Source organism: Ancylobacter crimeensis (assembly GCF_023016805.1).
GTDB classification, from domain to species: Bacteria; Pseudomonadota; Alphaproteobacteria; order Rhizobiales; family Xanthobacteraceae; genus Ancylobacter; species Ancylobacter crimeensis.
In genome coordinates, this window is record NZ_JALKCH010000011.1 from 1 (window position 1) to 57,671 (window position 57,671).

44 protein-coding genes and 1 tRNA gene (1 of these 45 running past the window's edge) are annotated in these 57,671 nt (G+C 67.5%); 24 read left to right on the plus strand and 21 right to left on the minus strand.

Annotated features, from left to right (window positions below):
• Nucleotides 1–115 precede the first annotated feature (115 nt).
• The 6 genes from MWN34_RS15835 to MWN34_RS15860 all read right to left on the minus strand — a co-directional run bounded on the left by MWN34_RS15835 (nucleotide 116) and on the right by MWN34_RS15860 (nucleotide 6,308).
• Nucleotides 116–409: an aa3-type cytochrome c oxidase subunit IV gene (locus MWN34_RS15835; protein ID WP_247030287.1), complete on the minus strand. Its 294-nt coding sequence runs from the start codon at nucleotides 407–409 to the stop codon at nucleotides 116–118.
• Between the two features lie 81 nt (nucleotides 410–490).
• The gene (locus tag MWN34_RS15840) at nucleotides 491–1,909 is read right to left on the minus strand and encodes an ABC1 kinase family protein (protein WP_247030288.1); all 1,419 of its coding nucleotides are present in this window, start codon (nucleotides 1,907–1,909) and stop codon (nucleotides 491–493) included.
• Nucleotides 1,910–1,981: 72 nt separating this feature from the next.
• The gene (locus MWN34_RS15845) at nucleotides 1,982–2,479 is read right to left on the minus strand and encodes a DUF6790 family protein (protein ID WP_247030289.1); all 498 of its coding nucleotides are present in this window, start codon (nucleotides 2,477–2,479) and stop codon (nucleotides 1,982–1,984) included.
• A 109-nt stretch (nucleotides 2,480–2,588) separates the two neighbouring features.
• Complete coding sequence (locus tag MWN34_RS15850) at nucleotides 2,589–3,539, minus strand: heme-dependent oxidative N-demethylase family protein (RefSeq protein ID WP_247030290.1); 951 nt, start codon at nucleotides 3,537–3,539, stop codon at nucleotides 2,589–2,591.
• A gap of 152 nt (nucleotides 3,540–3,691) precedes the next feature.
• Complete coding sequence (locus tag MWN34_RS15855) at nucleotides 3,692–5,551, minus strand: M3 family oligoendopeptidase (RefSeq protein ID WP_425532130.1); 1,860 nt, start codon at nucleotides 5,549–5,551, stop codon at nucleotides 3,692–3,694.
• A gap of 109 nt (nucleotides 5,552–5,660) precedes the next feature.
• Entirely contained in the window at nucleotides 5,661–6,308 is a 648-nt protein-coding gene (locus tag MWN34_RS15860; protein WP_247030291.1) for a GntR family transcriptional regulator, read from the minus strand.
• Nucleotides 6,309–6,433: 125 nt separating this feature from the next.
• On the opposite strand from MWN34_RS15860, the gene MWN34_RS15865 reads away from it, so the two are divergent.
• The 3 genes from MWN34_RS15865 (at nucleotide 6,434) to MWN34_RS15875 (ending at nucleotide 9,510) form a co-directional block, all read left to right on the plus strand.
• Nucleotides 6,434–7,096, plus strand: a complete 663-nt coding sequence (locus MWN34_RS15865; RefSeq protein ID WP_247030292.1) for a flavin reductase family protein — start codon at nucleotides 6,434–6,436, stop codon at nucleotides 7,094–7,096.
• A gap of 118 nt (nucleotides 7,097–7,214) precedes the next feature.
• On the plus strand, nucleotides 7,215–8,288 hold the full coding sequence (locus MWN34_RS15870) for a YihY/virulence factor BrkB family protein (protein ID WP_247030293.1): 1,074 nt from the start codon (nucleotides 7,215–7,217) through the stop codon (nucleotides 8,286–8,288).
• 178 nt (nucleotides 8,289–8,466) lie between these two features.
• Nucleotides 8,467–9,510 (plus strand): hypothetical protein, encoded by a 1,044-nt coding sequence (locus MWN34_RS15875; RefSeq protein ID WP_247030294.1) that lies wholly within the window; start codon nucleotides 8,467–8,469, stop codon nucleotides 9,508–9,510.
• A 117-nt stretch (nucleotides 9,511–9,627) separates the two neighbouring features.
• On the opposite strand, the gene MWN34_RS15880 is transcribed toward MWN34_RS15875, so the two are convergent.
• Nucleotides 9,628–9,702, minus strand: a tRNA-Val gene (locus tag MWN34_RS15880).
• 146 nt (nucleotides 9,703–9,848) lie between these two features.
• A complete protein-coding gene (gene cpdR / locus MWN34_RS15885) occupies nucleotides 9,849–10,208 on the minus strand; it encodes a cell cycle two-component system response regulator CpdR (RefSeq protein ID WP_247030295.1) in 360 nt (119 codons plus the stop codon).
• Nucleotides 10,209–10,499: 291 nt separating this feature from the next.
• On the opposite strand from cpdR, the gene MWN34_RS15890 reads away from it, so the two are divergent.
• Both MWN34_RS15890 and hisN read left to right on the plus strand, forming a co-directional pair.
• On the plus strand, nucleotides 10,500–11,387 hold the full coding sequence (locus MWN34_RS15890) for an N-formylglutamate amidohydrolase (RefSeq protein ID WP_247030296.1): 888 nt from the start codon (nucleotides 10,500–10,502) through the stop codon (nucleotides 11,385–11,387).
• Nucleotides 11,388–12,889: 1,502 nt separating this feature from the next.
• Complete coding sequence (hisN, locus tag MWN34_RS15895; protein ID WP_247030393.1) at nucleotides 12,890–13,678, plus strand: histidinol-phosphatase; 789 nt, start codon at nucleotides 12,890–12,892, stop codon at nucleotides 13,676–13,678.
• A gap of 3 nt (nucleotides 13,679–13,681) precedes the next feature.
• Here the strand turns inward: hisN and MWN34_RS15900 are convergent, their stop codons facing one another.
• Nucleotides 13,682–14,638 carry an alpha/beta fold hydrolase gene (locus MWN34_RS15900; RefSeq protein ID WP_247030297.1) on the minus strand — a complete coding sequence of 319 codons (957 nt, stop codon included), beginning with the start codon at nucleotides 14,636–14,638 and terminating at the stop codon, nucleotides 13,682–13,684.
• Nucleotides 14,639–14,793: 155 nt separating this feature from the next.
• Nucleotides 14,794–15,201, minus strand: coding sequence for a hypothetical protein (locus MWN34_RS15905; protein ID WP_247030298.1), 408 nt, complete (start codon nucleotides 15,199–15,201; stop codon nucleotides 14,794–14,796).
• A 302-nt stretch (nucleotides 15,202–15,503) separates the two neighbouring features.
• Between MWN34_RS15905 and MWN34_RS15910 the strand changes: the two genes are divergently transcribed.
• Nucleotides 15,504–16,004 carry an Hsp20 family protein gene (locus MWN34_RS15910; protein ID WP_247030299.1) on the plus strand — a complete coding sequence of 167 codons (501 nt, stop codon included), beginning with the start codon at nucleotides 15,504–15,506 and terminating at the stop codon, nucleotides 16,002–16,004.
• A 111-nt stretch (nucleotides 16,005–16,115) separates the two neighbouring features.
• Here MWN34_RS15910 and MWN34_RS15915 read toward each other — a convergent pair whose 3' ends face one another.
• Nucleotides 16,116–16,901 (minus strand): hypothetical protein, encoded by a 786-nt coding sequence (locus MWN34_RS15915; protein WP_247030300.1) that lies wholly within the window; start codon nucleotides 16,899–16,901, stop codon nucleotides 16,116–16,118.
• Between the two features lie 526 nt (nucleotides 16,902–17,427).
• Between MWN34_RS15915 and gltB the strand changes: the two genes are divergently transcribed.
• The 3 genes from gltB (at nucleotide 17,428) to MWN34_RS15930 (ending at nucleotide 24,392) form a co-directional block, all read left to right on the plus strand.
• Nucleotides 17,428–22,161: a glutamate synthase large subunit gene (gltB, locus tag MWN34_RS15920; protein ID WP_425532131.1), complete on the plus strand. Its 4,734-nt coding sequence runs from the start codon at nucleotides 17,428–17,430 to the stop codon at nucleotides 22,159–22,161.
• A 246-nt stretch (nucleotides 22,162–22,407) separates the two neighbouring features.
• Nucleotides 22,408–23,832 (plus strand): glutamate synthase subunit beta, encoded by a 1,425-nt coding sequence (locus MWN34_RS15925; RefSeq protein ID WP_247030301.1) that lies wholly within the window; start codon nucleotides 22,408–22,410, stop codon nucleotides 23,830–23,832.
• 98 nt (nucleotides 23,833–23,930) lie between these two features.
• On the plus strand, nucleotides 23,931–24,392 hold the full coding sequence (locus MWN34_RS15930) for a bleomycin resistance protein (RefSeq protein WP_247030302.1): 462 nt from the start codon (nucleotides 23,931–23,933) through the stop codon (nucleotides 24,390–24,392).
• Nucleotides 24,393–24,420: 28 nt separating this feature from the next.
• Here MWN34_RS15930 and MWN34_RS15935 read toward each other — a convergent pair whose 3' ends face one another.
• The gene (locus MWN34_RS15935; protein WP_247030303.1) at nucleotides 24,421–25,941 is read right to left on the minus strand and encodes an SGNH/GDSL hydrolase family protein; all 1,521 of its coding nucleotides are present in this window, start codon (nucleotides 25,939–25,941) and stop codon (nucleotides 24,421–24,423) included.
• A gap of 211 nt (nucleotides 25,942–26,152) precedes the next feature.
• On the opposite strand from MWN34_RS15935, the gene MWN34_RS15940 reads away from it, so the two are divergent.
• Both MWN34_RS15940 and MWN34_RS15945 read left to right on the plus strand, forming a co-directional pair.
• Nucleotides 26,153–27,880, plus strand: a complete 1,728-nt coding sequence (locus MWN34_RS15940) for a glycosyltransferase family 2 protein (RefSeq protein ID WP_247030304.1) — start codon at nucleotides 26,153–26,155, stop codon at nucleotides 27,878–27,880.
• 36 nt (nucleotides 27,881–27,916) lie between these two features.
• The gene (locus tag MWN34_RS15945) at nucleotides 27,917–32,221 is read left to right on the plus strand and encodes a glycosyltransferase (protein WP_247030305.1); all 4,305 of its coding nucleotides are present in this window, start codon (nucleotides 27,917–27,919) and stop codon (nucleotides 32,219–32,221) included.
• Between the two features lie 349 nt (nucleotides 32,222–32,570).
• On the opposite strand, the gene MWN34_RS15950 is transcribed toward MWN34_RS15945, so the two are convergent.
• Complete coding sequence (locus MWN34_RS15950) at nucleotides 32,571–33,971, minus strand: lytic murein transglycosylase (protein ID WP_247030306.1); 1,401 nt, start codon at nucleotides 33,969–33,971, stop codon at nucleotides 32,571–32,573.
• Between the two features lie 297 nt (nucleotides 33,972–34,268).
• Between MWN34_RS15950 and galU the strand changes: the two genes are divergently transcribed.
• Complete coding sequence (gene galU / locus MWN34_RS15955; RefSeq protein ID WP_247030307.1) at nucleotides 34,269–35,159, plus strand: UTP--glucose-1-phosphate uridylyltransferase GalU; 891 nt, start codon at nucleotides 34,269–34,271, stop codon at nucleotides 35,157–35,159.
• 106 nt (nucleotides 35,160–35,265) lie between these two features.
• Here galU and clpB read toward each other — a convergent pair whose 3' ends face one another.
• The 3 genes from clpB to ubiG form a co-directional block, all read right to left on the minus strand.
• The gene (gene clpB / locus MWN34_RS15960) at nucleotides 35,266–37,884 is read right to left on the minus strand and encodes an ATP-dependent chaperone ClpB (RefSeq protein WP_247030308.1); all 2,619 of its coding nucleotides are present in this window, start codon (nucleotides 37,882–37,884) and stop codon (nucleotides 35,266–35,268) included.
• 177 nt (nucleotides 37,885–38,061) lie between these two features.
• The gene (locus MWN34_RS15965; RefSeq protein ID WP_247030309.1) at nucleotides 38,062–39,405 is read right to left on the minus strand and encodes an MFS transporter; all 1,344 of its coding nucleotides are present in this window, start codon (nucleotides 39,403–39,405) and stop codon (nucleotides 38,062–38,064) included.
• A gap of 90 nt (nucleotides 39,406–39,495) precedes the next feature.
• The gene (ubiG, locus tag MWN34_RS15970; protein WP_247030310.1) at nucleotides 39,496–40,269 is read right to left on the minus strand and encodes a bifunctional 2-polyprenyl-6-hydroxyphenol methylase/3-demethylubiquinol 3-O-methyltransferase UbiG; all 774 of its coding nucleotides are present in this window, start codon (nucleotides 40,267–40,269) and stop codon (nucleotides 39,496–39,498) included.
• Nucleotides 40,270–40,447: 178 nt separating this feature from the next.
• Here ubiG and MWN34_RS15975 point away from each other — a divergent pair, with 178 nt between their 5' ends.
• The 5 genes from MWN34_RS15975 to MWN34_RS15995 all read left to right on the plus strand — a co-directional run bounded on the left by MWN34_RS15975 (nucleotide 40,448) and on the right by MWN34_RS15995 (nucleotide 47,902).
• Nucleotides 40,448–41,701 (plus strand): aspartate kinase, encoded by a 1,254-nt coding sequence (locus MWN34_RS15975; RefSeq protein ID WP_247030311.1) that lies wholly within the window; start codon nucleotides 40,448–40,450, stop codon nucleotides 41,699–41,701.
• Between the two features lie 288 nt (nucleotides 41,702–41,989).
• Complete coding sequence (gene ptsP, locus MWN34_RS15980; protein WP_247030312.1) at nucleotides 41,990–44,257, plus strand: phosphoenolpyruvate--protein phosphotransferase; 2,268 nt, start codon at nucleotides 41,990–41,992, stop codon at nucleotides 44,255–44,257.
• 4 nt (nucleotides 44,258–44,261) lie between these two features.
• Entirely contained in the window at nucleotides 44,262–45,353 is a 1,092-nt protein-coding gene (prfA, locus tag MWN34_RS15985; RefSeq protein WP_247030313.1) for a peptide chain release factor 1, read from the plus strand.
• The gene (gene prmC, locus MWN34_RS15990; protein WP_247030314.1) at nucleotides 45,350–46,285 is read left to right on the plus strand and encodes a peptide chain release factor N(5)-glutamine methyltransferase; all 936 of its coding nucleotides are present in this window, start codon (nucleotides 45,350–45,352) and stop codon (nucleotides 46,283–46,285) included. Before prfA ends, prmC begins: the two co-directional genes overlap by 4 nt.
• Nucleotides 46,286–46,813: 528 nt before the next feature.
• Nucleotides 46,814–47,902, plus strand: a complete 1,089-nt coding sequence (locus MWN34_RS15995) for a DUF4167 domain-containing protein (RefSeq protein WP_247030315.1) — start codon at nucleotides 46,814–46,816, stop codon at nucleotides 47,900–47,902.
• A 237-nt stretch (nucleotides 47,903–48,139) separates the two neighbouring features.
• Here MWN34_RS15995 and MWN34_RS16000 read toward each other — a convergent pair whose 3' ends face one another.
• Entirely contained in the window at nucleotides 48,140–48,967 is an 828-nt protein-coding gene (locus MWN34_RS16000; protein ID WP_247030395.1) for an MOSC domain-containing protein, read from the minus strand.
• Between the two features lie 403 nt (nucleotides 48,968–49,370).
• On the opposite strand from MWN34_RS16000, the gene thpR reads away from it, so the two are divergent.
• The 5 genes from thpR to MWN34_RS16025 all read left to right on the plus strand — a co-directional run bounded on the left by thpR (nucleotide 49,371) and on the right by MWN34_RS16025 (nucleotide 52,472).
• A complete protein-coding gene (gene thpR, locus MWN34_RS16005) occupies nucleotides 49,371–49,904 on the plus strand; it encodes an RNA 2',3'-cyclic phosphodiesterase (protein ID WP_247030316.1) in 534 nt (177 codons plus the stop codon).
• Nucleotides 49,905–49,974: 70 nt separating this feature from the next.
• Nucleotides 49,975–50,364, plus strand: coding sequence for a YkvA family protein (locus tag MWN34_RS16010; RefSeq protein WP_425532132.1), 390 nt, complete (start codon nucleotides 49,975–49,977; stop codon nucleotides 50,362–50,364).
• Nucleotides 50,365–50,594: 230 nt separating this feature from the next.
• The gene (locus MWN34_RS16015) at nucleotides 50,595–51,113 is read left to right on the plus strand and encodes an invasion associated locus B family protein (RefSeq protein ID WP_247030317.1); all 519 of its coding nucleotides are present in this window, start codon (nucleotides 50,595–50,597) and stop codon (nucleotides 51,111–51,113) included.
• A 110-nt stretch (nucleotides 51,114–51,223) separates the two neighbouring features.
• Nucleotides 51,224–51,997, plus strand: coding sequence for a hydroxyacylglutathione hydrolase (gene gloB, locus MWN34_RS16020; protein WP_247030318.1), 774 nt, complete (start codon nucleotides 51,224–51,226; stop codon nucleotides 51,995–51,997).
• 7 nt (nucleotides 51,998–52,004) lie between these two features.
• On the plus strand, nucleotides 52,005–52,472 hold the full coding sequence (locus tag MWN34_RS16025) for a cupin domain-containing protein (protein WP_247030319.1): 468 nt from the start codon (nucleotides 52,005–52,007) through the stop codon (nucleotides 52,470–52,472).
• A 5-nt stretch (nucleotides 52,473–52,477) separates the two neighbouring features.
• Here the strand turns inward: MWN34_RS16025 and yddG are convergent, their stop codons facing one another.
• Complete coding sequence (yddG, locus tag MWN34_RS16030) at nucleotides 52,478–53,359, minus strand: aromatic amino acid exporter YddG (RefSeq protein WP_247030320.1); 882 nt, start codon at nucleotides 53,357–53,359, stop codon at nucleotides 52,478–52,480.
• A 152-nt stretch (nucleotides 53,360–53,511) separates the two neighbouring features.
• On the opposite strand from yddG, the gene MWN34_RS16035 reads away from it, so the two are divergent.
• Nucleotides 53,512–53,799 (plus strand): PepSY domain-containing protein, encoded by a 288-nt coding sequence (locus tag MWN34_RS16035; RefSeq protein WP_247030321.1) that lies wholly within the window; start codon nucleotides 53,512–53,514, stop codon nucleotides 53,797–53,799.
• 35 nt (nucleotides 53,800–53,834) lie between these two features.
• Here the strand turns inward: MWN34_RS16035 and phbB are convergent, their stop codons facing one another.
• A complete protein-coding gene (gene phbB, locus MWN34_RS16040; RefSeq protein ID WP_247030322.1) occupies nucleotides 53,835–54,560 on the minus strand; it encodes an acetoacetyl-CoA reductase in 726 nt (241 codons plus the stop codon).
• Between the two features lie 144 nt (nucleotides 54,561–54,704).
• On the minus strand, nucleotides 54,705–55,883 hold the full coding sequence (locus tag MWN34_RS16045) for an acetyl-CoA C-acetyltransferase (protein ID WP_247030323.1): 1,179 nt from the start codon (nucleotides 55,881–55,883) through the stop codon (nucleotides 54,705–54,707).
• 210 nt (nucleotides 55,884–56,093) lie between these two features.
• On the opposite strand from MWN34_RS16045, the gene phaR reads away from it, so the two are divergent.
• Nucleotides 56,094–56,681 carry a polyhydroxyalkanoate synthesis repressor PhaR gene (phaR, locus tag MWN34_RS16050; protein ID WP_247030324.1) on the plus strand — a complete coding sequence of 196 codons (588 nt, stop codon included), beginning with the start codon at nucleotides 56,094–56,096 and terminating at the stop codon, nucleotides 56,679–56,681.
• A gap of 118 nt (nucleotides 56,682–56,799) precedes the next feature.
• Here phaR and MWN34_RS16055 read toward each other — a convergent pair whose 3' ends face one another.
• Nucleotides 56,800–57,671, minus strand: the 3' portion of a protein-coding gene (locus MWN34_RS16055; RefSeq protein ID WP_247030325.1) for a GGDEF domain-containing phosphodiesterase. 868 nt of this gene lie beyond the right edge of the window; the window shows 872 of its 1,740 coding nt (coding positions 869–1,740); its start codon lies off the right edge, out of view; the stop codon is at nucleotides 56,800–56,802.

A 57,671-nucleotide genomic window follows, 5' to 3' on the forward strand; every position in this document is an offset into this window, starting at 1 on the left:
GCAACAACAACGTCCCCACCAAGCCCGACATACCGCTTCACCGTGTCAGGCGTTCCCCCAACACGAGACTCCCCGGCATTCGTCTCCCGCAACACGCTGACCTGCATGGCGCGGCTCACGAGGTCACGACGAGGAGAAGGAGCAGCACCACCAGCACGCCGCCGACCAGAGCCGGCCGGCCGGTGTCGGAAGCAAAGCCGATGGCGGTGGTGACGAGAAGGGCGAGCACGCCGAGCGAGGACAGGCCCCAATGGCCGTTCACGCCGCCAATGGCCAGCGAGATCATGAGGCCGACGAGCGCCAGCGTGCTGACCAGCGTGAGCTTGACGAAGAACTTGTAGGTGCCCTGGTGCGCGGCATAGTCGTTGCCGGTGGCGGTGGCGTATTCGGGCGTACCGTGGTCAGCCATGACCCCCTCCCAATGGATTATAAGGCAGTCCTCCGCTTTAGCGGAGAACGCCGACCCCGGCAACGCCGCCTGCCTTTGCTTTCAGGCAAGACCCACCCGACCGAGCGCGGCGCCTTGCCGCGTGGTCACTTTCTCCACCGAAAAGTCCCGGCTGGCGGCCTCGAACAGCGCATGGAAATTGAGTTCCGCCGCCAGATGCAGGAACACCCCGCCGAGCCCGATGGCCGCACGGTCCATGAAGACGAATTCGCGCGGGATGGTGAGTGGACCGAGCCGCTTGAGGGACTGGTGCACCTGGAAGGCCTCGCGCCGTCCATAGGCGCCCGGCGCCACGCCGTCGGCGACGCTGCGCACGCGGTCGTCGAGCAGCGGGCCATAGATGAAGCGCGCCCAGATATCGAGGACCTCGATCACCTCCCGCTTCAGTCCGCGGAAGCCCCAGGTTTCATAGGCATGAACGATGCGGGCCGCGTCGCCGTCACGCAGACCGCGATAGAGGTCCATCACGCCGCCGACGAAGCGTGGCGGGAAAATGCGGATGCAGCCATAGTCGAGCAGGTTGATGCCACCCGCCTCCGGGGCGCCTTCGCCCGGCACCTCGAATACGGTGTAGTTGCCCAGATGCGGGTCGCCGTGGATCACGCCATACTGCACGAACGGCACCCACCACGCCGCGAACATCGCTTCCGCGATGCGATTGCGGATGGCGAGCGGGGCGCCTCGATAGTCGAGCAGGCGTCGCCCTTCCAGCCAGTCCAGTATCAGCAGGCGGCCCGTAGAAAGCTCCGCCCACACCTTCGGAACCCGCACTGCGTCGATATCCGCAAGGATATGGCTGTAGAGCGCGGCATGTCTGGCCTCGCGACGGTAATCAAGCTCCTCGCGGATGCGCGCGCCGATTTCCCCGGCCATCTCGCTGGTGTCGATGGCCGGATCCATGCGCCGATGCAGGGCGAAGACGAGATCGAGCTGGGAGAGATCCGCTTCGACCGCCGACTGCATGTCCGGATATTGCAGCTTGCAGGCGAGCGGCGAGCCATCCAGCGCCGTCGCGCGGTGCACCTGGCCGAGCGAGGCAGCCGCGGCCGGAGCATGGTGGAAATCGCGGAAACGGTTGCGCCAGTCGGGTCCGAGTTCGGCCATCATCCGCCGCTTGACGAAGGGCCAACCCATCGGCGGCGCCTCGCTCTGCAGCTTCGCAAGCTCGGCGGCATATTCCGGCGGCAGCGCCTCGGGAATGGTCGCCATCATCTGCGCGACCTTCATGATCGGCCCCTTCAGGCCGCCGAGGGCCGCGGCCAACGCCGCAGCATTGCCGCCGCGCTGGCCTTCCATGCCGAACAGCCTCGTGCCCGCGATCCGGGCGGCCACCCCTCCGACACGGGTGCCGACCCTCGCATAGCGGGCGGCCCGGGCGGTGAGACGGTTCCCCTCGCGGTCATCCGGTGCGGAGGTGGCGGGAGCGTTGTCGGTCGGGCCGGAATCGTCGGACGGGCTCAAGGGCAGGCTCCTTTGCTCCCTGAGCTGTGCGTGCGGAGCCGGTGTTTCAACCGGCCGCAGTCGAGAAAACGATCACGGCACCGTTCCCTCGCGCGTGAAGCGCTGCATCAGGAGCAGAGCGAAGATCGACAGCGGGGTGAGGAAATCGGTGTAGAGAATCGGTCCGGCATTGCCGGCGGCCATGTTGCCGGTACCTGCGATCTGGATGAGATGGCCGAGGCCCGCTCCCCCGAGAAAGCCCAGCGCCACCACCCCGATCGCCAGTCGGAAGCCGCGGGAGCGTAGGAACGCTCCGATCATCCCGCCGAGCCCGATGCCGAGATTGGCCATACCCACCTCGAACTGGAACGGGCTGGCAGCCCAGCCGATGGCGGCAGCGGATTGCTCGGCGAAGAATACGTGGCCGACGAAGCCCCACAGCCCCATGATGCCGACCGGCAGAAGCAGGATGTAGCGCAGCAGTTGCTCGATCGCGAAACCGGTGCGAATCGGGCGCCCCATCCGCCAGACGGCGCTGCCGGCCGCAACGATCGCCGCCAGCCACATGAGAATCGGAAACCAGAAGACCATCGGGCGAAACTCCCCTGCCCGTTTCGGCCATGCCCATCATCGCGGCGCGAAATGGGAACGCAAGGACGGAAGCGTCCCATCCGGTTTGGCCGGGACGCCATGCGGGGCCTCAAGCGCCCTGAGCGATGCGGTCCAGCGCGGCGACGACCTGGTCGCGATGCTCGGTCAGCGCCTTGTAGGCGAGCTGATCGGGATCCAGCGAGAGGATCTGGTCACGCAGCCCCGCGGCCAGCGACGTGCCGTCGGGGTGGCGGCGGAACGCGGTGAAGGGATCCACATGCACGCGGATGTTGAAAAGGATGTCGCCCGTTTCGGGCAGCCGGCGCAGGCCCTGCCGCTCGACCCGCACGAAGGCCTGCGGCGCCACGTCGTCCGCCCCACCGAACCAGTCGCGCGGACGCTCCTTGGATTCGGGATGGTGCAGTTCGTTGTCGGGGTAGATCGACCAGTTGATGCGCCAGACCGGCTGGTCGACCTTCAGGTTCTCGAAGATGCGGTTCATCACCCGCGCCATCTTGCTCGGATAGCCGGGCACGGCGGCGTGGATGCCGTCGAGCGACTTGCCGAACTTCTCCGCCAGCGACCAGGCGGACGGAAAGCACAGCGCCGCGGCGGTAAGGCGATAACCCTCCGGGCCCGGAGTCATGAGGATGAGGTCGTCGGAAACGAGGCGCGCCGCGGTCATCAGCGGCGGCTCGTCGGTGTCGAGCCGCACGCTGCGGCCGGCCGGCACGATCACGATGGCATCGCCCTCGCGCCGCCAGATCTCCGGCGACGTCTGCGTCAGATAGGCGACCACGAGATCGAGCGTCTCGCGCTGGGCGGGCCGACTCGTCGCCTCCTCGCGGAACACCACGTCGCGCTTGTCCGCCAGCAGCCGCTCGCGCTCGGCGAGCGTCGGCACGAGCCGCGGGTCGGGCTCGAACCATTCCGCCAGATCGAGCGGGGCCAGCGCGATCGAAAACGGCTTGCGCGATCCGTCATAAGGCGTGTGGCGCAGCAGTTCAGAATCGAGCCCGGCGGACGATGCGGGCACGGGCGCTTCGGCAAGAACGGACATGGCGACGGCAACCGGCGGAAGAGGACAGGGAAAGTGAACGTATCACTCTTGTCCGCCAGCCGACGCATATCGGGCAAGCCCAAAATTGGAGCAGCCCTGCGCAAGGCACGCACCCCGGCCCACGGCCGAAACCCCGCGCAGGGTTTTCTCCCTCAGTCTTCCATTTCTTCCAGCTCGGCGATCATCCGCTCGATCAGGTTGAGCCCGGTCTGCCAGAAGGCCGGGTCGCGCGCATCGAGGCCGAAGGGGGCCAGCAGCTCGGAATGGTGCTTCGTGCCGCCCGCCGCCAGCATGGCGAGATAGCGCTCGGCGAAACCGTCCGAGGCGTTCTCATAAACCGCATAGAGCGAATTCACGAGGCAGTCGCCGAAGGCATAGGCATAGACATAGAAGGGCGAGTGGATGAAGTGGCCGATATAGACCCAGTAACTCTCATAGCCGGGCCCGAGGTCGATGCCTTCGCCGAGGCTTTCGGCCTGCACGTCCTTCCAGATGGTGCAGATCCGCTCGGCGGTCAGCTCGCCCTGCTTGCGTTCGGTGTGGATGCGACGCTCGAAGGTGTAGAAAGCGATCTGGCGCACCACCGTGTTGATCATGTCCTCGACCTTCGAGGCGAGCATCGCCCGCCGCGCGGCACGGTCCGGCGCGGCCGCGAGCAGGCGGCGGAAGGTCAGCATCTCGCCGAACACCGAAGCTGTCTCGGCCAGCGTCAGCGGGGTCGGCGCCATCAGCGCGCCATTCGGGGCCGCCAGCACCTGGTGCACGCCGTGACCCAGTTCATGGGCGAGCGTCATCACGTCGCGCGGCTTGCCCATGTAGTTCAGCAGCACATAGGGATGCGCCGAAGGCACCGTCGGGTGGGCGAAGGCGCCCGGTGCCTTGCCGGGGCGCACGCCGGCATCGATCCAGCTGCGGTCGAAGAAGGTGCGGGCGATGTCGGCCATGCGCGGCGAGAAGGTGGAATAGGCGCCCAGCACGGTGTCGCGCGCCTCGTCCCAGCCGATGGTACGGGTCTCGACCCTGGGCAGCGGGGCGTTGCGGTCCCAATAGGCCAGCTTCTCCTTGCCGAACCACTTCGCCTTCAGCTTGTAGTAGCGGTGCGCGAGGCGCGGATAGGCGGCGTGAACGGCCGAGACCAGCGCATCCACCACCTCGCGCTCCACCCGGTTGGCGAGATGGCGGGAATCCGCGATGTCCTGGAAGCCGCGCCAGCGGTCCGAGATGTCCTTGTCCTTGGCCAGCGTGTTGGTGACGAGGGTGAAAAGCCGCAGGTTCTCGCCGAACACCTTGGCCAGCGCCTCGGCCGCTGCCTTGCGCTTCCCCTCCTCCGGCTCGGCGAGGTAGTTCAACGTCTGCTCCAGCGGCAGACTCTTGCCGTCGATGTCGAAGCGCAGGCCTGCGATGGTCTCGTCGAACAGCCGGTTCCAGGCACCACGGCCGGTGATGCCCTTTTCGTGGAAGAGCTGCTCGATCTTGTCGTCGAGCTGATAGGGCTTCTCCGCCCGCACATCCTCGATCCACGGGCGATAATGGGCGAACGCCGGGTCGGCGAGCGCCGCATCCATCTTCGCATCGTCCAGCCGGTTCAGCTCCAGAGTGAAGAACAGGAGGTGGGTCGAGGCGTCGGTCAGCTTCTCCTGCAGGTCGCCATAGAACTTGGCGCGTACAGGGTCGGTGGTGTCGCCGGCATAGACGAGGCCGGCATAGGAATAGAGCCGGCCGAGCAGATCCTCGATCCCCTCATAGCGTTTCAGGATCGCAGCCATGCGGGCGCCCGCGTCGGGAGCGTCCAGCACCTCGGCGAGCCTGCCTTTGTGGTCGGCCTCGAACACCAGACACTCGGATTCGGCGCGGGCGAGATCGGCCGTCAGCTCCGGTGATTCGAGACCGGGATAGAGATCTGTGAGATCCCATTGCGGCAGCGCACCGAGCGCGGCAGCAGCTCCCCCGGGGGCGGCGGAGGCGGCGAGGGTGGCACGCAAGGCGGGCAGAAAACGGTCGAGGCTGCGCAAGACGGATCACTCCGGTGAAGACATTCGTGTCAGTGATATCGTGCGCCGGCATGCGCAATCAATGCGCCGCATGATCGACGGACGGTCGTGCCGGACACGCGCCGGCGTCTCATGCCCGGCCGCGAGCCCGCGATGCCACGACGTCCACCGCGAAGCCGACGAGATAATCGTTTAGCGCGCGCGAGGCTGCCTGTGCCGCTTCGATATCCCGCGCCGCGACACCGGCGAGCAGGGCCCTGTGCAGCGCCTTGCCCCGCGCGACCTCGCAAGCCGGCTCGCGCAGATGCATCACCCAAAAACGGCGGGACAGCGCCTGCAGCGGGGTCATCACGGCGTCGAGATAGGGATTGTGCGCGGCGTCGATGATGAGCCGGTGGGTGCGCCGCACCGTGTCGACATAGGCCGGCAGGGCGAAATCACCGTCGAGCTCGGCCGCCAGCGCGGCGATGGCGGCGTTCTCCCCGGTGCTCGCCCTCTCGCAGGCCAGCGCCACGGCGAGCGCCTCCGTCGCGCGGCGCACCTCCAACCCGCTGAGCTGGTCCTCCACCGACATCGCCGGCACCTCGATGCCCCGGCTCGGATGGATGCGCAGCATGTGGGCGAGCGCAAGCTGCTGGATCGCCTCGCGCACCGGGGTCCGGCCCAGGCCGAGCCGCTCCATCAGCCCGCGCTCCGACACCATGGTGCCGGGCTTCAGTTCGCCGGTCTCGATGAGCTCCTGCAGGACCATCACCGCCTGGTCGCTCTGGCTGATCATCGGCGCGCCTCCCGTTGCTTCTGCGCTCATAGCGCAGGGCGATGCGGCACACAATGTGCGAAATGCGCTTGCTATATGACCAATATATTGGTGGTGTGCCGTGCGGCCCACTCCGGAGAACGATCGTGAAATATGCGCCTGCCACAGATGCCTGTCCCCTGCCCTTCTCGCCCTTCAAGAGCTGCACCGTGCCGCGCCCGATCGGCTGGCTTTCCAGCGTGAGCCTGGCGGGCGTGGAGAACATCGCACCCTATAGCCAGTGGCAGAACCTCACCTTCGACCCGCCCATGGTGATGTTCTCGGCGAATCACTATCCGGACGGCCGCCGCAAGGACACGGTGCTGAATGCCGAGGAAACCGGCTGGTTCGTGTGGAACATGGCGACGTGGGACCTGCGCGAGGCGGTGAACATCAGCGCCATGGCACTGCCGCCGGAGGAAAACGAGTTCGACCGCCTGAACGTCACCAAGGTCTATGCCGAGAACGCCGCGATCCCCATGGTCGCGGAAAGCCCGGTGAAGTTCGAGTGCCGCTATCTGAGCACGCACCGGCTGAAGGGCAATTCGCCGGTCGGCAGCATCGACATCGTGTTCGCGCAGGTCGAACTCATCCATATCGACGACCGCGTCATCCGGGCGGACGGGCGGCTCGATATAGAGACCATCCGGCCGATCGCGCGGATGGGCTATTTCGACTATGCGGTCATCGACCGCGTGTTCGAAATGCGCGTGCCCGGCTCGGACAGCGACGCTCAGGCAGGGCTCGAAGGCCGCGCCGGCACGCGCTGAGGTCCCCCACGGCCAGTGCGCAAAATCCCGCCCTTACGTGGAAACCGTTCGGCCCATGCATCCGTTGTGCTCACACGGGCGGATCGGATCGCGGCCGGTGCGGCGAACGGAGTGGCGGATGAGCGGGAAGCGCAGCGTGGTGAGACAGTCGGTGGACCTTGTAGCGGTCGGTGGACTGCTCGTGGTTCTGGCCGGCTGGCGACGCCGGTACGGCCATATCGCCATTTCCGCACAGGGGACTGCGCTGGACGCGCACCATCCCGGGCTCGCGGCGTCGTCCCCCGTCGAGATTCCGGCGCGAGGCTGGTGGAGCATCCTCAAGCGCGTCTTCAGCGAATTTGCCGGCGACCGGGTGCTGAGTCTCGCGGCGGGTGTCACCTTCTATGCGCTGCTGGCGGTCTTCCCTGCGCTCGGCGCCTTCATCGCGCTCTACGGCCTGTTCTTCGATCCGTTGCAGGTGCAGCAGCAGCTCGACGCCGCGGCGTGGATCCTGCCGTCCGGCATGATCGAGGTGCTGCGCGACCAGGCGATGCGCGTCACCTCCCACGGCACGCAGGCGCTCGGCATCGGCTTTGCCATCGGCCTCGTCACCGCCTTGTGGAGCGCCAATGCCGGCACGAAATCGCTGATCGAAGCTCTCAATATCGCCTATGACGAAGACGAGAGCCGCTCTTTCCTGATGCTTACTTTGCTGTCCTTGGCGCTTACCGTCGCCGGCATCCTCATCGGCATCGCGGCGTTGGCGGCCGTTGTCGCCCTGCCGGTGGCGCTCTCCTTCCTGCATCTCGACCAGAACACCGAATGGCTGCTGCGCCTGCTGCGCTGGCCGGCACTCGCCGTGCTGGTGATGGCGCTGATCGCAGCGCTGTATCGCTATGGCCCCTGCCGGGCGCATCCCCGCTGGCGCTGGGTCGGCGCCGGTGCTGTCGCTGCCGCCGTGTTGTGGCTCGGCGTTTCCGCAGGCTTCTCCTGGTACGTCTCGCACTTCGCCTCCTACAACGAAACCTATGGCTCGCTCGGCGCGGTGATCGGCTTCATGACTTGGATCTGGCTGTCGGTGACGGTGATCCTGCTGGGTGCCGAACTGAACGTGGAGATCGAGCGACAGACCGCGCGCGACACCACGACCGGCCATCCCCGCCCCCTCGGCACGCGGGGCGCCTATGGAGCCGACACCGTGGCGGCCGAGTAGGCGGAATCGACCGACATTCGCAGGTGTACGCTGCGGCGCCCGTCTGCCGCAGCGCGCAGCACCGATTGCAGGCGGGCGGGCCATGTGGCAAGCGACAGCAGGGGCCGACGCGGATCGGCCCAGCTGTATCGCGTGCCCGATCATCATGCCCCGCCCCGCCGCTGCACCTCATCCGACCATGCCTGCCCATGCCCGCTACCTTCTGGTGCGGCCGCGGGGTGGCATGAATGATTGCCTCGTGCAGATCCATCGCTGCCGGCGCTATGCGGCGGCCCATGACCGGATCGTGCTGCTGGACCTCTCGCGCGGGGCCATGCGGGTGCCCTTCGATACCTTGTTCCGCGTGCTGCCGGAGGCAAGCTGCCGGCTGGAAACCGCGGACGACGCCCTGCTGGCGGCGCTCGACACGCCCGGCGCGGTGCGACCCGCGAGCCTTTGCAGCCAGCTTGCCGGCTTCGAGCCTTCCTGGTGCACGAAGCATGAAAACTACGTCGACGAGGCCGGGGCGCCCGTTACGTTCGACATGACGCGTGACCATCCCGAACGCTGCCTTGTTCATGAACAATGTGGCGGTGGGCTCATCGGCGCGCGCGGGCTCGAGGGTCTCGCGCTGGCGCCGGACATAGCCGGCGAAGTCGTCGAGCGTCTCGCCCGCCTCGGTGCCGTCTATGACGCGCTGCATGTGCGCCATTCCGATTACCGCACCGACTTCCAGCAGCTTTTCGCCCGTGCGCGACCGATGTTCGCCGGACAGCGGCTGCTGCTGTGCACCGACAGCGCGGAGGTGCAGCAGGTCGCGCGGCGATTCTTCCCGCCACAGGTCGATCTCATCACCAATATGGACGTGCCAGAATCGGACGAGCCGCTGCATTACCGCCCGGCCACCGACATCAGGGCCGCAGCCATCGACCAGTTCTGCGATCTGATCGCCATGGCGCGCGCTCGCCGCTACCTGTTCACCACGCTCGACACTGTGGCGATCATTTCTGGCTTTTCCGCTCTGGTGGAAGGTCTGCGCGCTGCGCCTGCGATCCCCGAACGCCTGCTGTCGCTGGCTCCGAACCATGCGCTGCTCGGGGCAACCCACCCCATGCCGCGCAGGCAGCTGCCCTTATCACGCCGGCTCGCCCGCATCGCGGCCCTGATGGCCGAGCCCATCTGGAACCGCCGCGCCCGTCGCCGTCGCCGCAGGGTGCGCCGCGCGGTGCTGCGGGCCGGGTGACAGCCGGAACAAACGGCAGGCGCGGCGCACACCCTCAAAGCGAGGATTCAGCACCACCGCACGCTTCGTCGCGCGGACGCCGCAAGAGCGTAACATCTTGATGAATAAGAACCGGAATGGTGGGCGCGACAGGGATTGAACCTGTGACCCCTACGATGTCAACGTAGTGCTCTCCCGCTGAGCTACGCGCCCATTCCGTTCGCCGGAGTGCGGCTCCTATAGCGGAGCCCTAACCGCGGCGCAAGGCGACTTGCGCATCGTGCGGAAGATCGGAGCCCCTCCTGTGGAGAATTCCGACCCCTCCCCCTCCGGCCCGGGCGACAACGGGCCGCGGCGGATCATGCCGCCAGCATCTTGCCGACCTCGTTCACCAGATCACGCAGGTGGAAAGGCTTGGACAGCACCTTGGCATCTTTCGGCGTCTGATTGTCGGCATTGAGCGCGACCGCCGCGAAGCCGGTGATGAACATCACCTTGATGTCCGGATCGAGATCGGTGGCACGGCGCGCCAGCTCGATGCCATCCATTTCCGGCATGACGATATCGGTCAGCAGCAGGTCGAAAGGCTCCTCGCGCATGCGCTGATAGGCGGAGCGGCCATTGTCGAACGCGACCACATCATAGCCGGCCGTGTTCAACGCCTTCTCCAGAAAGCGACGCATGTCGCCATCATCCTCGGCCAGAAGGATCTTCGTCATCCCCATCACCTAACTCCCGAAACGCAGCCGGCAGGCACAACCCCATTCATGGAAGGGTCGTAGCACGAGAAGGTTACCGAACCCTCCGCATCGGAACGAGCCCTTGCGCGGGGGGGGGCGGCCCGATTCGCCATCGACAGCCCCCCGCTCGCCCGGCCATGATGGCGCGATGCGGCCGGCAGGATGCACGGCGGCTTTTGCAGGCTTGCCTCTCGCCCTTGCCGGATTGCCGGGCTAGATAAGCGTCGCCGGACCTTGCCGACGACCAGAGAACAGGACGAAGACGGACCGATGATTCCCGTCATAGCGGAAACGATCGACCCCGCCTTCGAGCTGGTGGAGCCCGGCGCCTTCAAGGCCCCCGTGCTGATCAACTCGCCTCATTCAGGCCTCGTCTATCCGCGTGCCTTCGTCGAGCAGGCCCGGCTCGACATGGCGACGCTGCGCCGCTCCGAGGATGCCTATGTCGACCTGCTGTTCCGCAGCGCGACCGAGGAAGGCCTCCCTTTCATGCGAGCCCATTTTCCCCGGTGCTTTCTCGACCTCAACCGCGAGCCCTATGAACTGGACCCGCGCATGTTCGAGGGGCGTCTCCCGGCCTACGCCAATACGCGCTCGATGCGCGTCTCGGGAGGGCTCGGCACCATCGCGCGAATCGTCGGCGAGGCGCAGGAGATCTACGCCGCCCGGATCCCCGTCGCCGAGGCGATCGAGCGCATCGAGCTCTATTACAAGCCCTATCACCGCACGCTGCGGCGCATGATGGTCGAGATGCAGCGCAACTTCGGCGCGGCGGTGCTGGTGGACTGCCACTCCATGCCTTCCAGCAATGGTCGCGACCAGCGCGTCGCCGCCGACATCGTGCTGGGCGACCGCTACGGCACGAGTTGCTCGTCGCTCGTCACCGAAACGCTCGAACTCGAGCTCGGCCGGCGCGGCTATGCGGTGATACGGAACAAGCCCTATGCAGGCGGCTTCATCACCGAGCATTACGGCAATCCATCCTCGGGCATGCATGCGGTGCAGATCGAGATCAACCGCGCACTCTATATGAATGAGCGAACCTACACCCGCTCGGACCGTTTCGAGCGGGTTCGCGCCGACATGATGGCTGCGATCCGCGCTGTCGCGGCACTCGATCCCGGCTCTCTCAACCCCATGCGCACCGCGGCAGAATGAGCAAAAGACAGGGCGTTGAGCAGAAACGCGCGCAAAAAGCGTTCACTCGAAAAATATTATCGCGCGATGTGAAAAGGCGTTTTGAGAGCCTTGCAATTCGGGAATGAGAGATATACGAATTCTGCACGTTCGGTGTCGCCGGACCTTCCCCTCACATTCGCTGAGGAATAACCGCCACAATAACGGCGGACAGGACAGGCTGACACCGGCACGGCCCTTCTTGAGGCGCCAGCTGTCGCAGAGAACATGCCGGACCGTTCATCGGACACCGGCAGGACAGGACGAGGGGTGCTGAAAAGAAAAGGGGCCGCTCACGCGAACGGAGCGGCCCAAGTCTAGGGAGGAAACGCCCAAGGAGGGCAGTACGGAGCGACGCCAATCGCTCGGTACAGGCGTTAAGATGTCGGAGCATTGCGGAATAATCAAGGCATCCGGCGCCGCTATCGGCGTGAACGGTCCCGCTTCGGCACCCACTGTGGCTGAAATGTCGCGAAAATCTCCATGAAAACACGCCGGGCGGCCTTTTTGGCATGCCCGGCTTTTGTTTTTGGTCATTTTCCGCGCATTTTCTGCGTCACCCCGCCTCACGTCACACACGCGTCCACGACCTGCATGCAAGATACCGCACCTCGTCGGCTCGCCTGGCATCCCTGACAGCATCCTGCCCCGCCCGCGCCCGCAAAGCACAGTGGCCCGCTGCCCGCTGCGGTGGTTCAGCGCGCACAAGATCCTGAAATGTCTGGGCTTAAAAAGAAAAGGGGCCGCTCACGCGAACGGAGCGGCCCAAGTCTAGGGAGGAAACGCCCAAGGAGGGCATGCGGGCGACGACGCCAATCGCGGCCCGCAAGATCTTTATGCCCGTGCACCGCACAAAATGCAAGGCTCAAATGAAAGGAAATGAAACTGATCACACCGCTGTGACGCGCGGATCGCGCCAAACGCGCCTCTTGCGCGCATTGACGCACCTTTGCCACTTGACTGGCATACGAAATACAGCATTGGCCTTCTGGCGCCAGAGGTTACAGGTAACAGGATGCGCCTTGATGGAGGCCATGGGATCGAGGGCGTGACGCGTTTCGCATCACTCCGTAAAAAGCCCTTCCTTTGCAGACACCTACCAGCGTCCCGCAAGAAAAGAAAAAGGCCGCTCACGCGAACGGAGCGGCCCGAGTCTAGGGAGGAAACGCCCAAGGAGGGCGGCGAGAACCAACGCCAATTGCGTTCTCGCGCTGCAATAATATGGCAGCGATGCTTGCCCGTATCAAGACGTGTGCATGCCCATTCTCGCGGCAGATGGAGATAACGCCTATGCGATCTACGCATAGCTCAGCAGCCGCCTGCCGGTCGCTCAGCATCTGACGCTAGGTAATATCTCCGAGGCGCCTTTCAAGTCGCCCCCGCACCTTTCGACATTGCCGCCCGCCCGGCCCGTGGATATGCACATGAAGCGCGCGGGCGCGAGCGGCGGGCAATGCGTGTCGCTGGACCGGAAAGGGAGCACCATGGCCGCTGTTGATTTCGAAGCCTTCGTCCATGAACTCGCGGATGTGTCCGGCCGCGCCATCCTGCCCTTCTTTCGCACGGCGCTCGGGGTCGAGGACAAGACCCGCGGCACGGCGGCGTTCGATCCGGTGACGGCGGCGGATCGTGCCTCCGAGCAGGCGATGCGCGCGCTGATCGGCCGCCATTTTCCTGCGCACGGCATCCGTGGCGAGGAATATGACGATGAGCGTCTGGATTCCGAATTCGTCTGGATCCTCGATCCCATCGACGGCACAAAGTCCTTCATCGCCGGCATGCCGGCCTGGGGCACGCTGATCGGCCTCACCCGGCATGGCGCCCCCTGCTGGGGCATGATGCACCAGCCCTTCATTCGCGAACGCTTCTATGGCGACGGCTCGGTCGCGCGCTATCGCGGCCCGGCGGGCGAGCGTCGCCTGCTGGTGCGCCCGTGCGAGCGCGTGGCCGATGCCCTCATGTTCACCACCAGCCCGCTGCTCATGAACGACGCCGACCGCGCACGTTTCGAGGTAGTGGAGCGTCAGGTGCGGCTGTCCCGCTATGGCGGGGATTGTTACGGCTACTGCATGGTCGCGGCCGGCCATGTCGATCTCATCATCGAGACCAACCTGAAGGACCACGACATCGTGCCGCTGATTCCGGTCATCGAAGGAGCGGGCGGCATCGTGACGGACTGGGACGGCAACCCGGCGCTCGGCGGCGGGCGCGTGGTGGTGGCGGGCGACAGGCGCGTCCATGCGGAAGCGCTGGAGTTGCTGGCGCGGGGCTGAAGATCAGGCCGCCTGGCTGCCAGGAATGAAGGCATCGAATGCGGCGAGGCACTGCTCACGGTAGAGGTCGCGCTCCTGCAGCAATTCGTGGCGCGCGCCGGGGATGACGACATGCCCGCCGGCGATCAGCCGGCTGCCGAGCCGCTCGATGGCGCGGGTCGAGACCACCGTATCGGCGCCCGCGCCCACCAGCAGCAGTGGCTGGCGGATGATGCGCGCCGTCGCCGGGTCGGCGAGACGCTCCATCATATCGAAGGCGCAGCGAATCCAGCCGATGGTCGGCGCACTGACATCGAGTTCGGGGTGCTCGAGCGAAATGCCGGCATTGCGGGCGAAGCGCACGGGATCGGAAGAAAGCCGGTTGCCTTCGAAGGGCGGGAGATTGGCGTGCAGCGCCCGGCGCGAAGGCACGCCCACCCGCTGCATCTGCAGCGTCGAAAGCACCCGCGCCAGCCCGCGCGCGATGGAGGGATGGCGGATCAGCGCGATGTCCAGCATCGGCGCCACCAGCAGCATGCGGGTGAACCAGTCGCGATCCTGCCGCTCGCCGTCGAGGCGCGCACAATCCAAAAGGATGGCCGCGCCCATGGAATGGGCGAGCGCGAAATAGGGCGCCGGGCAGGTCGGCAGCACCCAGTCGCGCATGAAGGCGTCGATGTCGAGCTGGTAGTGCTCGAAGCTGCCGACATGGCCCTTGATGGGGTTGCGCAGCAGACGGTCGGAACCGCCCTGCCCGCGCCAGTCCATCACCGCGACGCAGAAGCCGCGCCGGCGCAGATTCTCCACCGTCTCGAAATATTTTTCGATTTTCTCGGTCCGCCCGGGAAAAATGCAGATCGTGCCCGCGGCCGGTACCGCCGGCTCCCACCGCGCCACGCGCAGCATCACCCCGTCCGTCGCGCGGACACGGGAACAGACGGCACCCTCGGGGACGGGATTGGCAGGCGTGGCGAATAGCATGGAAGCGAAATCAGGCCGGGCAACGAGTGAAGGGACGAGCAGGGCTCGCGGGGACAAGGCGCGAGCGATACACGTCGGGATTGTCGCAAACAAGGATGGTTCGGTGTGCCGCGACCGTCTTCATGTCAATTCGACGACAGGCACGCTTCACATCCTCAATACCGCCGGTCGCCGAAGCCGATAACCTTCATGCCGCTGATCGCCCCCGAAGGCGCATCGACGACGAGCTGCACCCGCTCGCCGCGCGGACCATTGGCCTCGACGATGATCATGGCGCCGCGCTGGCGCACCACCTCGATATTGGAAAAGCCACGCCCGCGCAGCATCTCGACCACGGCGCCGGGATCCATGCCGGGTCCGTCCGGGCCGCCTGGACGACGCGCCGGCGTCGTCTCGTAGGGCGCGTAGGGGCCGGCGCCGGGGCGACCCGAAGCACCTGGCGGGCCCATTTCCTCCCACGGCCCCCGGAATCCCTGCGCCGCGGCCGGCAGCGCAGCGGTGCCCGCGAGCAGCATGACGAGGAACGGAGCAAGGAACGGGGCAATGAACCGGCCTGCAGCCACGGCTTGGGCACCTCCGAACAGCCTGCTGTCACCCGCACGGACCCTGCCATCCGAGCAGACCCTGCGCATCCGCGAAACACTGTGCGGAAGGAGAATTCAGTCGCGACGCAGATGAACGAACGCCGAAGCCGGCATTCATCTGCCGTTCATCGGCAGGACCTGCACACCGCAGCAAAGCAGCCCTTGCACGCGCGCAGGCGCTCACCATGTCTCCCCTGCACCGGCCCGATGGCGATGCATTGCAGGCCCGGCTCGCTTGTCGAGAGGGCCATGCGCATGTCGCTTCAAAGGAGGATATGCTTATGCGTACATTCGATCTTTCCCCCCTTTACCGTTCCACCGTCGGTTTCGACCGGCTGTTCTCGCTGCTCGACCAGGTCGGCGGCGTGGAAAACGGCGGCACCACCTACCCGCCTTACAATATCGAGCGCACCGGCGAAAATGCGTACCGCATCACGGTCGCGGTCGCCGGCTTCACGGAGCAGGATCTCGGCATCGAGGTGAAGGAGAACACCCTCACCATTCGCGGCGAGAAGCAGCCGGTCGAGAAATCTGCGGACGTGCTCTATCAGGGCATTGCCGCGCGCGCCTTCGAGCGTCGCTTCCAGCTTGCCGACCATGTCGAGATTCGCGGCGCCAGCCTCGCCAACGGGCTGCTGCATGTCGACCTCGTCCGCAAGGTGCCGGAGGCGATGAAGCCGCGGCAGATCCCGATCACCACCGGTTCGGCTCCCTCGACCATCGAGGCCACGGCGGTATCGGACGGTGTGCAGACCGGTGCAGGCAGCAAGGTTGCCGCGTGATCGTTTCCAGGGCGGCGGGCTCTGCCCGCCGCTCCCTCGCCAGACTTCGCCGACAAAACAACGGGCGCCCCGGTTATCGCTGGAGCGCCTTTTTTGTGGCTCGGCACGGTCTCAGGGCGTCGGCGGGCTGGCGATCACCGATGCCGTGCCGGCGCTGCCGGTGCTCGGCGTGCCGGTGCCTGCGTTGATGCGCGGCCGAGCGGGCTTTGCGGCGGGATCCATCTTGGCGGGTGCGCCGGTGTCGGCCGTCTTCGCCGCATCTTCCCTGGGCGCCTCGGGTGCTGCCGGAGCGGCGCTGCCGCCGGGAACGGCGACGCCAGGAATGACCCGCACATTGTTCTTCTCGCCGTCCGGCGCCGCGGAAGCGGGCGGCGTGCCGGCCACCTCCGGCTCTTGCACGGGAGCGGCCGGCGGCACGGCGGCGTTGCGTTCGGCTGGCGCCTTGGGGGGCACCGGGACGGCGGACAGCTCCGGCCGCGACGGTGGCGGCACGGCTGCTCGCGGCAGGCCCCCCGGCGGACGCGGCGGCTGCTGGGCGTTGTAGCCGCCGGGCGGCGCAATGGCGCGTGATGAAAGGATCTCGCCGCTATAGCGATCCAGACGCAACTGCACGCGCGTGCCGTCGAGTTCGCTCGCCTCGACGATATAGTCGTCCCGCACGCGCTTGATGAATCGCACCTGCCGGAAGCCGAGGGAGCGCAGCAGCGGTCCTACATTCTGCGGCGGCAGGGCCGGCGGAGCGGCCTCGGGCGGCGGCCCGTAGCGGTAGTCCTGCTCCGGCATGACGTAATAGGGTTGATAATACTGCGCATGAACCGGCCCGGCCCCGAGGGTGAGGCCGACGGTCGCAGCCAGCAGCGCCGCAAGGCCCGCCGCCCCGGCCGCGACGACGCGCACGGTCCGCGGGCGCGGATCCGCGAGGCCGTCCGGTGAGTGCGATGCGCGCAAAGACGACAGGGGCATGGAAGCTTCTCTCGATGACCGCCCGGCTCAAGGGAAACGCCGGATTGCGGCACGGATGAGACGACAGGCCTTTGCGCCGCTTGGTCACTTTGCGCCGCTTGGTCAGGCACCACGGAACGCCGCCCCTCACAACGCACCTCGCCGCGGTTTCGCCGCAAAGGCCGCGCTCCGGGAAGCCAGACCTTTCCCGCAACGGCGTTGCGCCTCGACGCCGGAGGTCTTACCTTTCGTTTCGCGGCTTGGGCCGCCCCCGCAACAAGCGTGAAGTCGAGACGGCCCCGCGCCACGCGCGCCGCTTGTGCGGGATGCGTAATTCTGGCATCTTCGCGATTGATAGGGAAGCCATGCTGTCCTATATGGGCTGCGCTCGCGACCGCCGGGTGAAACGGTCGTCGTGCCCGTTCTGAAAACGGCCTCCGCCGGGAGGCACGCCGCAAGGCATTTTGGGAGACATAAGGCCATGAGCGAGGAATTCGACGGCAGCGCCGTGCGGAACGTCGATGGAGGTGCGGCTCGTCGTGCCACGACGGACCGCGCCGCCGTCAAAGCCGCTCGGCCGGTTGCGATGGATCCGGGCCTGCCGGATGCGGTGGGCCTGTATGACCCGCGCAACGAGAAGGATTCGTGCGGCGTCGGCTTCATCGCCGACATCAAGGGCCGCAAGTCGCACCAGATCGTGCAGGACGGTCTGCAGATCCTCCTGAATCTCGAGCACCGCGGCGCGGTGGGTGCGGATCCGCGCGCCGGCGACGGCGCGGGCATGCTGGTGCAGATCCCGCACCGCTTCTTCGCCAAGGAAGCCGCCAAGCTCGGCTTCGAGTTGCCGGAGCCCGGCCATTACGCCGTCGGCCACGTCTTCCTGCCGCGCGAGGCGGAAGGCCAGCAGATCGTGCGCGAGACCTTCGAGCGCGTGGTCGCCGACGAAGGCCAGGTTCTGCTCGGCTGGCGCGACGTGCCGACCGACAATTCCTCGCTCGGCCACACCGTGCTGCCGACCGAGCCCCGGCATGTGCAGGTCTTCATCGGCCGCGGCGAGGCGATCCAGAGCGAGGACGATTTCGAGCGCCGGCTGTTCATCCTGCGCAAGGTGGTGTCGAACGCGGTCTATGCCGCGAAGGACCCGCGCACGGCCGGCTATTACGTCGTGTCGCTGTCGTGCCGCACCCTCGTCTACAAGGGCATGTTCAACGCCGACCAGCTCGGCGCCTATTACGCCGACCTGCACGACACGGATTTCGAGAGCGCGGTCGCCCTCGTGCACCAGCGCTTCTCCACCAACACCTTCCCGGCGTGGTCGCTGGCTCATCCCTACCGGATGGTCGCCCACAATGGCGAGATCAACACGCTGCGCGGCAACGTCAACTGGATGGCGGCACGGCAGGCTTCCGTCGATTCGGAGCTGTTCGGCAACGACATCTCCAAGCTCTGGCCGATTTCCTATGAGGGCCAGTCCGATACCGCCTGCTTCGACAACGCGCTCGAATTCCTCACCCAGGGCGGCTATTCGCTGCCCCACGCCGCGATGATGCTGGTGCCCGAGGCGTGGGCCGGCAACCCGCTGATGGATGAGGAGCGCCGCGCCTTCTACGAGTACCACGCCGCCATGATGGAGCCGTGGGACGGGCCGGCGGCGATCGTCGCCACCGACGGACGCCAGATCGTCGCGACGCTGGACCGCAACGGCCTGCGCCCGGCGCGCTATCTCGTCACCACCGACGACAAGATCGTGCTCGCCTCCGAGATGGGCGTGCTGACCTTCCCGGAAGAGACCATCGTCACCAAGTGGCGGCTCCAGCCGGGCCGCATGCTGCTGGTCGACATGGAGGAAGGCCGGCTGATCCCCGACGAGGAGATCAAGACCGAGCTCGCCCGCGCGCATCCCTACAAGGAATGGCTGAAGCGCACCCAGCTCGTGCTGGAGGATCTGCGCCCGGTCGAGGCGCGGGAGATGCGCACCGATGTGACGCTGCTCGACCGCCAGCAGGCTTTCGGCTACAGCCAGGAAGACCTCAAGCTGCTCATGGCCCCGATGGCCGTGACCGGCCAGGAAGCCGTCGGCTCCATGGGCACCGACACGCCGATCTCGCCGCTGTCGCGGCGCTCGAAGCTGCTCTACACCTATTTCAAGCAGAACTTCGCCCAGGTCACCAACCCGCCGATCGATCCGATCCGCGAGGAGCTGGTGATGAGCCTCGTCTCCTTCATCGGGCCGCGGCCGAACATCTTCGACCTGGAAGGCAATGCCCGCCGCAAGCGGCTCGAGGTACGCCAGCCGATCCTGACCAATGGCGATCTGGAGAAGATCCGCTCCATCGGCTTCATGGAAGAGCGGTTCGACACCCGCACGCTCGACATAACCTACCCGTCCGACAAGGGCGCGGGCGGCATGGCCGACGCCATCGAGCGGCTGTGCGAGCGCGCCGAGGCCGCCGTGCACGGCGGCTACAACATCATCGTGCTGTCCGATCGCCTCGTCGGGCCGGACCGCATCGCCATCCCCGCGCTGCTGGCCACCGCGGCCGTGCACCATCACCTGATCCGCAAGGGCCTGCGCACCGCTGCCGGCCTCGTGGTGGAGACGGGCGAGGCGCGCGAGGTGCACCATTTCGCCTGCCTCGCCGGCTATGGCGCGGAGGCGATCAATCCCTATCTCGCCTTCGAGACGCTCGCCGACATGAAGGCGGACTTCCCCGAGGAGGTGAGCGAGGACGAGATCGTCAAGCGCTTCATCAAGTCGGTGGACAAGGGTCTGCTCAAGACCATGTCCAAGATGGGCATCTCGACCTACCAGTCCTATTGCGGCGCGCAGATCTTCGACGCGGTCGGCCTGTCGGACGAGGTGATCGCGCAGTATTTCACCGGCACCGCCTCCTCCATCGGCGGCATCGGCCTCGCCGAGATCGCCGAAGAGACCGCGATGCGCCACCGCGACGCCTTCGGCAACGCCCCGGTCTATCGCAACGCGCTCGATGTCGGGGGTGAATACGCCTACCGCCTGCGCGGCGAGGAGCATGCCTGGGACCCGGAGACGGTCGCGACCCTGCAGCACGCCGTGCGCGGCAATGCCGAGGATCGCTACCGCCACTTCGCCGAGCTGGTGAACGACCAGAGCCGCAAGACCCTGGCCATCCGCGCGCTGTTCCGCATCCGCGGCGCGGACGAGATCGGCCGCGCGCCCATCGCCATCGAGGAGGTGGAGCCCGCTTCCGAGATCGTGAAGCGCTTCGTCACCGGCGCCATGTCCTTCGGCTCCATCTCGCGCGAGGCGCACACCACGCTCGCCATCGCGATGAACCGGATCGGCGGCAAGTCGAACACCGGCGAAGGCGGCGAGGAATCCTCGCGCTTCCGGCGGCTGTCGAACGGCGACAGCATGCGCTCGGCGATCAAGCAGGTAGCCTCCGGCCGCTTCGGCGTGACGGCGGAATATCTCGTCAATGCCGACATGATCCAGATCAAGATGGCGCAGGGCGCCAAGCCCGGCGAAGGCGGCCAGCTGCCCGGCCACAAGGTGGACGCGGTCATCGCCAAGGTGCGCCACTCCACGCCGGGCGTCGGCCTCATCTCGCCGCCGCCGCATCACGACATCTACTCGATCGAGGATCTGGCCCAGCTCATTTTCGACCTGAAGAACGTGAATCCGGAAGCCGACATCTCGGTGAAGCTGGTTTCCGAGGTCGGCGTCGGCACGGTCGCGGCGGGCGTCGCCAAGGCGCGCGCCGACCACATCACGGTTTCGGGCTTCGAGGGCGGCACCGGCGCCTCCCCGCTCACCGCCATCAAGCATGCCGGTTCCCCTTGGGAGATCGGCCTCGCCGAGGCGCATCAGACGCTGGTGCTGAACAATCTGCGCGGGCGCATCGCGCTGCAGGTCGATGGCGGACTGCGCACCGGGCGCGACGTCATCATCGGCGCATTGCTCGGCGCGGACGACTTCGCCTTCTCCACCGCCCCGCTCATCGCGGCGGGCTGCATCATGATGCGCAAGTGCCACCTCAACACCTGCCCGGTGGGCGTGGCGACGCAGGACCCCGTGCTGCGCAAGCGCTTCAAGGGCACGCCGGAACACGTCATCAACTATTTCTTCTTCGTCGCCGAGGAAGTGCGCGCGCTGATGGCGCAGATGGGCGTCGCCACCTTCAACGAGCTGATCGGTCAGTCCGACTGGCTCGACCAGCAGGAGGCGATCGACCACTGGAAGGCGAACGGGCTCGACTTCTCGCGCATCTTCGCCAAGCCGCAGGTCGGCCCGGAGGTCGCGATCTATCACACCGAGCGGCAGAACCATCCGATCGCCCATGTGCTCGACCGCAAGCTGATCGAGGCGGCGATGCCCGCGCTGGAGCGCGAGGAAAGCGTCGTCATCAACATGCCGATCAAGAGCATCGACCGATCGGCGGGCGCCATGCTCTCCGGCGAGGTGGCCAAGCGCCACGGCGAGACCGGGCTCGACGACGACACCATCGAGATCAGGCTGTCCGGCACCGCCGGTCAGGCCTTCGGCGCCTTCCTCGCCCAGGGCATCTCGATGACGCTGGTCGGCGAGGCGAACGATTATGTCGGCAAGGGCCTCTCGGGCGGGCGCATCGTGGTGCGGCCCCCGGAGAACGCCGCCATCGTGCCGGAGAACTCGATCATCGTCGGCAACACCGTGCTCTACGGCGCGACCTCGGGCGAATGCTATTTCCGCGGCGTGGCGGGCGAGCGTTTCGCGGTGCGCAACTCGGGGGCGATCGCCGTTGTCGAGGGCACCGGCGACCATGGCTGCGAGTACATGACCGGCGGCGTGGTGGTGGTGATCGGGCAGACCGGGCGCAACTTCGCGGCCGGCATGTCGGGCGGCGTCGCCTATGTGCTGGACGAGGACGGCAGCTTCAAGAACCGCTGCAACCTCTCCATGGTCGACCTCGAACCCGTCGAGGAGGAGGAGGACCTGCTGGAGCGCCTCCACCACCATGGCGGCGACCTCGAGACCAAGGGGCGCATCGACATCGGCAATATGGGGCATGGCGACGAAGAGCGCCTGCACCAGATCATCGCCAAGCATCTGCACCACACCGGCTCCGCCCGGGCGCAGGCGATCCTCGACCACTGGCCGGAATATCGCGGCAAATTCGTCAAGGTGATGCCGGTGGAATACCGGCGGGCGCTGCGCGAGATGGAAAAAGCGCGCGGCCTCCAGGCGGCGGAATAACGCGGCGGACAGCCCCCGGGCTGCCGCCACGGCGCGGCGGCCCGGTTTCTCACCAGAAAACGGAACGCTTCGCCCGACGCTGGAACGCGTTGCGCGCCGGTCATGTGAGGGTGCGACAACCCTGCGCGGACCGGCCCGTTTCCGGCGCGGCATGCGGCCGCGCCGGTTTCCCAACTGGCATGATTGATGTATCAGGCACCGAGTGGAACGCCTCCAAGGAGAGGGCGGTCCGCGGAAGAGGGCGCGATGGGTAAGGTTACTGGCTTTCTCGAAATCGACCGGCGCGAGGCGAAGTATCAGCCGGCCTCCGACCGCATTCGCCATTTCCGCGAGTTCACTCTGCCTCTGCCGGACAGCGAGGTGGCGAACCAGGCCTCGCGCTGCATGGATTGCGGCATCCCGTTCTGCCACGGCCCGACCGGCTGCCCGGTGCACAACCAGATCCCGGACTGGAACGACCTCGTCTATAATGGCGACTGGGAGGAAGCCGCGCGGAACCTTCACTCCACCAACAACTTCCCCGAATTCACCGGCCGCATCTGCCCCGCCCCTTGCGAGGAAGCCTGCACGCTGAACCTGGAAGACGTGCCGGTCACCATCAAGACCGTCGAGCAGGCGATCGCTGACAAGGCGTGGAAGTCGGGCTGGATCCGGCCCGAGCCGGCGGCGGTGAAGACCGGCAAGAAGGTCGCGGTCATCGGCTCCGGTCCCGCCGGCATGGCCGCCGCCCAGCAGCTCGCCCGCGCCGGGCACGAGGTGCATGTGTTCGAGCGCGAGCCCAAGGCCGGCGGCCTGCTGCGGTATGGCATTCCCGACTTCAAGATGGAAAAGCACTACATCGACCGCCGCGTGGCGCAGATGGAAGGCGAAGGCGTCACCTTCCATTACGGGGTGAATGTCGGCGTCACCAAGCCGTTCGAAGACATCCACGCCGCCTTCGATGCCGTGCTGCTGGCCGGCGGTTCGGAGCATCCGCGCGACCCGCAGCTTCCGGGGCAGGATCTGGACGGCGTCCACTACGCCATGCCCTATCTGGTGCAGCAGAACCGCCGCCTCGGCCATGAGGATGTCAGCCACGAGCAGCCGATCCTGGCCTCGGGCCGGCATGTCGTGGTCATCGGCGGCGGCGACACCGCGTCCGATTGCGTCGGTACCGCCTTCCGGCAGGGCGCGCTCTCGGTGCACCAGCTCGACATCCGCCCAGTGCCGCCGGCCCATGAGGACAAGCTGGCGGTGTGGCCTTACTGGCCGACCAAGTTCCGCACCTCCTCCTCGCAGGCCGAGGGCGCGGAGCGCGAATTCTCCGCCGCCACGCTCGGCATCGCCGGCAAGAAGGGCCGCGTCATCGGGGTGAACTGCGCCCGCGTCGACGCGAAGCGCCAGCCGATCCCCGGCACCGAGTTCCAGATCAAGGCCGACCTCGTCTTCATCGCGCTGGGCTTCAGCCACCCCGTGCGCGCCGGCCTCATCGACCAGAGCGCCGCCAGCCTCGACCGGCGCGGCAATGTCGCCGCCAATGAGGACGACTACGCCACCTCGGTGCCGAAGCTGTTCGCCGCCGGCGACATGCGCCGCGGCCAGTCGCTGGTGGTGTGGGCGATCCGCGAGGGCCGGCAGGCCGCGCAATCGATCGACACCTACCTGATGGGCGCCTCCGTCCTGCCGCGCTGAGCGGCGGGATCGGGTGAGAGCCGCCTGCCGCGCCGGGCGGCAGGAAAGACAAGGACCACCTGCCGCGCCGGGCGGCAGGAAGGGATGGGGCCACCGCAATGACAGAGGACGGCTTCCCCGCACCCGGCTTCACCTTCGCGGCCCTCGTGCCGGAACTGCTGGTGCGCGACCTCGCCGCCAGCCTCGCTTTCTGGCGCGACCTGTGCGGCTTTTCGATTGCCTTTGCCCGCCCCGAAGACGGCTTCGCCTATATCGAGCGCGAAGGCGCGCAATTGATGCTGGAAGAGATCGGCGAAGGCCGGCAGTGGCGCACCGGGCCACTGGAGCCGCCCTTTGGTCGCGGGCTCAATGTCATGATCGGCGTGAGCACGTTGGACCCGATCCTCGCCGCGCTTGCCCATGCCAGCCTTCCACTCTACATGGCGCCGGAAGAGAAATGGTATCGTGTCGGCGAGCGGGAAACAGGCGTTCGCCAGTTTCTCGTTCAGGACCCGGACGGTTACCTGATCCGCTTCAGCAGATCGCTCGGCATGCGGCCTTTGCTGCCTCAGCAAGGGTAACAATCCCGGAGGCGAAGGCTTCCCGCCCTCAGGGCGCGCCGGCAGCCGCCCCGCTCGCGCTCGCCTGCCCGGCCCCGGCATCCGCCGACTGCCCCTGCTGGGCCGCACGGCCATTGGTGGATTTCGGGTCGTCCATGGCGCTCGCCGCCTCGCTGGCGGGCACGACCGGGGGCCAGCGGAAATCGTCGATCCGTCCCGTCACCACCGGCAGCGGCGCGCCCTCGCGCAGAGCGCGCGCAGCGAGCTGTTCGGGGTTCGGCGTGTCGGCCGCCTCCTTGCCGTTCACGCCCACCGCGACGGCATCCGTCCGCGGCGGCCCGCCGCCGGCCAGTTCGCGCGCGCCCTGCGTGGCGCCGGTCAGGTGGATGAGCGAGGGCGGCCCGCTTGGCGAAGCGCCGGGCGGCAGGCCGGCGACCGGAGCGCCCTCCCCGGTCAGCAGCTTGCCGATCGCCTTATCGACGAAGAAGCCGAGCTTGCGGGCGCCCGAGCGGGTGAAGCCCACCCCGTCCGCCCCGCGCAGGCGGCGCTTCTGGCCGTCGACGCCGGGGCCGGAGACGACATATTTACCGTTCTCGTCCACGAAGCCGTCCCACACATCGACATAGATCAGCCCGGCACGCGACACCCGTTCCTCGATCAGCCGGTTGAGCTCGGCATTGCTCTCGCTGGCCCTGGCGTCGCGCAGCGGGGCGAGCCCCACCACCGCGACCGGCCGCCCGGTGGCCTTCAGCCGCAGCAGGAATTCGTCGAGCCGGCGGCCATAGAGTTCGCGCCAGCGCTCGTCCAGCGGCTCGGCCTCGCCGGTCGCGTCGGGCAGCGGCTTCAGGTCGTTGTTGCCGATCATCGCGACGATGACGGTGGGCTGCTCCTGCCGGGCGAGATCGCCGACGCTGCCCGGCCAGTCATAGCCGCCCGGCAGAAGGCCGGAACCGGCCTGCGTCTTCATCACCACCGCAATCGTGGTGCGGTCGGGCGCGAAGAGGTCCGCAAGGCCCTGCGCCAGCGTGCCGGCATAATCGTCGCCAACCACCATCACCGAGGCGGTGAGCTGCTTTTCGGAGGCCTTCCGCGCCGCCTCGAGCGAGCCATAGATCGTACCGCGCGGCTCGGCCGCGATCTCGGGCTGGCGGGGCGCCTTCGGCTGCGGCGGCGGGCCGTCGGGCATCAGGTTCTGCGGCGGGCCGAGCGGGCGCGAGCGCTGCGGCGCCGGTGAATCGAACAGCCCGAAGAAGGGAAAGAGTGGACGCCAGCGCTGCTCCTGCTGCGGTGGTGGCGGCGGCGCCTGCCGCTGGATCTGGCGCTGCGGCCGCGCCTGCCGTGAGGGGGCGCTGTCGCCCCCGACATTGGCCGGCGGGCGGAACCAGTCCTGCTGGGCCTGTGCGGCAGGCACGGCGAGGAAGGGAACGGCGAGCACGACCAAAACGGCCGCGCCAAAGACCCGCGGGCCAAGACCCCGCAGACCGAGGATCCGCGCGCCGAGAACCGGTGCCCGCTCGGCGCCCGGCTCGCCGCCGGCCGGCCGGCGTCTCCGCCACGCTGTCCGCTTCATCGCCATATCCCAGCGGTGCCTCATCCTCATGGCCGTTTCAAGTCCCTATGCGCGCGCCGCCCATGGAACGCCGCACACCCGTCCCTACCCGGCTGCTGCACACCAGACGCGAGTGGCGCTTATCCTGTGCAAACATTGTGAAAGGCCTTCGTTTTCACATATATGTTGCCGAGAGAGGTGTTGCCTGTTGCGATGACCTCGGGGGCGAGCGTTGACGTCGGATGAAGTAAGCCAGACCGCTCTGTGGCACGCCGCAACCCTGATGGCGGGCTACAGCGAAGCGGACTATGCGGCGTGGCTTCCACGGGAATTGCCGCTGAGCGCGAAACTTGCCGTTCCGCTGCTCGACATGCCGGCGGCAGCGCAGCCACGGCTGAGCTTCCTGATTGCTGCGCCAGCGGTTACGCCGGCTCTGGAGACGACGCTGCGATCGGCGTGCTGGGATTCCCGTTCCATCGAGATCGTCCTTGCCCTGCCCGCCGACGTGACGTTCGAGGGTGCGGCCTACGGCAATGTGCGGCGTGTGGCCCTGCCCGCGGAGGAGAGCGCTACGGCGAACGCCGCGCTCGCGGCGGCGGCTGGAGAGTTCGTTGCGTTTCTCTCGCCCGGCGATGTCCTGCGTGCAGGGGCCTGCGCCTTTATCATCGGGCGGCTCCTGGCAGCTCCGACGCTCAACATGGCTTATGCGAGCGAGGACTGGATCGACGCCGACGGACGCCGGTGCCTGCCTCGCTTCAAGCCCGAATGGGACCCCTTTGCCCAGCTCGCCTTCGATCTGCCGGGCCGGCTCTGCATCATGCGCCGGGAGCAGGTGACGGCTCTGGGTGGCCTGCGCCCGGCCTTCGCACCCGCCGATCATTACGACCTGCATCTGCGGCTCGGCACGCATGTCCCGGAAAGCACGATCGCCCGCTGGCCCGAGATCGTGTGCCACCGCGCCATACCTGCGCAGAGCGACGCCGCCACCGTCGAGCATTGCGTCGCGCGCTATGCCGATGCCGCGCAACGCGCCGCGAGCGCGCATCTCGGACGCCCGGTCACCGCCTCGCCACTGGCCACCTTTATCAACCGGCCCCATTTCGCCCGGCCGGAGGAGGCTTTGCGCGTCACCATACTGGTGCCGACACGCGACCGGGTGGAACTCCTGCAAAACTGCCTGTCGGGCCTGCTGCAGCGGACGGATTATCCCGCGCTCGACATCCTCATCCTCGACAATGAGAGCCGCGAGCCGGCAACGCTGGCCTATTTCGCCGAGCTGGCCGCCGATCCGCGGGTCGAGGTGCTGCGGGTGCCCGGGCCGTTCAACTATTCGGCCATCAATAATACCGGCGTTCGTGCGGCGCGCGGGGATATCCTCGTCTTCATGAACAACGACGTCGAGGTCATCACGCCGGGCTGGCTGGCGGAGATGGTGGCCGTAGTTTGCCGGCCGGAGGTCGGCTGCGTGGGTGCAAAGCTGCTCTATGGCGATGGCCGGGTGCAGCATGCCGGCGTCAGCCTCGAACCCGGCCCGCTCGCCATGCATGTGCATCGGCTCCGCGGAAGCGAGGAACTGGGCAGCAATGCCGAATTGGCCGGGCTCGCGCGCTGCAGCGCGGTGACGGCAGCCTGCCTCGCGGTGAGGCGCGACGTGTTCGACGAGGTCGGCGGCTTCGACGAGCACAAGCTCAGGATCGCCTATAACGATATCGATCTGTGCCTGAAGGTCGAGGACAGCGGACGCTCCAATGTGTGCGTCGCGTATGAGCCGCTCTTCCACCTGGAAGGCGCCTCCCGCCATACCCAGGCCGATCCGGTCAAGATCGCGCAGGACCGGCGTGAGATGAACGCGTTCCGCAACCGCTGGCGTGAGCGGTTTGACGCAGATCCCGTCGCGCATCCCAACATCCGTCGAGACTGGGATCTGCCGGATCGGCTCGTCGCATTCAAGGCATTCTAGGGCCGGCTTTCCGGTTGGCTAATCGTGGAGTTCTCCTTGTCCATCCTTCCTACCGACCCCGGTTCGTCCGACAGCCAGCCTCATGCCAGCAACGCGGCCGAACGTGACAGCAGCCTGGACATCTTTGCCTCGCCCGCACTGGAGCCGATTTTCTATCCGCCGGCGCTGCTCGGAAAGCCGAGCGCCTGGTGGTCGCATGTTCCCTTCGCCTTTTGGGCGATGACGGCATGCCGGCCGCGGCTCTTCGTCGAGCTGGGCTCGCATTACGGCGTCTCCTATGCGGCGTTCTGCGAGGCCAACCTCCTCGGCAATCTCGGCGCACAGTGCATCGCCGTCGACACCTGGAAGGGCGACGAGCACGCCGGCACCTATGGGGACGAGATCTATGACGAGCTGCGCAGCTTCAACGAGCAGAAATACAGCGCGTTCTCGACGCTGATCCGCTCGACATTCGTAGACGCGCTCGGTTGGGTCCGCGACGGTTCCGTCGACCTGCTGCACATTGACGGCCGACATCGCTACGAGGATGTGGTCGAGGACTTCCAGTCCTGGCTTCCCAAGCTCTCCGACCGCGCGGTCGTGCTGTTCCACGACACCAATGCGCGCGAGCGGGATTTCGGGGTGCATCGCGCCTTCGCGGAGCTGAAGGAGCGCTATGCGACCTTCGAGTTCCTGCACGGTCACGGCCTCGGCATCGCGATCGTCGGCAAGAACGCCCCCGCCGCGATGACCGCGCTCTGCAGCCTCACCGACACGACGAAGATCGCGGCCATCCGCAACCGCTTCAATCGTGTCGGGTCTCTCTGGTACCAAACCACCCGCGAGCAGATCGGCGCCGAGGCCCATGGCCGTGCCATGGCGGAGCAGGACGAGAGCTGGCGCCAGCGTCTCAACGCGGCGGCACACGAGGCGGCCGAACATCTCCGGCTGGCCGAGGCCGAGCTGGGCAGCGTCCGCAATATGCGCGACCGGACGGCAAGCCGGCTCGCCGCGCTGCGTTCCGAAGTCGAGGCGCTCAACGAGGAACTTGCCGTCGCCCTTGAGCGAAACGCCGAAGCCGCTGCGCTCCTCGCCCGGCAGGAGACGACGCGGGCGGTACGCAACCGGCCTGCCGAGAAGAAGCAGGGCCGGCGGAAGAGCCCGGCGGCGCTCGATCGCCTGCTGCAGGTGCTGCGCCCCCGGCGGCGGCGGCGCGTTCCCGGCGAGGAGACGCTTTCGGCTTCCGCGCTGTTCGACCGCGACTGGTATCTCGCGACCTATCCGGACGTCGGCGCCATCGGCATGGAGCCGGTCGTGCACTATGCGCTGTACGGCGCACAGGAAGGGCGCGATCCCGGCCCCCGCTTCTCCACCTCCGACTATCTGGCGCGCAATCCCGATGTCGGCGCGCTGGGCATCAACCCGCTGGTGCATTACGAGCTGCACGGGCAGGTCGAGAACCGGGCCGGCGGCATGCGCGGGGGCGCCGACACGGCCGCCGTTGGGGAGAGCACACGCAACATCCTCCCCCGGCTGAAGCGGCGCCAGTCGCTGCTCTGGGTGTCGTCCGAAACGAACACGCCCGGCCATCTCTACCGCGTGATGCGCTATGTGAAGGCGGCGCAGGACAATGACGCCCATGCCGACTGGGTGGACGTGCGCGACGTCGATACTGCGCTCGGCAAGGCTCGGCGCTGCGATGCCGTCATCTTCTGGCGGGTACCCTGGAGCGCCGAGGCCGAGCGCATCGTCGCTGCCGCCCGCGAAGCCGGCGCGACCGTGCTGTTCGACGTCGACGACCTGATGATCGACCCGCAATTCGCCAAGACCGAAATCATCGACGGCATCCGCTCCCAGCATCTTACCGATGCCGGCGTGCAGGGCTTTTACGCCCAGATGCGCCGCATGATGATGGAGGCGGACCTCTGCTGCACCACGACGGAGGAACTCGCCTTTCACATGCGCTGGGCGGGCAAGCCCACCTTTATCCTGCCGAACGGCTTCGACGACGCCACCCATGACCTGTCCCTCCTCGCTGCCCGCAAATGGCGCGACGAGCGCGACGGGCTCATCCGCATCGGCTATGCCGGCGGCTCACGCACGCACCAGAAGGATTTCGGCCTCGCCGTGCCCGGCATCGCCGCGGCACTCAGGAACAACCCGGACTGTCGGCTGGTGCTGTTCCGGACCGCTGACGGCAAGACGCCGCTCGTCGATGTCGAGGAGTTTCCCGAACTGGTGCCCCTCGCCGGCCAGATCGAATGGCGTCCTATGCGGAAGCTGCCGGACCTGCCCTGGGAGATGGCACGCTTCGACATCAACCTCGCGCCGCTCGAATTCGGCAATGTGTTCTGCGAAGCGAAGAGCGAGCTGAAGTTCTTCGAGGCCGCGCTGGTCGACGTGCCGACCGTGGCCTCCCCCACCGGCCCGTTCCGCCGCGCCATCGTCCATGGCGAGACCGGCTTCCTCGCGGCGAGCCCGGAAGACTGGACGCGCTATCTGCAATGTCTGGTGGAGAGCCCTGAGCTGCGCCGCACGATGGCGCACCGCGCCTATCACGCCACGCTGTCCACCTTCGGCCCCCGCCGCCGCATGCTGCAACTCGGCACGGTGCTCGACCAGCTCGACACCCGCTCCCGTGCCGCCCGCGGCTTCGCCCTCGCCGCCGCCCGGGCCAGGACCCCGGCACCGCTGCCGACCATCTACCCCTCCGAGGTCGCGTTCGAGCACGACAGCGGCGGCCTCGCCGAGGTCACCGTCATCATCCCATCCCACAATTACGAGCATTACGTCGTGGAGGCGCTCGATTCGGTCGCCGCGCAGACCTTGGAGACGCTCGACCTCGTCGTGGTCGACGATGCGTCGCCGGACCGCTCGCTGGAGGTCACGGTGGCATGGGCGCGCAGGAATGCGGCGCGCTTCAACCGCATCGTGGTGCTGAAGAACGAACGGAATTACGGCCTCGGCCCAAGTCGCAATGTGGGCTTCGATGCCGCCCGCTCGCCCTATGTGCTGCCGCTCGACGCCGACAACCGGCTGCAGCCGGAATGCTGCGAATTGCTGCTGGCGGCGATCAGGAACACCACGAAGGCCTTCGTCTATCCGACCATCCAGCATTTCGACGCCTCGAGCGCGCTGATCTCGAATGTGCCCTATTGCGCGCAGCACCTTGCCGCCGGCAACTACATCGACGCGATGGCCCTCATCTCCAAGGAAGCGTGGGCCATGGTCGGGGGCTATGACCATGTGCGTTTCGGCTGGGAGGACTACGATCTGTGGTGCCGTTTCGCCGAGCTCGGCCTCGCCGGCGAATGGGTGCCGGAAGTGCTCGCGGACTATCGGGTGCATGCGGCCTCGATGCTGCGCCAGCAGACCACGGTCACGCAGAACTATATGACATTGATGCGCGATTTCGAAAGGCGCCACCCCTGGGTGGGACTCGTCGACCGCCCGGCGTCTCTGATGCCGATAACCGCCTCGGCCGTCGCGAAGCCGGAGCCGAGCCGCCTCGACCGCCTGATCTCGATCCTGCGCTGTCCGGTCACCGGCCAGAAGCTGATGATGTCGGACGACGGCACGCATCTGATCAGCCTCGATCGCACCCAGCAATGGCCCATCGTCGAGGGCCGGCCCGCGCTGGCGCCCGAGCTGGCAGAGCCGGAGGTCCGGCCCTACGACCTCATCAGCAACGAGGTGCCGCAGCCCGCTCTCGACATCATCAATGAAACCGTGGGCTGGGTGCTCAATCTCAGCGCCGGCGGCTCGGCTGTGAAGCATGACAGGGTCGTCGAGGTCGAATACGCCATCTTCCGCCACACGGATGTGCTGGCAGATGCCCATCACCTGCCCTTCGACGACGAATCCTTCGATGCCGTCATCTCGATGAACGCGTTCGAGCATTACCGCGACCCGCCGAAGGTCGCGGCGGAACTGATGCGCGTGCTCAAGCCCGGCGGACGCATCCATGTGCGCACCGCCTTCCTGCAGCCGCTGCACGAAAAGCCCTGGCATTTCTACAACTGCACGCGCTACGGGATGAAGGCGTGGTTCGAGGCGTTCAACGAAGAGAAGCTCGACGTTTCGCTGAACTTCTGCCCCAACCATACGGTGAGCTGGATCGCGTCCGAATGCGAGCAGGCGATGCGGCAGGACCTCTCGGCCAGTGAGGTGGACGCCTTCATCGACGCCCGCATGGGCGAATTCGTGGAGCTGTGGCGCGATCCGGCGAAGCGGGCTTCGCCGCTGTGGCAGAATTTCGAGAAGCTCTTGCAGGACCGGCAGGAAGTCACGGCCGCGGGCTTCGAATTCATCGGCCGCAAGCCCACCCGCGCGGAGGCGGGCCATCGCAACATGCGACGCTGACGCGATCCGGCCGCGTCTCCCCCATGCGCCCCGAAACGCACCCCCGCGCCGACACCGCCGGCACGGGGCGAAGGCGGGCCTGTCGCGGTGGCCGGCTGCGTTGCATGTCGTGCGCCCGCCGATCGACGCGGCCGGCAATGCTGCGCTTGGCGCTGGCGACGGATAGCGGATAACAGGGCGAGCGGGAGCATCGCGGCGAGGATGCCGGCAGCCTGGCCATGCCTACGCGCCTGAGGAGCCCCACGGGGCGATGACCGTCGCCCCATGGGACTGCGGTACGTCCCTCGCCTTCGACGGTGCCGGCAGCCGCATCATCGTTGCAGCGCCGGCGGAAGCCGGCGAGCGGGCCTCAGAGTCCCGCCTGCCGGTAGCCGGCCGGGTTGCGGCGGGCATGTTCCAGCACCGCCACATCGGGCAGGCCGTCCGGCACCAGCCCGGCGCGGATCTGGAAGTCGCGCACCGCATCGCGGGTCTTGGCGCCCATCACGCCGTCGGGCGTTCCCACCTCATAGCCCATGGAGGCGAGGCGCTGCTGAAGCTCGATGCGCTCGCCGCGCGCCAGCGGGCGCTGGTCGGCCGGCCACGGGGTCACGAAGGGATCGCCGCCGCGCAGCCGGTCGGCCAGATGGCCGATCGCAAGCGCATAGGCGTCTGCCGGATTGTAGGACAGCAGCGCCTTGAAATTGCCGGTCATCACGAAGGCCGGCCCTTCCGCCCCGGCGGGCAGCAACAGGTAGCCGGCTTCCGCTCCGTTCGCGAAGGGCCGGCCGGCGACCCGGCGCACGCCGAGAGAGGCCCATTCCGCCATCGGCTTCACGATGCTCTTGTCGGCGAGGCGATAGTCGAAGCCGCGCGGCAGCTGCACCTCGTAGCCCCAGCTCCGCCCCGCCACCCAGCCGCCGCGGCGCAGCTTGGCGCCGGTGGAGCCCATAGCGTCGGCCACCGAATCCACCACGTTGCGGTGCCCGTCGCCGTCGAAATCCACCGCGTCGCGCTGGAAGGCGGTCGGCATGAACTGGGTGAGGCCGAACGCCCCGGCCCAGGAGCCGCGCAGATGGCTCTCCGGGATGTCGCCACGATCCACGATCTGCAACGCGGCGACGAACTCGTCGCGGAAATAGGCCTGCCGCCGCCCGACGCAGGCCAGCGTCGCGGTGGCCTGCAGCACCGGATAGGTGCCGCGCACGGTGCCGTAATTGGTCTCGATGCCCCAGATCGCGGCGACGACATATTTGTCGACCCCATAGGTGCGCTCCACCGCCTCGAACACGGCGGCATTGGCGGTCATCGCCTCACGCCCGCGCTGGATGCGGGTGTCGGAGACCAGCGAGGTCACATAGTCGCCCGTGGTACGGGTGAACTCCGGCTGAGTGTCGAGCTTGGCCATGATCGACATGTCGGGCGTCAGCCCCGCCGTATAGGTGCGCACCCCTTGCGCCGAGACCCCGCGGGCGCGGGCCTTCTCGCCGAGTTCGGCCACGCAGCGCGGGAAATTGGCCTCCGCCGCGGCGAGGGCCTGCGGCTGCATCGCCGGATGGCTGGAGCGCACCGCCCGCGCGGGCGCAGGCTTGCGGGCCACGGGAATGCTGGCGGTACGCTCGGGCGCAAAATCGACGCCGCCGGAACAGGCCCCGAGCGTCAGCAGCACGGGCAGTACAAGCAACGCCCGCGCGGTGCGCGCGGCGACGCCTGCCCGAGGGCCCGTCAGGGCAGAGGTCCGCCGGCGAAGGCCGATCGCCCGATTACGCATGATACAGATCCCGACGCGAGTGCCTCGGTACATTACGAATGGTCAAGGTTGAGAAGCCGTTAAGCCGCTCCATCCATGCGGCGGATGAATGAGCCGGGCGTTGTCTTTGCATTGCGGGGTCTTTTAACCGCCACGCAACATGCACTAGTCTCCGGTGTCCGTTCGTCAGCGGCGCCGGGGGGCCCATGAACACATCTCGCGCCTTCCCTGCTCCGCGCCCGCACAACCGGCTCGGCCGTTCCCGGCATGACGGATCGAACGCTTTCCCTCCTCCCTGAAAGAGTGGCGTCTTCTTCCATGGCAAGTCCCATCCGCAAAGCCATCCTGCCCGTCGCCGGCCTCGGAACCCGCTTCCTGCCCGCCACCAAGGCGGTACCGAAGGAAATGCTGACCGTGGTCGACCGGCCGGTGGTTCAGCACGTGGTCGACGAGGCGCGCGCGGCCGGCATCGAGCACATCGTCTTCGTCACCGGCCGGAACAAGGGCGTGATCGAGGACCATTTCGACCGGCAATACGAGCTGGAGGCCACGCTGGCCGAACGCGGCAAGTACCAGTTGCTCGACGCCCTGCGCGACGAGACCATGGGCCCGGGCAAGACCAGCTTCACCCGTCAGCAGCTCCCGCTCGGCCTCGGTCACGCGGTGTGGTGCGCCCGCGACATCATCGGCGACGAGCCCTTCGCCCTGCTGCTGCCCGACATGCTGCACAAGTCGCGCAGCAACAAGGGCTGCCTCGCCCAGATGGTCGCGGCCTATGCCAAGACCGGCGGCGGCAACCACCTCGCGGTCTATGAGGTGCCCCCGGAACAGACCGATCAGTACGGCATCGTGGGCCTCGGCGAGGAAGTCGGCGCCGGCGTGCACCGGATCAGCGGCATGGTCGAGAAGCCCAAGAAGGACGTCGCCCCGTCCAACCTCGCCATTTCCGGTCGCTACATCCTGCAGCCGGAGATCTTCGACCTTCTCGCCAGCCAGGAGCGCGGCGCGGGCAACGAGATCCAGCTCACCGATTCCATGCTGAAGCTGGCGAAGAGCCAGGACTTCTACAGCGTCACCTTCGACGGCGCGATCTATGACTGCGGCTCGAAGCTCGGCTTCCTGATGGCGAACGTCGCCTATGCGCTGTCGCGCCCCGACATCGCCCGCGAGTTCCGCCCCGAGCTCGACGCCCTTCTCAAGGGCCAGTGAGCGTCCGGCACGACCAAGGAAAAAAGGGCGCCGCATGAGCGGCGCCCTTTGTGCTTTCAGAAGACGGCGGCCCTCAGGCCGCCCGCTCCGGAAAAGACGGCGGCTCTCAGGCCGCCTCTTCCACCGCCCCCGGCATCGCGTCGAACAGCAGGCCGTCGGCCCCCTTCTCCACCTTCACCAGATCGCCGTCCTTCACCGTACCGGCGAGGATGCGCCCGGCCAGCGGGTCCTGCACCAGCTTCTGCACCACGCGCTTCAGCGGGCGTGCGCCATAGGCCGGGTCGTAGCCTTTCTCGGCGAGGTATTCCCGCGCCTCCGGCGTGAGCTCGATGCGGATCTTCCGCTCGTCCAGCAGCTTGCGCAGCCGGGCGACCTGGATATCCACGATCGCGCCCATCTGTTCGCGCCGCAGCCGGTGGAACAGCACGATCTCGTCGATGCGGTTCAGGAATTCCGGCCGGAAGTGCGAGCGCACCACCGACATCACCTCCTCGCGCACCTCTTCCGTGTCCTCGCCATCCTTCTGGTTGACCAGGAACTCGGAACCGAGATTCGAGGTCATGATGATCAGCGTGTTGCGGAAGTCGACCGTGCGGCCCTGCCCGTCCGTCAGGCGCCCGTCGTCGAGCACCTGCAGCAGCACGTTGAACACGTCCGGGTGGGCCTTCTCCACCTCGTCGAACAGCACGACCTGGTAGGGCCGGCGCCGCACCGCCTCGGTCAGCGCGCCGCCCTCCTCATAACCGACATAGCCGGGAGGTGCGCCGATCAGCCGGGCCACCGCGTGCTTCTCCATGTATTCCGACATGTCGATGCGCACGAGGGCGGTGTCGTCGTCGAACAGGAACGCCGCCAGCGCCTTGGTCAGCTCCGTCTTGCCGACGCCGGTGGGGCCGAGGAACATGAAGGAGCCGATCGGCCGGTTGGGGTCCTGCAACCCCGCCCGGGCGCGACGCACCGCGGTCGAGACCGCTTCCACCGCCTCGCGCTGGCCGATGACGCGCCTGGCCAGCTCGTCCTCCATGCGCAGCAGTTTGTCCTTCTCGCCTTCCAGCATCTTGTCGATCGGCACGCCGGTCCAGCGGGAGACAACCTGAGCGACGTGGTCGGGCGTCACCGCCTCCTCCACCATGGCGCCGGCCTTCACCTCGTCGGCCAGTCCGCGCTTCTCCAGCTCGTCGAGCTTCTTCTCCAGCGCCGGGATGGTGCCATAGGCGAGCTCGCCCGCCTTCTGGTACTCGCCGGAACGCTGGGCGATGGCGAGGTCGGCGCGCGCCTTCTCGAGATCGCTCTTCACCTTCTGGGCGTCGCCGAGCTTCTCCTTCTCCGCCTTCCAGCGGGAGGTGAGCGCGGAGGACCGCTCCTCGAGGTCGGCCAGCTCCTTCTCCAGCTTCTTCAGCCGGTCCTTCGAGCCCGCATCGCTCTCCTTCTTCAGCGCCTCCTGCTCGATGCGCAGGCGCACGATCTCGCGGTCGATCGAATCCAGCTCCTCGGGCTTGGAATCGACCTGCATGCGCAGCCGCGAGGCCGCCTCGTCGACGAGGTCGATCGCCTTGTCGGGCAGGAAACGGTCGGTGATGTAGCGGTTCGACAGCGTCGCCGCCGCGACCAGCGCGGAATCGGTGATGCGCACGCCGTGATGCAGCTCGTACTTCTCCTTGATGCCGCGCAGGATGGAGATGGTGTCCTCCACCGTCGGCTCGTTGACGAAGACAGGCTGGAAGCGGCGGGCGAGCGCCGGGTCCTTCTCGACATGCTTGCGGTACTCGTCGAGCGTGGTCGCACCGACGCAGTGCAGCTCGCCGCGCGCCAGCGCCGGCTTCAGCAGATTGGAGGCGTCCATCGCGCCGTCGGTCTTGCCGGCGCCGACGAGGGTGTGCATCTCGTCGATGAACAGGATGATCCCGCCCTCGGCCGCCTCGACCTCGGAGAGCACGCTCTTCAGCCGCTCCTCGAACTCGCCGCGATATTTCGCCCCGGCGATCAGCGAGCCCATGTCGAGCGCGAGCAGGCTCTTGTCCTTCAGGCTCTCCGGCACGTCGCCATCGACGATGCGCAGCGCCAGTCCCTCGACGATGGCCGTCTTGCCGACGCCGGGCTCGCCGATGAGCACAGGGTTGTTCTTGGTGCGCCGCGACAGCACCTGGATGGTGCGGCGGATCTCCTCGTCGCGGCCGATCACCGGGTCGAGCTTGCCCTCGCGGGCCGCCTCGGTGAGGTCGCGGGCATATTTCTTCAGCGCATCATAGGCGTTCTCGGCCGTCGCGCTGTCCGCGGTGCGGCCCTTGCGCAGCGTTTCGATCGCCGTATTGAGCTTCTGAGCGGTGACGCCGGCCTTGGCGAGGATCTTGCCCGCTTCGCTGTCCTTCTCCAGCACCAGCGCGAGCAGCAGCCGCTCGACGGTCACATAGCCGTCGCCGGCCTTCTTCGCGGCCTTCTCGGCGGCCTCGAAGACGCGCGCCGTGGTCGGCGCGAGATAGACCTGCCCCGCGCCCGAGCCCTGAACCTTGGGCAGCTTGTTCAGAGCCGCCTCGGTCTCCGCCAGCACGAGGCGCGGATCACCGTCGGCGCGGCGGATCAGGCCGGCGCACAGGCCTTCCGGGTCGTCGAGCAGCACCTTCAGAAGATGGTCGGGGGTGAACTGCTGGTGGCCCTCACGCAAGGCGAGCGCCTGCGCCGACTGAACGAATCCGCGTGCCCGATCGGTATAGATCTCGAAATTCATGGGTACATGCCTCCTGGCCCCTCGCTCGCCCTCCCCTGAGGCGCGAACGGTCATTCGGGACAGCGGCGCCCGTATCCCGACCGCCGCGGCGGGCCCCCGAAGGCAACCCGCCTTACGCCAATGTAGTGTGGCCGATCGGCAACGGAAGGGCTTCGGAGTCGATCGGACGCAATTCTCTCAGGCGGTAGCCCGATCGGGTCCGGCCTCGGCCGTTTCCGGCCCGCCCTCTGACCCGCCGGGGCAGCCGCCGATGAGATAGGCCCCCGCCGCGAGCGCGGCCACCCCGCCCAGCACGAGAAAGGCCGCCGGATAGCCGAAGCCCTGCGCTACGCCGCCCCCGAGCAGGGTGGAGAAGGAGGCGCCGATGCCTTGCGCGGTCATCACGAAGCCGAGGCCGAGATTGAAGCGGCCGGACCCCTTCAGGATGCGCGCGGTGACGCCGGGCGTCGCTACGCCGAGCAGCCCCGCGCCCACACCGTCGAGCATCTGCACGGGGATCACGCCCCAGTAGACATCATAATGCACCGCCGCCGCCGCGATGACGCCACGCACCGGCAGGGCGGCGAGCGCGAGCAGCAGCACCAGACGGTAGCCTTGCCGCTGTGCCAGCTTCGCCGCCAGCAGCGCCATGGGGATCATGGTCGCCTGCGCCACCACCACGGTCAGCGCGGTGAAGGCGCTGGGATCGACCCCCGCGCGCGCCACCATGGCCTGCCCGAACAGCGGCAGCATCGCGCCATTGCCGAGGTGAAACAGGCCGAAGGTGATGGCAGCGGTGATCAGCGCCGGCTCGCGCAGAAGAGCGAGAATGCCCTCGCGGCCGGGCTTCGAAGCACCGTCCTTGGCGCCTCCCTCCGCCTGCGCCGTCCCGCCGCGCGCTGCCGGATGCTCCGTCTTCGAGGCTGCGCCGCGCGCCGCCTCATGGTCGATGGCGTCCGCCGGGATCATCAGCACCGAGATCGCGGCGAAGAACGCCATGCCGGCCATCAGCGCGAACACCGCCGGCAGGCCGAGCCACCAGCCCAGCACGCCGGCCAGCACCGCGGCGAGGATGTTGCCGGCGTGGTTGAACGCCTCGTTGACGCCGAGCTGGTGGTCGAATCCCGCCGGTCCGACAAGGCCGAGCGTGAGCCCGGCGATGGCCGGCAGCAGCACCGCAGCGGCGATGCCGTTCACCGCCTGCGCCAGCGCCACCGTCGGGAAGTTGGGGAACAGCAGGATCGCGAAGGAGGCGATGATGACGACCGCCGAGCCGGCCACGATGATGGCGCGCTTGGCCCGGCTGGCATCCACCAGCGCGCCCATCGGCATGGTCGCGATCATGCCGGCGAGCCCGCCAATGGTCATGACGAGGCCGATCTCGGAGGGGCTCCAGTGCTTCTCCTGCAGGAACACCCCGAGAAACGGCCCGAGCCCGTCCCGCACATCCGAGAGGAACAGGTTCAGCGCGGCCAGCGCCGCGAGCGGCGTTGCGAAGGCCACCGGGTTCGGCGCGGCGGGTGCGGAGGTCGCGGCAGGCATGAGGGGACCCGTGACGATGGCGGCGCAGCTAGAAGCCGGCCGGGGCGCGCGGGTTCCCTCGCCCCCGGCGCGAACCCGCCGAAACCGCCCTCAGCCCGGCCGGCCGGCCAGCATCATGTAGTTGACCGCCATGTCCGAGGAGCGGCGCCATTCATTGGTCAGCGGGTTGAAGACCACGCCCTGCCGATCGAGCACCGTGAGCCCTGCCGCCTCCAGCGCCGCGGAAAGCTCCTCGGGCGTCACGAACTTCCGCCAGTCATGCGTGCCGCGCGGCAGCCAGCCCAGCACATATTCCGCCCCCACCACCGCGAGCGCGAAGGCGCGCTTCGTCCGGTTCAGCGTCGCCGCCGCCATCAGCCCGCCGGGCTTCACCATCTCGCCCGCACGGGCGAGGAACAGCGGCACGTCCGCGACATGCTCCACCACCTCCATCGCCAGCACGACGTCGAAGCGGGCGCCGCTATCGGCAAGGTCCTCGGCGGTGACGGCGCGATAGGTGAGGTCGAGTCCTGAGCCCTCGGCATGGGCCGCGGCGATTCGCACATTCCTCTCGGCCGGCTCAATGCCGGTCACGCTCGCCCCCATGCGCGCCAGCGGCTCGGACAAAAGCCCACCGCCGCAGCCGATGTCGAGGATCGAGAGCCCGGAAAGCGGGCGCAGCGCGCGGGGGTCACGCCCGAAATGGGCGCAGACATGCTCGCGCAGCCAGCCGAGGCGCACCGGGTTGAAACGGTGCAGCACCGCCATCTTGCCGTTGGGGTTCCACCATTCCTCGGCGAGGCGGGCGAAGCGCTCCACCTCGGCGGGGTCGACCGTGCTGCGCGCGTGCGCCGTCTCGGCGCCGGTACCGGCGGCATTCGACATGATTGTCCCCGTGAAGTGTTTCCAAGCTGCGGATCGGTGCGCCCCCGCCGTTGCGGGCCGGGCGCGACGCCAGTATGTATACGCGCCTTTCGGCCGGGGGGACCCCTCCCCGCCGATCAAACGACACGTCGCCGCTGTTTTCCGCACTACGGTTTTCCCCGCTTACGGTTTTTCCCCCATGGCACGTCTGGTGATGAAGTTCGGCGGCACGTCCGTCGCGAACGTGGAGCGCATTCGCAACGTCGCGCGCCACGTCAAACGCGAGGTCGAGGCCGGCCACCAGGTCGCCGTGGTGGTCTCGGCGATGTCCGGCAAGACCAACGAGCTCGTCGGCTGGTGCCGCGAGGCCTCGGTCCTGCACGATCCGCGCGAATATGACGCCATCGTCGCCTCGGGCGAGCAGGTGACGTCGGGCCTGCTGGCCATCGTGCTGCAGGACATGGGCATCCCGGCCCGCTCCTGGCAGGGCTGGCAGCTCCCCATTTCCACCGACGACGCCCATGGCTCCGCCCGCATCCTCGACGTGAACGGCGACGCGCTGGTCGCCGGCATGGAGAATGGCGGCGAAGTCGCGGTGATCGCCGGCTTCCAGGGCGTGAACCTCGCCACCGGGCGCATCGCCACGTTGGGGCGCGGGGGCTCCGACACCAGCGCGGTGGCGGTCGCCGCCGCCATCAAGGCCGACCGCTGCGACATCTACACCGATGTCGACGGCGTCTACACCACCGATCCCCGCATCGTCCCGAGGGCGAAGCGGCTGGACAAGATCGCGTTCGAGGAAATGCTGGAAATGGCCTCGCTGGGGGCCAAGGTGCTTCAGGTGCGCTCGGTCGAGCTCGCCATGGTGCACAAGGTGCGCACCTTCGTGCGCTCCAGCTTCACCGACCCGGACGCGCCCGAACTCAAGACCGCGGGCGACCCGCCCGGCACGCTGATTTGCGACGAGGAGGAAATCGTGGAGAGTGAAGTCGTCACCGGCATCGCCTTCGCCCGGGACGAGGCGCAGGTCAGCATCCGCCGCGTGCCGGACAAGCCGGGCATCGCTGCGAGCGTCTTCGTGCCGCTGGCCGAGGCGAACATCAATGTCGACATGATCGTTCAGAACATCTCGGCGGAAGGTTTCACCGACATCACCTTCACGGTGCCGACCGCCGATTTCGAGCGTGCCAAGGCGACGCTGGCGGCGGTGAAGTCCGAGGTCGGCTTCGAGACCATCGAGGGCGCCACCGACGTGGTGAAAATCTCGATCATCGGAATCGGCATGCGCTCGCATGCAGGCGTTGCGGCGAAAGCGTTCAAGGCGCTGTCGGAGCGCGCGATCAATATCCGCGCCATCTCGACCTCCGAGATCAAGATTTCGATCCTGATCGACGCGGCCTACACTGAGCTTGCGGTGAGGACTCTGCATTCGATATACGGGCTCGATGCCTGAGCGTGCCGGTCCGCAGATCGGCCGTCCCTCGCCGGGGCCTGCGCCGCGAAACGGGAACGGGAGACGGCGCCTCACGGCGGCGTGTATTGAAACGATGCCGTCTGGCGTCGTGATGTGAAAGACGCCGGCCCGGATGTCGCACGACGTCGGGCCCCGGCACACTGGAACGACACCGGGCGGCGACCATGCCGCCGGCGTCGGGGGCAATCAGGGACGGCACGAGCGATCAGCCCGTGCCCCTTCATCCACTCCGGGTTGAGCTATAGTCCCGGAAACCGAGGACGGCCGATGCGAGGCGCTCTCGGCGGCCCCCGCGTGCTTCTGAGGCGGCTCCGCGAAGTCATGGCGGAGCCGGTGAGCGCGCAGGACCGCCTCGACAAGATCGTGGTTCTCATCGCGGCCAACATGGTGGCCGAGGTGTGCTCGATCTATGTGCTGCGCGTGGACGGCACGCTCGAACTCTATGCCACGGAAGGCCTGAACCGCAGCGCGGTCCACCTGACCGTCATGCGGATCGACGAGGGCCTCGTCGGCACCGTGGCGCGCGAAGCCGAATCGATCAGCCTCTCCAACGCCCAGGCGCATCCGGCCTTCTCCTATCGCCCCGAGACGGGCGAGGAGATCTACCACTCCTTCCTCGGCGTCCCGATCCTGCGCGCGGGCAACACGCTGGGCGTGCTGGTGGTGCAGAACCGCGCCCACCGCACCTACACCGAGGAGGAGGTCGAGGCGCTGCAGACCACCGCCATGGTGCTGGCCGAGATCATCGCCTCCGGCGAACTGACCTCGCTGGCCACCCCCGGCGCGGAGCCCGCGGCGCGCCGGCCCGTGCACATCAAGGGTCTCGGCCTGTCGGACGGCATCGGGCTCGGCAAGGTGGTGCTCCACGAGCCACGCATCGAGGTCATCAAGATCGTCGCCGACGACGTGCCGGGCGAGCTTGCCCGCCTCGACACCGCGATCGAGACCATGCGCAGCTCGATCGACACGCTGCTGGAGGACGAGGGCGTCGCCCGCGTCGGCGAGCACCGCGAGATTCTCGAAGCCTACCGCATGTTCGCCCATGACCGCGGCTGGATCGCCCGGATGCGCGAGGCGGTGATGACCGGCCTCACCGCCGAAGGCGCGGTGGAGCGGGTGCAGTCCGATACCCGCGCCCGCATGCTGCGCATGACGGATCCCTATCTGCGCGAGCGGATGCACGATCTCGACGACCTCGCCAACCGGCTGCTGCGCCAGCTCACCGGGCGGGCCGGCGGGCCGGAGCATCCGGAGCTGCCGGACGACGCCATCATCGTCGCCCGCAACATGAGCCCGGCGGCGCTGCTCGACTATGACCACACCCGCATCCGCGGCCTCGTGCTGGAGGAAGGTGCGGCGACCAGCCATCTCACCATCGTCGCCCGCGCGCTCGGCATCGCCGCGGTCGGCCATGTGGAGAACGTGGTCGGCCTCGCCGATCCGGGCGATGCGATGATCGTGGACGGCGTCGGCGGCGAGGTGCATCTGCGCCCGCCGGCGGATGTCGAGGCGCTCTACCAGGAGAAGGTCCGCTTCCGCGCCCGGCTGCTGGAGCAATATGCCGCGCTGCATGACCTGCCGACCGTGACCCGCGACGGCGTGGCGCTCGAGCTGCACCTCAATGCCGGCCTGCTGGTGGACCTGCCGCATATCGAGGAGACCGGCGCGGCCGGCATCGGCCTGTTCCGCACCGAACTCCAGTTCATGATCGCCTCCGCCTTCCCGCGCACCAATGAGCAGCTCCGGCTCTACCGCGCGGTGCTGGACGCGGCGGGCGAGCGCCCCGTGGTGTTCCGTACCCTCGACATCGGCGGCGACAAGGTGCTGCCCTACATGCGCGCGGTGGAGGAAGAGAACCCCGCGCTCGGCTGGCGCGCCATCCGTCTCGGCCTCGACCGGCCGGGCCTGCTGCGCAGCCAGATCCGCGCCATGCTGAAGGCTGCAACCGGCCGCGAGCTGCGCGTCATCTTCCCGATGGTCTCGGTGGTGGACGAGTTCGACAAGGCCCGCCACATCGTCGAGCGCGAGCTGACCCATCTGCGCCGCCACGGCCACGGCCTGCCCGAGCGGGTGCTGGTCGGGGTGATGCTGGAGGTTCCTTCGCTGCTGTTCCAGCTCGACGAGCTGCTGGCGCGGGTCGATTTCATCTCGGTCGGCTCCAACGATCTGGTTCAGTTCCTGTTCGCCACCGATCGCGGCAATCCGCGGGTGGCGGAGCGCTTCGATCCGCTCTCGCCGCCGGCCCTGCGCGCGCTGAAGCTGGTGGCCGACGCCGCCAACCGGCACGGCAAGCCGGTGACGCTGTGCGGCGAGCTCGCCTCCCGTCCGCTGGAGGCGCTGGCGCTCGCCGCCATCGGCTATCGAAAGCTCTCCGTCTCGCCGGCCTCCTTCGGCCCGGTCAAGGCGATGCTGCGCGAACTCGATCTTTCCGCCGCCGCCGCACTGGTCGAGCCCCTGCTGGCCGACGGCGCGAGCCCGGCTTCGATCCGTCCCCGGCTTTCCGCCTTCGCCGAGGCGACCGGCCTGCCCTTGTAGCGCCATGCTCCCCGATGCCCGCCTCGACCAGCTTCTCGCGCGCCATGCCGAGATCGAACATGCGCTGTCCGGCAGCCCGGACGCGGAGTCTTTCGTGCGTCTGTCGCGCGAATTCGCCGAGCTGTCCCCGCTCATCGACCGGGTGAAGGCGCTGCGCAGCGCCGAGCGCCAGCTCACCGAGGCCCGCACCCTCGCGCTCGACGCCGCGGGCGAGCCCGAAATGGCCGCGCTCGCCGCCGAGGAGGTCGCCGCGCTGGAGACCCAGGTCGAGGCGCTGGGCCACGAGGTGCGGCTCGCTCTGCTGCCCAAGGACGCGATGGACGAGCGCGGCGTCATCCTCGAAGTGCGCGCCGGTACCGGCGGCGACGAGGCCGCCCTGTTCGCCGGCGATCTGTTCCGCATGTATGAGCGCTTCGCCGGGCTGAACGGCTGGTCGGTGGAGGTGCTCTCGCTCAGCGAAGGCACCGCCGGCGGCTACAAGGAAATCATCGCCGCCCTGCACGGGCGGGGCGCCTATGCGAAGCTGAAATTCGAATCCGGCGTGCACCGCGTGCAGCGCGTGCCGGAAACCGAGGGCTCCGGCCGCATCCACACCTCCGCCGCCACCGTCGCGGTGCTGCCGGAGGTGGAGGAAGTCGATATCGACATCGACGAGGGCGACCTCAGGATCGACGTGTTCCGCGCCTCCGGCGCCGGCGGTCAGCATGTGAACAAGACCGAGAGCGCGGTGCGCATCACCCATCTGCCGAGCGGCGTGGTGGTGGCGGTGCAGGACGAGCGCTCCCAGCACAAGAACAAGGCCCGCGCCATGGCCCTGCTGCGCGCCCGGCTCTATGAGGGCGAGCGCGAGAAGCGCGACAGCGCCCGCGCCGCCAACCGCAAGCTTCAGGTCGGTTCCGGCGACCGCTCCGAGCGTATCCGCACCTATAATTTCCCGCAGGCCCGGGTCACCGACCACCGCATCGGCCTCACCTTGCACAAGCTGCCCGAGATTCTCGCCGGCGATGGGCTGGGCGAACTGGTCGACGCGCTGGTGACCGAGCACCAGGCCGCCCTGCTCGCCGAGGCCGAAGGGCTCGATAGAGGCGCGGCGTGAACGGGGACGGGGGTGAATCCCGGGCGCCGGCGACCCGTGCCGCCCTGCTTCGCAGCGCCGCCGACCGATTCGCTGCCGCCGGCATCCCCGAGCCCGCCCGCGAGGCTCGCCTCATCGTGAAGGCCGCCCTCGGCCTGACCGACGCCGACCTGATCGCGCGCGGCGACGCAGGCGTCGAGGCTGGACTCATCACCCACCTCACTGCACTCATCGGCCGCCGTTGCAACGGCGAGCCGCTGGCCCGCCTGACCGGGCAACGCGAGTTCTGGAGCCTGCCGCTCGCCCTCGCCCCGGAGACGCTGGTGCCGCGCCCGGAAACAGAGATTCTGGTGGAGGTCGCCCTCGCCGCCTTCCCCGACAGGGCCGCACGACTGCGCATTCTCGACCTCGGCACCGGCAGCGGCGCCATCCTCGCCGCCCTGCTGAGCGAGCGCCCCAATGCCGTCGCGATCGGCGTGGACCGCTCCGAAGGCGCCGCGCGACAGGCACGCAATAATCTGGAAACGCTGGGCTTTTCGGGCCGTTTCGGCATTATCGTCAGCGAATGGGGGGAAGCGCTGGAGGCCCGTTTCGACCTCGTCGTCTCGAACCCGCCCTACATCGTGAGCGCCGATATCGACGCGCTGGAGCGCGAGGTGCGCGAACACGACCCGCGCCTCGCCCTCGACGGCGGCGCCGACGGCCTCGACGCCTACCGCGCCATTGCGAGCGCCCTGCCGTCCCTCCTCGCCCCCGGCGGCCGCGCGGTGCTGGAACTCGGCATCGGCCAGGAAGCCGCCGTCGCCACTCTGCTGGAAGCCCAGGGCCTCCCCCCCGAGGGCCCCGCCCGCCCCGACCTCGCCGGCATACCCCGTGCCCTTCTCACCACAGCCATGCCGGTTCTACCGTCCTGCAGCAAAAAAAGGCTTGGAACGCCATCGCGAACCGATTAGTGTCGCCTTCAGGAATCGACCTGACGCTCCATCTGTCAAAACATAGGCGCTGCAACCACATCCCGATCGAGCCCGTGCTCGTGATGTGTGTGCGGAAGATGTTGATAGAACACCGTTTTTCTGCGGTGTCGGAGCCTGAAAGGCGAATGCTTCACCGGGTTTGTCGCGGACGGCTTTGCAGGTGCGCGACGAAACATGGGGTCGGCCGCTGCGCTGGTCGCGCGTGCCGAAGGATCGATCTGCGTGCTCCAGTCGGCCTTGGCCGGCCAGCGGCGGTCGCAACGCATCTCAGGATGCATTCCCATGGCAAGAGGTCCGATGGTCGGCGGAACCGGCAAGCCGCTCCGGGCGCGAAGAGCCCCGGCGGGAGGTCGTCCGGCGTCACCCGCGGACAGCAAGTGCCCTGACGTTCGGCTCATTCATCGGGAATGAGCGCGGAGCGCCAGAACCCAGACAAGGCGATTGACACGCCTGTGCCATTTCCCCGGCGGGAACGCCGGCACGGCAAGGGCCCCAGAGATCAGCTCGATGCGAAATAACAATCAGCAGAAGCGTATGCGTGGCCGCAACAATAATAATCGTCGCAGCCAGAATCCGCTTACGCGTGTCTATGAGTCGAACGGCCCCGATGTGAAGGTGCGCGGCACGGCCCATCATATCGCGGAAAAATATCACCAGCTCGCCCGCGACGCGCAGGCCTCCGGCGACCCCGTCGCCGCGGAAAACTACCTGCAGCACGCCGAGCACTATTACCGGATCATTGCCGCCGCGCAGGCGCAGTTCGGCGTTCAGGGCCAGCCCTTCCAGCGGCCGGACGAGGACGAGGACGACTTCGATCTGGAAGAGGCCGGCGCCTCGGGCAACCAGGGCTTCGGCCAGAACGGCGAGAGCCAGCCCTACCAGCAGAACGCCCGCGAGGGCGGCCATGGACGCGAGAATCGCGAGTTCCAGCCACGCGAGCAGAACAGCTCGCGCGAGAACGGTCGCGACGGCCAGCATCGGCGCGAGCGCGACAATCGGGACCGCGACAACCGCGATCGCAACCAGCGCGACAACCGCGAGGGTGGCGACCAGCCCCGTGAGTTCCGCGACCGCGAGGCGCGTGAACCTCGTGAGCCCCGCGAGAACCGGGAGCCGCGCGAGAATCGGTGGCAGCGCAATCGCGCCCAGCGCGAGCAGAACGAGGCCGCGGAAAGCGCCTATCGCGACCCCGCCCAGCAGCCGCAGCCCGTGCTCGGCCCGCAGCCGGCCTTCGCCTCGGAGAGTGGCGATATCGGCCTGCCCGCCTTCATCACCCAGGGCGGAACAACGCCGGCCGCAACGCCGCCTGCCCCGCCCGCTCCTGCGCCCACCCGTGGCCGCGCCGCGGCGGCGGCCGCTGCAGCAGCGGCTGCCGCAGCAGCTGCCGCAGCAGCAGCTCCCACCACATCGGAGCCGGTCGTACCTGTTCCTGCCGAGGCCCCCGTCGCTCCCGCCGAATCTGCCCTGGCGACCGAGGCTGCGGAAGGCGCCGATGGCGATGCCAAGCCCCGCGCGACGCGCCGACGCCGCTATCGCCGGACCGACAAGGCCGAGGATGGCGCCCCGGAAGCCGCTCCCGCCGAAGTCGGCGAGTGAGGCAGGCCGGCGCGTTCGCTGGCCCGATCCGCCGGAATATCAAGTCGACGAAATCCGGAGCTCCTCAAAGAGCCCCGGATTTTTATTGGCTCGATCGACGTAGAATGAAGGGACGCAAGCCTGTCCCTCGTCGCGCGGCAAGACAGGGCTCATCGACCCGGCGAGCGTCATGAACGAGCATGGGCGCGACCAGTCCCTGGCCGTCCATCGGACATCCGGTGCGTGGGTGCTTAGGCTTCAGCCGGCGAAGCGAACCGGATCCCGTTCGGAGATCACGCCGCCGCTCACCACCTCCGCGAACACCCCGCAGTCGACATTCCCGAAGGTGCGCATCAGCGTCCCGGGAATGTCCATGTCGCGCCGCCCGGTGGACGGGTCGACATTGGTCGCGGCGCAGCGGTCGATCCGCTCCGTGACACGCAGCTTCACCCCGTTGCCGACACTGATGGTATGGCCGATCAGGTCGAACTCCTCCCAGGGCTCCAGCCCTTGAAGGTAGAGGTTGGCACGGAACCGCAGCGGGTCCACCGGCATGCCGATTTCCTCGCCAAGCGCCCGGCAGCTCGCCAGATTGACGAGCGAGACGAAGCCGCGCGGGGTGTCCACGAAACGGAAATCCGGGCTCGGACTCTCCAGCAAATGCGGGGCGCCGCGGAGCTGGTACCGCATGAAGCGCTGGAAGAATTCCTCGACCTCGAGCCGCCCCTCGGGGGTGCGCAGATCGGCGCGCACGCCTTCCTCCCCCTCGTGCCGGATGACGAGGATGCCGGTCTCGGCCTCATAGCGCGTCTGCAGCGCGGCGAGGCGCTCATTGCGCATCAGCATGAGGAACTTGATCTTCGGCTGGAACACCGGCGCCGCCGGATCGAAGCCGGACGGCCCGTTCTCGATCGCGAACAGGCGGTCGCCGGGCACATAGGCCCCCGCCTCCAGTTCCACCGCGTCAAGCCGCTCGGGCGACAGGCCCTTGACCGGATAGCGATAAATGCCGGCAATGGTCGCGAACGGCTCGGAAAACAGATCATCCTCGCCCTCTGCGGCAACCAAGCCGGACGGCGGGTCCATTACAACCTCGGGAGCGGCGTCCTCGCCGCTGCTCTCCGCGAGGACTTCCTCCACACCCGTTTCGGAAGGGCCGGTCTCCTGCATGGGCTGATCCTCGGCGGGGTTCGCCGCCGGAATGTCCGCGGCCGGGCCAGAGGTCGGCGCGGCGTCCCCATGGGTCTGGGGCTCCTCCGGAGTGCCGATCGGCATATCGGGCGATTCGCTCATGGCTCGCACTCTATAGGCTGACGCGCGCCGCGTCAGCCTCGCAGAAAACGCCCCGCATCGGCCACATTGCGACGCACCATTGAAGGTGGATGGCGGGCGCGGGAACCCTTTTCATCGCCGGCCGAATCCGTGTTCAATGGCGTCCGATGCTTCGCTGGCCATGCTGGCGAGATGCCGGGAACCGATGGAGGCCCGCATGCCGCGGCTTTTCACCGCCCTCGAGATTCCACGGGAGATCGCGGGTCCGCTCGCCATGCTGCGGGGCGGCATACCCGGCGCGCGCTGGATAGACCCCGAATTCTACCACGTCACCCTGCGCTTCATCGGCGATGTCGACTACGCGGTCGCCCGCGATGTGGCCGCCGCGCTGGACGAGGTCGAACGCTTCGGCTTCGAGATCGGTATCGACGGGGTGGACCAGTTCGGCAATCACAAGCCACGCGCCATCTTCGCCGCGGTGAAGCCGAATTCGGCATTGATCGAACTCCAGGCCGAGCAGGAGCGGCTGATGAAACGCGTCGGCCTGCCGCCGGAAGGGCGGAACTACAAGCCCCACATCACCCTCGCCCGCCTGCGCAACACGCCGCCGCGGCAGGTCGCCGATTATCTGTCACTGCGTGGCTATTTCCGCAGCCCAAATTTCGAGGTGCCGCGCTTCGTGCTGTTCTCCTCGCGCGATTCGGTCGGCGGCGGGCCCTACACTCTCGAAGCCAGCTACCCGCTGATGTGAGCAGGACCGCCCCTTCCTCTTGCGGAAGCGAAAAGCCGGGGCCATTTGCGAAGGCGTGGAGGGACCGCCAATGGTCGCAGCGCCTTTTGACACGATGACGGACGGCACCGGAGCGGAAAGCGCAGGCACCGACGAAGCCAAAGTGCGCGCCGGCTTCTGGAAGAAGATGGCGGCCCATGCGACGCACATCCCCTTCGCTGCGGACATCACGGCCGCCTATTACTGCGCGCTCGACAAGGACACGCCATTCCGCGTGCGGGCGGCGCTGTTCGGTGCCCTGGCCTATTTCATCCTGCCCATCGATTCGGTGCCGGACTTCCTGCCTTTCGTGGGCTTCACCGACGATGCCGCCGTGCTCGCCACGGCGCTGAACCTGCTCGCCGGCCATATCGCACCACGGCACAGGGAGGCTGCGGAAGCGGCACTGGCCCGGCTTCGCGGCAGCGCGGACGCCCTCTGAGCAGCAGAAGAGCCTGCCCGGGCTGCTGCGCACCGTCTCGTGATGAACGTTGCCTTGTCATCGACCCGTTCGGAAAATATCAGCTTCCCCATGGGCGGAAAGACACGCATTCACGCGACAGATCGAACGGTGGGTTCACAGCGACGAAATGGCCGGATATCCCTTATCGCATGATTGGGAATCGTCGGCATCGTCCTGCTACCGAACCAGAAAATCGGGGGAGATCCAGAATGGCACGATCGCTCGTGCGCGCCGCTCTCACCAGCATGGCGCTTATCCTTGGCAGCGGCGCTTTCGGCGCGGCCGAGGCAGCACCGAAGCTGGTCACTCAGATCGGTGACTGGGGAGTTTATCTGGACACCAGCGGATCGGGAAAGATCTGCTATGCGCTGTCCCAGCCCAAGACGCGCGCGCCGGAGGGCCTCAAGCGCGACCCGGCCTATTTCTTCATCAGCACCCGCACGGCGGAGAATGTGAAGAACGAGATCAGCGTGATCGCCGGCTTTGCCCTCAAGGAGGGTTCCGACGCGACGCTGACGATCGGCGCCAACAGCTTCACGCTCTATACCCGCGACACCGGAGCCTGGGTGCGCAACGTGGCGGAGGAAGCGCGTGTGGTGGATGCGGTGCGCAAGGGCCAGAGCGTCGTGGTGAAGACCACCTCGAAGCGCGGCAATGTTACGACAGACACCTATTCGCTGAACGGCGTCTCGGCTGCGATCGATCGCGCGGCGCAGGAATGCCGTTGAAGCTCTGGACTTGATGGGCAGGCGCGCGCAGGCGCGCTCCGCCCGTCTTTTCGAGTGCCGTGCAGGGTCCGACACAGGGTCGACGCGCCGCATTGACGCACGAGGTCGCGATGTCCGTTGAAATCCGCCTGATTCCCTGCCTCTCGGACAATTACGCCGTGCTGCTGCGCGACCCTGTGACCGAAGCGGTCGCAGTGGTCGATGCACCGGAGGAGGGTCCGATCCTAAGGGCGCTCGACGCCGAAGGCTGGACGCCGACCCATATCCTCGTCACCCATCACCACACCGATCACATCGCCGGCGTACTGGCGCTGAAGGAACGCTTCGGCGCGACGGTTATCGGACCCAAAGCCGAGGCCGACACCATTCCGGGCCTCGATTTTGCCGTGGTCGACGGCGATCCGGTGGCGGTGGGCTCTCTGGTGGGACGCGTGATGGAAACGCCGGGCCACACGCGCGGACATATCGTGTTCCTGTTCCCCGAGCAGGGACTTCTGTTCAGCGGCGACACGCTGTTCGCCATGGGCTGTGGCCGGCCGTTCGAATGCCCCCCGCCGGTTCTGTGGGAATCGCTGCTGCGCCTGCGCGCCCTGCCCGACGAGATCGTGGTCTATTGCGGCCACGAATACACGCTCTCGAATGCCCGGTTTGCCCGCAGCGTCGAGCCGGACAATGCGGCCCTCGCCACGCGTCTCGCTGAGGTCGAGGCCCTGCGCGCGAAGGATCTGCCGACCGTGCCGACCACCATCGGCGCGGAGAAAGCCACCAATCCGTTTCTCCACGCCGACGATCCCGAGCTTGCCGCCCGTATCGGCCTGCCTGGAGCCGCGTCGGGCGCCGTCTTCACCCACCTGCGCGAACTGAAGAACAGCTTCCGGGGGTGATGACGGCATGTCGGATGCGCCCCCGACCCCGTCCCTTAACGGTCTTTCCGCCGCCGAGATCGTGACGCGTCTCGCGCTTGAACCCCATCCCGAAGGCGGGCACTTCCGCGAAACCTTCCGCGATCCGCACCGGCTCGTGGATGGACGTGCCGCCTCGACCGCGATCTTCTTCCTGCTGGCTGCGGGGGAGCGCTCGCACTGGCATCGCGTGCTCGATGCGGTGGAGGTCTGGCACTGGTATGCCGGCGCCCCGTTGCGCCTCAGCCTTGCCGGGAGTGACCAAGGGCCGATCACTGATCACTGGGTCGGACCGGACATCCTCAATGGTGCCCTGCCCCAGTTGGTCGTACCGCGCGGGGCATGGCAGGCGGCGGAAAGCCTCGGGGACTGGACACTGGTCGGCTGCACCGTGGCTCCCGGCTTCGAATTTGCCGGCTTCGAATTGGCCGCGCCCGGCTGGTCGCCCGGCGGCTGAAGGCCTCAGGCCTTTCGCCCGAGAAGCGTCGCGACACCGGCACCCCCGACGATGAGCAGGCAGGCAAGCGCGAGCGGCCAGCTGGCGTCGGCATAACCGGCCAGCACCAGTAGCAGCGTCGACAGCACCGGCGCGGCATAGGAGGCGACGCCCAGCAGGCGGATGTCGCCGCGCTTCATGCCGATGTCCCAGGTATAGAAGGCAATGCCCACCGGCCCGAGGCCGAGGCCGAGCACCGCGAGCCATTCGGTGCGCCCCTGCGGCCAGATCGCGGGCTCAAAGGCCACATGGCACAGCGCGGAGAGCGCGGCGGTCGCGAGGCAGAACCCCGCGACAGCCTCCGTCGGCACGCCTTGGAAGCGGCGCGCCAGCACCGAATAACCGGACCACAGAAAGGCGCAGAGCAACGCCGCTGCATAACCTGGCAGATAGCGCGCATCGAAGCCGAAACCGCCGGCCTTGGCACCCAGCAGCACGACCGTGCCGGCCAGCCCCAGCAGAGCGCCGACGATGTGGGCCGGCCGCAGTCGCTCGCCGGGCAGCAGTGCCGAAAGAAGCACGATGAGCAGCGGCCACAGATAGGCGATCAACCCCGCTTCAGCCGGTGGCGCCAGCTTCAGCGCGGAAAAATAGAAGAAGTGATAGCCGAACAGCCCTCCGACGCCATGCAGCCAGACCGGCCAGGGCTGGCTGAGCACCGACAGCCCCACCCCGCGCGCCAGCGCCGCGCCGATCCCCACCGCACCGCCGATGGTGAAGGTGAGCGCGGTGAGCAGAAAGGGCGGCACCTTGCCGGTGGCGGACGTCGCCAACGCCAGAGTTGCCCACAGCAGGATCGCGGAGAATCCGATGAAGGTGGCGGTCGTGCGGGACGGGGAAACGGACATGAGGGCACCGCTTGAGGTGCCCCCTTATGGCCCGCGCACGTCCGGACGCCAATGAAAAATCCGCCAGCCCGCCACCAGCGGATAGTGCCCTCGCCGCATGCCTGCATCGCGCTACCTGGAAGGGCGTCGCCATATCTTACCGGAGCTGCAGAATGACGCATCGTCGCCTTGCGAACGCCGCCCACGTGAGCCGCACCCTGTCGCTCGCCGCCTTCGGTGCGGCAGCCTTCATCACCGCGGCGGTGGCGCAGCCCCCGGGCGCGCAGATCAGTATCGACGATGCCCTGCGCATTGCCCGCCAGAGCGGCCTCGCAACCATCACCAAGATCGAGCGCGACCATCGGAAATGGGAGGCGGAAGGGCGTGACGGATCAGGCCATCGCATCGAACTCGACATCGACGCGACAAGCGGTGCTGTGCTGAAGACCGAACGCAAGTGACGACCCGGCGCCCGAATGGGCGCCGGGTCGTCATCTCAGATCATGAACTGCCCGCCATTCACCGTGATGGTCGATCCGGTGATGAAGCCGGCGTCGTCCGCCACGAGGAAGGCGACGCAGCGCGCGATCTCCTCCGGCTCTCCGAGACGGCCGACCGGGATCTGCGGCAGCACCTGCTTGTCCAGCACCTCTTTCGGCACCGCCCTCACCATCTCCGTGCCGATATAGCCGGGGCAGATGGCATTGACGGTGATGCCCTTCTTCGCATTTTCCTGCGCGAGAGCCTTGGTGAAGCCGAGTTCGCCCGCCTTGGCGGCCGCATAGTTGGTCTGCCCCATCTGTCCCTTCTGGCCGTTGATGGAGGAGACCGTGACGATGCGCCCGAAGCTTCGCTCGCGCATGCCCTCGATCACGTTGCGACACATGTTGAAGACGGAGTTCAGGTTGGTGTTGATGACGGCGTGCCACTGCTCCGGCGCCATCTTGTGCAGCATACCATCGCGGGTGATGCCGGCATTGTTCACCAGAATCTCGACCGGGCCGAGCTTGCCCTCGACCTCGGCGATGCCCGCCTTGCAGGCGGCAAAGTCCGAAACGTCCCATTTGAAGGCCGGTACGCCCGTCTCCGCGGTGAATGCCGCCGCTGCTTCGTCATTGCCGGCGTAGCTGGCCGCAACCTGATAGCCGGCACCGGCCAAGGCCTTGCTGATGGCGGCACCGATACCGCGGGTGCCACCCGTGACCAGAGCAACTCGCCCCATTTTCTCCCCCTGGCGTTCCTCTCCGGCGATCCGCCGCCGGTCTGTTTCTGGTTTGACCGCACGCAGGGCGGCGCGGCGTAAAGTCGTCGCGCCGCCAAGGGGTTCGCCTGCACCGGCTCCGCAACCGGGGCAAGGTATGGCGGCTCAGGGCCGCTCGATGCACATGGCGATGCCCATGCCGCCGCCGATGCACAGCGTCGCAAGGCCCTTCTTGGCGTCACGCTTCTGCATCTCGTAGATCAGCGTAGTGAGGACACGCGCGCCCGAAGCCCCGATCGGATGGCCGATGGCGATGGCGCCGCCATTCACATTCACCTTCGAGGTATCCCAGCCGAGATCCTTGTTGACCGCGCAGGCCTGCGCCGCGAAAGCCTCGTTGGCCTCGATCAGGTCGAGATCGGCAACCGTCCAGCCCGCCTTTTCCAGCGCGCGCCGCGAGGCCGGGATCGGTCCGGAACCCATGATCGCCGGATCGACGCCGGCCTGCGCCCACGAGACGATGCGGGCGAGCGGCGTCTTGCCGAGCGAGGCGGCCTTGGCCTCGCTCATCAGCACAATCGCCGCCGCGCCGTCATTGATGCCGGAGGCATTGCCGGCGGTCACCGTGCCGTCCTTGGAGAAGGCGGGGCGCAGCTTGGTCATGCTGTCGAGCGTGGCGCCGTGGCGGGGATATTCGTCATCGGCCACCACGACGTCGCCCTTGCGGGTCTTGATGGTGACGGGAACGATCTCGTCCTTGAAGCGACCGGCCTTCTGCGCCGCCTCGGCCTTGTTTTGCGAGCCCACCGCGAAGCTGTCCTGTTCGTCGCGGGTGATCTGCCACTGGCGGGCGACATTCTCGGCGGTGGTGCCCATGTGGTAGCCGTTGAAGGCATCCCACAGGCCGTCCTTGATCATGGTGTCGACCATCTCAAGGTTGCCCATCTTGGTGCCGTTGCGCAGATGCGCGCAGTGCGGGGCCTGGCTCATCGACTCCTGGCCACCGGCGACCACGATCTCGCTGTCGCCGTTCAGGATCGCCTGGAAGCCGAGCGCGACCGCGCGCAGGCCCGACCCGCAGAGCTGATTGACGCCCCAGGCCGGGCTTTCCACCGGAATGCCCGCCGCCACCGAAGCCTGCCGCGCCGGGTTCTGGCCGGCACCCGCCGTGAGGATCTGCCCCATGATGGTTTCCGAAACCTCGGCAGGGGAAACACCCGCGCGCTCCAGAGCCGCGGTGATCGCGACCTTGCCGAGTTCGTGAGCCGGCAGGCTCGAGAGTGAACCGTTGAACGCGCCGACGGGCGTGCGGGCCGCGCCGACGATCACGATGCTGTCTGACATGAGGGACGTCCTCCGCCTCTTTGGGCCGGGCGCCGCGAACGCGGCGTCGATGGGCTTGTTATATCTGCATCGTGGTTGCCACGGATGACGGATGTCAATGCACCCGGCGCATCATGCTTTAGGGGAGGTCGCCGCGGTGCAGAAGCCTATGGCGGTGCGGTAGGAAACGTCCTAGTGTTTCCTTGGGAAACGACCAAGGCAAACAGATACATGGCCAAATCAAACGATCCGGTCACCATCAAGAAATACGCGAACCGGCGACTCTACAACACCGGCACGAGCACCTATGTGACGCTCGAGGATCTCGCGCTGATGGTGAAGAACGGCGAAGATTTCGTCGTCTATGACGCCAAGACCGGCGAGGACATTACGCATTCGGTTCTCACGCAGATCATCTTCGAACAGGAAGGCAAGGGCCAGAACCTGCTTCCGATCAATTTCCTGCGGCAGATCATCCGGTTCTATGGCGACAGCATGCAGATGGTGCTGCCCCGTTACCTCGACATCTCCATCGAGAATTTCACGCGCGAGCAGGAAAAATTTCGCGACCAGTTCACCAAGGCTTTCGGGGTGAGCGGCTTCTCCGGCTTCGGCGCGATGGAGGAGCAGGTGCGGCGCAACATGGAAATTTTCGATCGGACCTTCAAGATGTTCCTTCCGAATGGCCGTCCCGAGGATGCCGTCCCTCCGGCGCCTCAGGCGGAACGTTCGACCGATCTCGACGAATTGAAGCGCCAGGTCGCCGAGATGCAGAAGCAGCTCGCCCGCCTCGGCGACAAGGATCCTGACAAGGCGTGAGGCCGACGCGCGCCTGATGCCGCACCACATCCAGCCGGTCGTCCATGGAAGCATGGCGGCCGGCTTTGTTTTATGCGTCATCGCAATGGAAGGAGACCGGCCGCGCTTGCGGGCGGGCTCAACTCGACAGCAAGGCTCCGGAGGGCGAGGTCGGCGCGGCAAGGCCGATCGCTTCGCCCTGCAGATAGGTGCAGCCCCAATCCCGCAGCAGCGCCGCAGTCTGTTCGTTCGGCACCCATTCGGCCACGGTCTCGATGCCGAGATGGGCGGCCAGCGACAGCAGGGTGCGCACGAATGCCTGGTCGTCCGGCGAGTTCAGCAGCGGCGAGATGTAGCTGCCGTCGATCTTCAGCATGTCGATGCCGAGACGGCGCAGATTGCGGAACGAGGTATAGCCCGCGCCGAAATCGTCCATCGCAACCTTGCAGCCGATGTCGTGCAAACGGTTCACGAAGCGCTCGGTATGGGCAAGGTCGTGGATCGCGGCGGTCTCGGTGATCTCGATGGTGAGCCGCTCCCCGACACGGTTGCGGGCTCGGTCCATCAGAACGCCCAGCCACTCGGAATCATGAATGGTCGAGGGCGAGATGTTGACGGAGAGCCGTACCGCGGCATCCGCTTCCAGCGTGTTGAGGGCTAGTTCCAACACCCGGCAGTCCAGCAGCCGCATCATCCCGCATTTCTCGGCGACAGGGATGATCGCCGCTCCGTTGAGCAATTGCCGCTCCCTGCCCCGGATGCGGATCAGGCATTCATACAGGCTGATCGCGCGCGTCATGCTGTCGGCGATCGGTTGGTAGGCGAGGCTGATCCGCCGCTCGGTCAGGGCCGACACCACGTCATGGGTCACCCGAAGATTGGCACGGCGGTGCTCCTCCCGCTCGGGATTCGCCACATAGGCGTGGAAGGTGCCTCGGCCGACGAACTTGGCGCGCTCCAGCGCATCGAGCCCGTGGGCGAACACTTCGGCCACATCGCCGGCATCGTCCG

Coding starts and splice junctions, on each gene's coding strand:
- MWN34_RS15850 (WP_247030290.1), bottom strand. CDS start 3,539: ATGTCCGTTCTTGCCGAAGCGCCCGTGCCCGCATCGTCCGCCGGGCTC.
- MWN34_RS15925 (WP_247030301.1), top strand. CDS start 22,408: ATGGGTAAGGTTACTGGCTTTCTCGAAATCGACCGGCGCGAGGCGAAG.
- yddG (WP_247030320.1), bottom strand. CDS start 53,359: ATGTCCGTTTCCCCGTCCCGCACGACCGCCACCTTCATCGGATTCTCC.
- phbB (WP_247030322.1), bottom strand. CDS start 54,560: ATGGGGCGAGTTGCTCTGGTCACGGGTGGCACCCGCGGTATCGGTGCC.
- MWN34_RS15870 (WP_247030293.1), top strand. CDS start 7,215: ATGAGCGGGAAGCGCAGCGTGGTGAGACAGTCGGTGGACCTTGTAGCG.
- MWN34_RS16035 (WP_247030321.1), top strand. CDS start 53,512: ATGACGCATCGTCGCCTTGCGAACGCCGCCCACGTGAGCCGCACCCTG.
- gltB (WP_425532131.1), top strand. CDS start 17,428: ATGAGCGAGGAATTCGACGGCAGCGCCGTGCGGAACGTCGATGGAGGT.
- prfA (WP_247030313.1), top strand. CDS start 44,262: ATGCTCCCCGATGCCCGCCTCGACCAGCTTCTCGCGCGCCATGCCGAG.
- MWN34_RS16010 (WP_425532132.1), top strand. CDS start 49,975: ATGGTCGCAGCGCCTTTTGACACGATGACGGACGGCACCGGAGCGGAA.
- gloB (WP_247030318.1), top strand. CDS start 51,224: ATGTCCGTTGAAATCCGCCTGATTCCCTGCCTCTCGGACAATTACGCC.
- ptsP (WP_247030312.1), top strand. CDS start 41,990: ATGCGAGGCGCTCTCGGCGGCCCCCGCGTGCTTCTGAGGCGGCTCCGC.
- clpB (WP_247030308.1), bottom strand. CDS start 37,884: ATGAATTTCGAGATCTATACCGATCGGGCACGCGGATTCGTTCAGTCG.
- MWN34_RS15965 (WP_247030309.1), bottom strand. CDS start 39,405: ATGCCTGCCGCGACCTCCGCACCCGCCGCGCCGAACCCGGTGGCCTTC.
- MWN34_RS15875 (WP_247030294.1), top strand. CDS start 8,467: ATGCCTGCCCATGCCCGCTACCTTCTGGTGCGGCCGCGGGGTGGCATG.
- galU (WP_247030307.1), top strand. CDS start 34,269: ATGGCAAGTCCCATCCGCAAAGCCATCCTGCCCGTCGCCGGCCTCGGA.
- MWN34_RS16045 (WP_247030323.1), bottom strand. CDS start 55,883: ATGTCAGACAGCATCGTGATCGTCGGCGCGGCCCGCACGCCCGTCGGC.
- MWN34_RS15910 (WP_247030299.1), top strand. CDS start 15,504: ATGCGTACATTCGATCTTTCCCCCCTTTACCGTTCCACCGTCGGTTTC.
- MWN34_RS15975 (WP_247030311.1), top strand. CDS start 40,448: ATGGCACGTCTGGTGATGAAGTTCGGCGGCACGTCCGTCGCGAACGTG.
- MWN34_RS15860 (WP_247030291.1), bottom strand. CDS start 6,308: ATGATCAGCCAGAGCGACCAGGCGGTGATGGTCCTGCAGGAGCTCATC.
- MWN34_RS15995 (WP_247030315.1), top strand. CDS start 46,814: ATGCGAAATAACAATCAGCAGAAGCGTATGCGTGGCCGCAACAATAAT.
- MWN34_RS15835 (WP_247030287.1), bottom strand. CDS start 409: ATGGCTGACCACGGTACGCCCGAATACGCCACCGCCACCGGCAACGAC.
- MWN34_RS15935 (WP_247030303.1), bottom strand. CDS start 25,941: ATGAAGCGGACAGCGTGGCGGAGACGCCGGCCGGCCGGCGGCGAGCCG.
- ubiG (WP_247030310.1), bottom strand. CDS start 40,269: ATGTCGAATGCCGCCGGTACCGGCGCCGAGACGGCGCACGCGCGCAGC.
- MWN34_RS15930 (WP_247030302.1), top strand. CDS start 23,931: ATGACAGAGGACGGCTTCCCCGCACCCGGCTTCACCTTCGCGGCCCTC.
- MWN34_RS16015 (WP_247030317.1), top strand. CDS start 50,595: ATGGCACGATCGCTCGTGCGCGCCGCTCTCACCAGCATGGCGCTTATC.
- MWN34_RS15890 (WP_247030296.1), top strand. CDS start 10,500: ATGATTCCCGTCATAGCGGAAACGATCGACCCCGCCTTCGAGCTGGTG.
- MWN34_RS15950 (WP_247030306.1), bottom strand. CDS start 33,971: ATGCGTAATCGGGCGATCGGCCTTCGCCGGCGGACCTCTGCCCTGACG.
- MWN34_RS15900 (WP_247030297.1), bottom strand. CDS start 14,638: ATGCTATTCGCCACGCCTGCCAATCCCGTCCCCGAGGGTGCCGTCTGT.
- MWN34_RS16025 (WP_247030319.1), top strand. CDS start 52,005: ATGTCGGATGCGCCCCCGACCCCGTCCCTTAACGGTCTTTCCGCCGCC.
- MWN34_RS15845 (WP_247030289.1), bottom strand. CDS start 2,479: ATGGTCTTCTGGTTTCCGATTCTCATGTGGCTGGCGGCGATCGTTGCG.
- thpR (WP_247030316.1), top strand. CDS start 49,371: ATGCCGCGGCTTTTCACCGCCCTCGAGATTCCACGGGAGATCGCGGGT.
- cpdR (WP_247030295.1), bottom strand. CDS start 10,208: ATGACGAAGATCCTTCTGGCCGAGGATGATGGCGACATGCGTCGCTTT.
- MWN34_RS16000 (WP_247030395.1), bottom strand. CDS start 48,967: ATGGACCCGCCGTCCGGCTTGGTTGCCGCAGAGGGCGAGGATGATCTG.
- hisN (WP_247030393.1), top strand. CDS start 12,890: ATGGCCGCTGTTGATTTCGAAGCCTTCGTCCATGAACTCGCGGATGTG.
- phaR (WP_247030324.1), top strand. CDS start 56,094: ATGGCCAAATCAAACGATCCGGTCACCATCAAGAAATACGCGAACCGG.